The organism is Streptomyces sp. SID8352 (assembly GCF_009862265.1).
GTDB lineage: Bacteria > Actinomycetota > Actinomycetes > Streptomycetales > Streptomycetaceae > Streptomyces.
The window spans coordinates 57,672-109,749 of the sequence record NZ_WWGX01000068.1 but is presented as its reverse complement, the minus strand read 5'-3'; the positions used below and the strand labels follow the sequence as shown (position 1 = coordinate 109,749).

40 protein-coding genes and 1 pseudogene (1 of these 41 running past the window's edge) are annotated in these 52,078 nt (G+C 72.3%); 26 read left to right on the top strand and 15 right to left on the bottom strand.

Features of this window, described 5'->3' with window-relative positions:
* Positions 1-156: 156 nt before the first annotated feature.
* On the top strand, positions 157-480 hold the full coding sequence (locus tag GTY84_RS35015) for an IS3 family transposase (protein ID WP_161224614.1): 324 nt from the start codon (positions 157-159) through the stop codon (positions 478-480).
* 130 nt (positions 481-610) lie between these two features.
* Positions 611-985, top strand: coding sequence for an integrase core domain-containing protein (locus GTY84_RS21180; protein ID WP_161227894.1), 375 nt, complete (start codon positions 611-613; stop codon positions 983-985).
* A gap of 295 nt (positions 986-1,280) precedes the next feature.
* On the opposite strand, the gene GTY84_RS21175 is transcribed toward GTY84_RS21180, so the two are convergent.
* Complete coding sequence (locus GTY84_RS21175) at positions 1,281-1,880, bottom strand: XRE family transcriptional regulator (RefSeq protein WP_161227886.1); 600 nt, start codon at positions 1,878-1,880, stop codon at positions 1,281-1,283.
* An 89-nt stretch (positions 1,881-1,969) separates the two neighbouring features.
* On the opposite strand from GTY84_RS21175, the gene GTY84_RS21170 reads away from it, so the two are divergent.
* From GTY84_RS21170 to GTY84_RS21155, 4 genes are all read left to right on the top strand, one after another.
* Complete coding sequence (locus tag GTY84_RS21170; protein WP_161227885.1) at positions 1,970-2,953, top strand: NAD(P)/FAD-dependent oxidoreductase; 984 nt, start codon at positions 1,970-1,972, stop codon at positions 2,951-2,953.
* Between the two features lie 56 nt (positions 2,954-3,009).
* The gene (gene trxA / locus GTY84_RS21165; RefSeq protein ID WP_161227884.1) at positions 3,010-3,360 is read left to right on the top strand and encodes a thioredoxin; all 351 of its coding nucleotides are present in this window, start codon (positions 3,010-3,012) and stop codon (positions 3,358-3,360) included.
* Positions 3,361-3,720: 360 nt separating this feature from the next.
* On the top strand, positions 3,721-4,731 hold the full coding sequence (locus GTY84_RS35010) for a GNAT family N-acetyltransferase (protein ID WP_202551508.1): 1,011 nt from the start codon (positions 3,721-3,723) through the stop codon (positions 4,729-4,731).
* Between the two features lie 81 nt (positions 4,732-4,812).
* Positions 4,813-5,538, top strand: a complete 726-nt coding sequence (locus GTY84_RS21155; RefSeq protein WP_161227882.1) for a GNAT family N-acetyltransferase — start codon at positions 4,813-4,815, stop codon at positions 5,536-5,538.
* 9 nt (positions 5,539-5,547) lie between these two features.
* On the opposite strand, the pseudogene GTY84_RS21150 reads toward GTY84_RS21155, so the two are convergent.
* Positions 5,548-5,718: pseudogene (locus GTY84_RS21150) on the bottom strand (transposase); the annotation flags it as partial.
* Between the two features lie 434 nt (positions 5,719-6,152).
* On the opposite strand from GTY84_RS21150, the gene GTY84_RS21140 reads away from it, so the two are divergent.
* Positions 6,153-6,617: a prevent-host-death protein gene (locus tag GTY84_RS21140; RefSeq protein WP_161227881.1), complete on the top strand. Its 465-nt coding sequence runs from the start codon at positions 6,153-6,155 to the stop codon at positions 6,615-6,617.
* Positions 6,618-6,619: 2 nt separating this feature from the next.
* Positions 6,620-6,970 carry a hypothetical protein gene (locus GTY84_RS21135; protein ID WP_161227880.1) on the top strand — a complete coding sequence of 117 codons (351 nt, stop codon included), beginning with the start codon at positions 6,620-6,622 and terminating at the stop codon, positions 6,968-6,970.
* 304 nt (positions 6,971-7,274) lie between these two features.
* Here the strand turns inward: GTY84_RS21135 and GTY84_RS34060 are convergent, their stop codons facing one another.
* Positions 7,275-8,045 carry a helix-turn-helix domain-containing protein gene (locus GTY84_RS34060; protein WP_345943494.1) on the bottom strand — a complete coding sequence of 257 codons (771 nt, stop codon included), beginning with the start codon at positions 8,043-8,045 and terminating at the stop codon, positions 7,275-7,277.
* 2,214 nt (positions 8,046-10,259) lie between these two features.
* Between GTY84_RS34060 and ngcE the strand changes: the two genes are divergently transcribed.
* The 7 genes from ngcE to GTY84_RS21095 all read left to right on the top strand — a co-directional run bounded on the left by ngcE (position 10,260) and on the right by GTY84_RS21095 (position 18,994).
* Positions 10,260-11,720: an N-acetylglucosamine/diacetylchitobiose ABC transporter substrate-binding protein gene (gene ngcE / locus GTY84_RS21125; protein WP_202551507.1), complete on the top strand. Its 1,461-nt coding sequence runs from the start codon at positions 10,260-10,262 to the stop codon at positions 11,718-11,720.
* Between the two features lie 85 nt (positions 11,721-11,805).
* Positions 11,806-12,735, top strand: coding sequence for a sugar ABC transporter permease (locus GTY84_RS21120; RefSeq protein ID WP_161227879.1), 930 nt, complete (start codon positions 11,806-11,808; stop codon positions 12,733-12,735).
* A gap of 2 nt (positions 12,736-12,737) precedes the next feature.
* Positions 12,738-13,661, top strand: a complete 924-nt coding sequence (locus tag GTY84_RS21115; protein WP_161227878.1) for a carbohydrate ABC transporter permease — start codon at positions 12,738-12,740, stop codon at positions 13,659-13,661.
* Positions 13,662-13,962: 301 nt separating this feature from the next.
* Positions 13,963-15,174: an ROK family transcriptional regulator gene (locus GTY84_RS21110; RefSeq protein ID WP_161227877.1), complete on the top strand. Its 1,212-nt coding sequence runs from the start codon at positions 13,963-13,965 to the stop codon at positions 15,172-15,174.
* Between the two features lie 133 nt (positions 15,175-15,307).
* The gene (locus tag GTY84_RS21105; RefSeq protein WP_161227892.1) at positions 15,308-16,411 is read left to right on the top strand and encodes a substrate-binding domain-containing protein; all 1,104 of its coding nucleotides are present in this window, start codon (positions 15,308-15,310) and stop codon (positions 16,409-16,411) included.
* Positions 16,412-16,634: 223 nt separating this feature from the next.
* Entirely contained in the window at positions 16,635-17,426 is a 792-nt protein-coding gene (locus tag GTY84_RS21100; RefSeq protein WP_161227876.1) for an ATP-binding cassette domain-containing protein, read from the top strand.
* Positions 17,423-18,994 carry a sugar ABC transporter permease gene (locus GTY84_RS21095; RefSeq protein ID WP_237532473.1) on the top strand — a complete coding sequence of 524 codons (1,572 nt, stop codon included), beginning with the start codon at positions 17,423-17,425 and terminating at the stop codon, positions 18,992-18,994. Before GTY84_RS21100 ends, GTY84_RS21095 begins: the two co-directional genes overlap by 4 nt.
* 250 nt (positions 18,995-19,244) lie before the next feature.
* Here the strand turns inward: GTY84_RS21095 and GTY84_RS21090 are convergent, their stop codons facing one another.
* Positions 19,245-20,768 (bottom strand): chitinase, encoded by a 1,524-nt coding sequence (locus GTY84_RS21090; RefSeq protein WP_161227875.1) that lies wholly within the window; start codon positions 20,766-20,768, stop codon positions 19,245-19,247.
* A gap of 596 nt (positions 20,769-21,364) precedes the next feature.
* On the opposite strand from GTY84_RS21090, the gene dxs reads away from it, so the two are divergent.
* Together dxs and GTY84_RS21080 are read left to right on the top strand one after the other, a co-directional pair.
* On the top strand, positions 21,365-23,296 hold the full coding sequence (gene dxs / locus GTY84_RS21085; RefSeq protein ID WP_161227874.1) for a 1-deoxy-D-xylulose-5-phosphate synthase: 1,932 nt from the start codon (positions 21,365-21,367) through the stop codon (positions 23,294-23,296).
* 161 nt (positions 23,297-23,457) lie between these two features.
* A complete protein-coding gene (locus tag GTY84_RS21080; RefSeq protein ID WP_161227873.1) occupies positions 23,458-24,963 on the top strand; it encodes an amino acid permease in 1,506 nt (501 codons plus the stop codon).
* Here GTY84_RS21080 and GTY84_RS21075 read toward each other — a convergent pair.
* Positions 24,960-25,358, bottom strand: a complete 399-nt coding sequence (locus tag GTY84_RS21075) for an NTP pyrophosphohydrolase (protein ID WP_161227872.1) — start codon at positions 25,356-25,358, stop codon at positions 24,960-24,962. The genes GTY84_RS21080 and GTY84_RS21075 overlap by 4 nt on opposite strands.
* Positions 25,359-25,536: 178 nt before the next feature.
* Between GTY84_RS21075 and GTY84_RS21070 the strand changes: the two genes are divergently transcribed.
* Positions 25,537-26,658: a hypothetical protein gene (locus GTY84_RS21070; RefSeq protein ID WP_161227871.1), complete on the top strand. Its 1,122-nt coding sequence runs from the start codon at positions 25,537-25,539 to the stop codon at positions 26,656-26,658.
* A gap of 150 nt (positions 26,659-26,808) precedes the next feature.
* Here the strand turns inward: GTY84_RS21070 and GTY84_RS21065 are convergent, their stop codons facing one another.
* Positions 26,809-27,906 carry an LCP family protein gene (locus tag GTY84_RS21065; RefSeq protein WP_161227870.1) on the bottom strand — a complete coding sequence of 366 codons (1,098 nt, stop codon included), beginning with the start codon at positions 27,904-27,906 and terminating at the stop codon, positions 26,809-26,811.
* Positions 27,907-28,327: 421 nt separating this feature from the next.
* Between GTY84_RS21065 and GTY84_RS21060 the strand changes: the two genes are divergently transcribed.
* Genes GTY84_RS21060 through GTY84_RS21040 form a run of 5 tightly spaced genes read left to right on the top strand, consistent with a single transcriptional unit; the run spans position 28,328 to position 36,879 of the window.
* Positions 28,328-29,986: a stealth family protein gene (locus GTY84_RS21060; RefSeq protein WP_345943493.1), complete on the top strand. Its 1,659-nt coding sequence runs from the start codon at positions 28,328-28,330 to the stop codon at positions 29,984-29,986.
* 15 nt (positions 29,987-30,001) lie between these two features.
* Positions 30,002-31,624, top strand: a complete 1,623-nt coding sequence (locus GTY84_RS21055) for a sugar phosphotransferase (RefSeq protein ID WP_161227869.1) — start codon at positions 30,002-30,004, stop codon at positions 31,622-31,624.
* The gene (locus tag GTY84_RS35005; protein WP_161227868.1) at positions 31,621-33,381 is read left to right on the top strand and encodes a stealth family protein; all 1,761 of its coding nucleotides are present in this window, start codon (positions 31,621-31,623) and stop codon (positions 33,379-33,381) included. The genes GTY84_RS21055 and GTY84_RS35005 overlap by 4 nt, the downstream gene beginning before the upstream one ends.
* Positions 33,378-35,471, top strand: coding sequence for a glycosyltransferase family 4 protein (locus GTY84_RS21045; RefSeq protein ID WP_161227867.1), 2,094 nt, complete (start codon positions 33,378-33,380; stop codon positions 35,469-35,471). The genes GTY84_RS35005 and GTY84_RS21045 overlap by 4 nt, the downstream gene beginning before the upstream one ends.
* A gap of 13 nt (positions 35,472-35,484) precedes the next feature.
* Positions 35,485-36,879: a GDSL-type esterase/lipase family protein gene (locus GTY84_RS21040; RefSeq protein ID WP_161227866.1), complete on the top strand. Its 1,395-nt coding sequence runs from the start codon at positions 35,485-35,487 to the stop codon at positions 36,877-36,879.
* Positions 36,880-36,956: 77 nt separating this feature from the next.
* On the opposite strand, the gene GTY84_RS21035 is transcribed toward GTY84_RS21040, so the two are convergent.
* The 5 genes from GTY84_RS21035 to GTY84_RS21015 form a co-directional block, all read right to left on the bottom strand.
* Entirely contained in the window at positions 36,957-39,086 is a 2,130-nt protein-coding gene (locus GTY84_RS21035) for a 3-hydroxyacyl-CoA dehydrogenase NAD-binding domain-containing protein (protein ID WP_161227865.1), read from the bottom strand.
* Entirely contained in the window at positions 39,083-40,300 is a 1,218-nt protein-coding gene (locus tag GTY84_RS21030; RefSeq protein WP_161227864.1) for an acetyl-CoA C-acyltransferase, read from the bottom strand. Before GTY84_RS21030 ends, GTY84_RS21035 begins: the two co-directional genes overlap by 4 nt.
* A 121-nt stretch (positions 40,301-40,421) precedes the next feature.
* Positions 40,422-41,738, bottom strand: a complete 1,317-nt coding sequence (locus GTY84_RS21025) for a ribonuclease D (RefSeq protein WP_161227863.1) — start codon at positions 41,736-41,738, stop codon at positions 40,422-40,424.
* A gap of 200 nt (positions 41,739-41,938) precedes the next feature.
* The gene (locus GTY84_RS21020; protein ID WP_030249151.1) at positions 41,939-42,601 is read right to left on the bottom strand and encodes a response regulator transcription factor; all 663 of its coding nucleotides are present in this window, start codon (positions 42,599-42,601) and stop codon (positions 41,939-41,941) included.
* 1,336 nt (positions 42,602-43,937) lie between these two features.
* Positions 43,938-44,615 carry a DUF3000 domain-containing protein gene (locus GTY84_RS21015; RefSeq protein ID WP_161227862.1) on the bottom strand — a complete coding sequence of 226 codons (678 nt, stop codon included), beginning with the start codon at positions 44,613-44,615 and terminating at the stop codon, positions 43,938-43,940.
* A gap of 240 nt (positions 44,616-44,855) precedes the next feature.
* Here GTY84_RS21015 and hemE point away from each other — a divergent pair, with 240 nt between their 5' ends.
* A complete protein-coding gene (hemE, locus tag GTY84_RS21010; RefSeq protein WP_161227861.1) occupies positions 44,856-45,923 on the top strand; it encodes a uroporphyrinogen decarboxylase in 1,068 nt (355 codons plus the stop codon).
* Positions 45,924-45,936: 13 nt separating this feature from the next.
* Here the strand turns inward: hemE and GTY84_RS21005 are convergent, their stop codons facing one another.
* The 3 genes from GTY84_RS21005 to GTY84_RS20995 form a co-directional block, all read right to left on the bottom strand.
* Complete coding sequence (locus GTY84_RS21005; RefSeq protein WP_161227860.1) at positions 45,937-46,746, bottom strand: rhomboid family intramembrane serine protease; 810 nt, start codon at positions 46,744-46,746, stop codon at positions 45,937-45,939.
* 260 nt (positions 46,747-47,006) lie between these two features.
* Positions 47,007-48,410 carry an FAD-dependent oxidoreductase gene (locus GTY84_RS21000; protein ID WP_161227859.1) on the bottom strand — a complete coding sequence of 468 codons (1,404 nt, stop codon included), beginning with the start codon at positions 48,408-48,410 and terminating at the stop codon, positions 47,007-47,009.
* 9 nt (positions 48,411-48,419) lie between these two features.
* Positions 48,420-49,502 carry a DUF4349 domain-containing protein gene (locus GTY84_RS20995; RefSeq protein ID WP_161227858.1) on the bottom strand — a complete coding sequence of 361 codons (1,083 nt, stop codon included), beginning with the start codon at positions 49,500-49,502 and terminating at the stop codon, positions 48,420-48,422.
* A 199-nt stretch (positions 49,503-49,701) separates the two neighbouring features.
* Between GTY84_RS20995 and hemG the strand changes: the two genes are divergently transcribed.
* Both hemG and hemQ read left to right on the top strand, forming a co-directional pair.
* Positions 49,702-51,171, top strand: coding sequence for a protoporphyrinogen oxidase (gene hemG, locus GTY84_RS20990; protein WP_161227857.1), 1,470 nt, complete (start codon positions 49,702-49,704; stop codon positions 51,169-51,171).
* 4 nt (positions 51,172-51,175) lie between these two features.
* Positions 51,176-51,907: a hydrogen peroxide-dependent heme synthase gene (hemQ, locus tag GTY84_RS20985; RefSeq protein ID WP_161227856.1), complete on the top strand. Its 732-nt coding sequence runs from the start codon at positions 51,176-51,178 to the stop codon at positions 51,905-51,907.
* Here the strand turns inward: hemQ and GTY84_RS20980 are convergent, their stop codons facing one another.
* Positions 51,908-52,078, bottom strand: the 3' end of a protein-coding gene (locus GTY84_RS20980; protein ID WP_161227855.1) for an alpha/beta hydrolase. Its footprint extends 1,437 nt past the window's final position; the window shows 171 of its 1,608 coding nt (coding positions 1,438-1,608); its start codon lies beyond the right edge, outside the window — the gene reads right to left on this strand; its stop codon occupies positions 51,908-51,910.

The following is a 52,078-nucleotide window of genomic DNA, read 5'->3' as shown; positions in this document are numbered from 1 at the left end:
GCAGGCCAAGGCGGACAGGGGCGAGGGCGCCCCGGGAGAGCTCACGACCGCCGAGCACGAGGAGCTCAGGCGGCTGCGCCGGCAGAACGCCGGACAGGNCAAGACGATCGAGGTGCTGCGAAAGGCCGCGGTCTTCTTCGCGAAGGAGAGCGNTCGGTGAACGAGACGTACGCGTTCATCGAGGCGGAGAAGACCACCCACGGCGTCGCTTTCCTCTGCCGCCTGCTCAAGGTGGCCCGCTCCTCGTTCCACGCCTGGCTCGCCGCGGCGAAGATCAGGGCAGCCCACCGGGCCGCCGACCAGGCCCTGGTGCACGAGATCACCGTGATCCACATCGGCTCGCGCCAGACCTGTGGCGTCCCGCGCGTCCATGCCGAACTACAGCGCCTGGGACGGCGAGTGAACCGCAAACGGGTCGCCCGCCTCATGCGCGCGAGCACGGTGTCCAGGGCGTCACCCGCCGCAAGCGCCGTTCACTGACCAGGCCAGACAACAAGGTCAGGCCGGCCCCGGACCTGATCAGCCGCGACTTCCACGCCGAGATGCCCGGCACGAAGCTGGTCGGCGACATCACCGCGCTGCCGACCGCCGAGGGGCGGCTCTACCTCGCCTGCCGGCTGGACCTGGCCACCCGCGAGGTCGTCGGCTACTCGATGGCCGACCATCATGGCTGCGTGATCCACAGCGACCGCGGCAGCGAATACACCTCGCCCAATTCCGCACTCGAATACGGGAGTTTGGACTTCGTCAAAGCTGCGGGCGCACCGGATCTTGCTTCGGCAATGCCGCCGCAGAGAGTTTCTGGGCCCTGCTCAAAGAAGAGATCGGCACCCGCGTCTGGCCCAACCGGGCCACCGCACGAGCCGACGTCCTCGACTTCATCGAGACGTTCTACAACCGCCGTCGCCTGCGCAGGCACAAGGTCTTCGGCTACCTCACCCCGCCCGAAACCCGGCAACGACACCAACACACCCTCGCGGCATAACCATCGAGTGTCCAAGATCACGGGGAAACTTCAGAAGTTCGTTTTACGGCATGTTGGACACGCTTCGTGCCTCTGGTTCGCCAGGCCCTCCTCGCCCATGCCGTCGCCGCTCTGCCGCCGGCAGGGCATCCGACGCGTGCCACCACGCCTCTGGCGGCGGACGATTGCCGGTGAGTCCGTCCGGGCGGGAAGGGAGCAGCAGTCAGGCGTCCGACGTTGGTGCCGGCAGTTTCACTATCCACCCGGTCACCTGGGGTGTCTTCCGGAAGGCGGTCCCGACAGTGGGTCTTCCCGGTCAGGTCGACGGCTTCTCCCGGGACTGGGGCTTGGCCCGGACGTGTACGCGTTCTCCCTGGGGGCCGAACAGGCTCAGTACCTCCACGGGGGACTTTCCTGCGGGGCCGAACCAGTGCGGCAGGCGGGTGTCGAACTCGGCCGCCTCGCCTGGCTCCAGGACCAGGTCGTGGTCGGCCAGGATGAGCCGAACCTGTCCGGACAGGACGTAGAGCCACTCGTGTCCCTCGTGTGTGACCGGTTCGGGCCGGTTGTGTTCCGCAGGGATGATCGACTTCCAGGCCTGCAGGCGCCCCGGCTGCGTCGACAGTGGGATCGTCGTACGACCGTTGTGGACGCGGGGCTTGCAGCGGACCCGCGGGTCGCCGACCTCCGGTGCTCCGACGAGTTCGTCCAGGGGTACCTGATGGGCCTGTGCGATGGGCAGCAGCAGTTCCAGGCTCGGTCGGCGCTGCCCCGACTCCAGCCTCGACAACGTGCTCTTGGAGATGCCGGTGACTTCGGCCAACGCCGACAGTGACACGCCGCGCTGTGCGCGGACACGCCTGAGACGGGAGCCGACCTGGGCCAGCGCGGCGGCGATCGGTGATTGCTCTTCCATACCTCCATTCCACCCCGATTCCCAGAAATGGCAACACATGTTGTCGTTTCGTTGCGAGGCGTGCACTATCGCGGCAGGAGGTTGTTCTCATGATCAAGACGACAAACGACGACAACAGCAGCGGCGCGCAGCGCGGTGACACGGACGAGGTGTACGACGTGGTGGTGGTCGGAGCGGGAGCGGCTGGCCTCAGCGCCGCCCTGCTCCTTAGCCGCGCCCGCCGCAAGGTGGTGGTGATTGATGCGGGCACGCCACGCAACGCGCCCGCCGCGCACATGCACGGATTCCTGTCCCGCGACGGCCTGCCGCCTGGGGCTCTGCTCGACCTCGGGCAGGCCGAGGTCGACCGCTACGGTGTCCAGCTTCTCCAAGGCCGGGTGGATCAGATCGACCACGGATACCACGTCCGCATGGAGGGCGGGGTGGTGCTCAAGGCCCGCCGTGTCCTGATCGCAACCGGGCTGCGCGACGAACTGCCCGACATCCCAGGCGTGCGCGAACGATGGGGCAAGGACCTGCTGCACTGCCCGTACTGCCACGCCTACGAGGTTCGCGACCAACCGCTCGCCGTGCTCGGCACCCACCCGGGAGCGGTCCACCAGGCGCTGCTCCTGCGCCAGTGGAGCGACGACGTCATCTTCCTCCCGCACACTCTGGACCTGACCCCAGAGGACCGGGAACGGCTGGATGCGCGAGGGCTGTACGTGGTCGGGGGAGAGATCAAGCAGCTTGTCGTGGACGATGACCGGCTTCGCGGGGTCGAACTCGCGGGCGGCCGCGTTGTCCCTCGCACAGCTGCCTTCCTCTTCCCGCGTTTCGTCCCGCACGACGAACTGCTGACCGGGCTGGGATGCGCGAAGGACGACGTGGGCTGGGTCGTCAGCGACCGCACCGGCCGCACGAGCGTCCCGGGAGTCTGGGCCGTCGGCAACGTCGTGGACCCGCGCGCACAGGTCATCACCGCAGCCGGCATGGGCTCCACCGCAGCTTTCGCCATCAACACCGACCTCCTGGACGAGGACATCGACCGCGCCGTCGAACAGCACCGCTATGCAGCCGCCGCCACCCGGTAGCCCACGACACGGCAACCCCGGACCTCATTCCCTACCCCTGCAAGACAGGAAGACACATGCCCGCACATTCCTCGCGCCCGGTGGACAGCATCACCGAGCAGACGTTCGCCGAGCGTGTTCTGCAGACGGAGCGACCCGTCCTGGTCCAGTTCTGGGCCACATGGTGTCACCCGTGCCGGATGGTCACCCCCATCGTGGAGCAGTTGGCCGCCGAACAGTCCGACCACCTGGACGTCGTCAAGGTTGACCTGGACGAGGAGCCTGGGCTGGCTGCCCAGCTCGGCATCACCTCTGTTCCCGCCTTCGTCGTCTACAACGGCGGCCAGCCCACGGGCGGATGGGTCGGCGCGGTACCCAAGCACGTTCTGGAGGAGAAACTCAACTCGATCCTGCGGGGCGGCGGGTGAGCACCGAGACCGAGCCGGAAGCGGCCACTGCTCGCAGAACCGCGCGACGGCCATGAGCTGGCGACCGCACATCGGGTCCACACCAGGGCTCCCGGTGTGCCGGATTAATCAGTTCTGCCGGTGGCTTTCGGCCGATACGATCCCTTTCAGTGACACAGCGGGGCCGAAGGGCCCGCGTGTCTCCGAGACGAAGATGCAGACCGCACGATGTGGCTCTCCCCTGAACGTGGGTCCGCGCTCCTGTCTTCATGCTGGCCTGCCACCGCAGTATTTCCCCAGCACACAGCTGATGCCGAGAGAGGATCACCCGTGAGCGGGACGGCACACGACAGTCCTGGACCCGGTCCATTGCGTGACCGGGTGACCGCGCCGTCGTCCATCGCGCTGCCCGCCGTCGGTGCCGGACTTGTCTGGAGACCTGTCACTGTCGGCGACATCGGTCTGATTCTCGACCTGAAGCGTGCTGCGGGAAGGGTCGATCACCCGCACTCGCTGGTCATGAGAGACGAGCTGGAAGAGGAGTTCGCAAGCGCGTCCTTCACGCCCGGGAGCGACGCGGTGATCGCCGTCGATTCCGCCGGGCGGGCCGTCGCCTACGGCTCGGCAGCGGCCCCGGCGAGCCAGGAGACGATCGTCTGGGTGGAACTCGACGGAACCGTGGCCCCGGACCGCCGTGGCGAAGGCATCGGCAGGGCGCTGCTGGCATGGCAGGAGGCCCGCGGACTCCAGCATCTCGCGGCCTGTGACGCCGTCCTGCCCGGATGGCTCGCCTCGGGTGCCCACGACCATGCCATCCCTGCGATCCGGCTCCTGGAGACACATGGCTACGAACGCGCCCGGTGGTGGATGGAACTGGAACGCGACCTCGCTGCACCAGTCGCCCAGCAGCCGTCCCTGTCCGGAGTGCGGTTCGTGCCCTATGCCGAGGCATGGCAGGAACGATCTAGATCCGCGCTGAACGACGCATTCCGTGACCATTGGGGCACTCAGCCGGTCACCGCCGCCGAATGGGCTGCCGGCGACCGCCTGAGCGCATTCCGCCCGGATCTGTCCGTGCTTGCCGTCACCCCCGGAACACACGAGGGCGAACGCGTCGTCGGTTTCGTCTTCGTCGACGTGACCCGGGAAGAATGGCCGCTGCGGGGAGGACCTTTCGGATACGTGACGGCTGTCGGCGTACGACGGGAGGCGCGAGGACACGGGCTGGCCCGCGCAATGCTGGCTCACGTGCTGCAGGCATTGCGGGCCGACGGCCTGAACCATGCCGTGCTCGATGTCGACGCCGAGAACCCCACCGGCGCCCTCGGCCTGTATCAGAGCCTCGGCTTCACCGTCACCGACCGCTCGGTCAGCCTCGTCAAGCGCTTCTGAATCCTGGGCGCATCCGGCCGTACGGCCCTTCACGGCAACGCCCGGCCTCCACTCGATCACGACGAACAGAAGAGCCTGGACATGTTCCCTTCCGCCATCACCGACTTCTGGCTGAGCCCGCCCCTGACAAGCCGACTCCTCTACGGCGAGGACCATTTCAGCGTCACCACCGATGCCTTCCTGGAGGAGGACGAACGACTCACCATCCTCACGACGACCGACGGAAGGACACGCGTCCTGCTCACCCCGACCATCGCCGAGACCATGGCACTGGAAGAAGGGCAGCCGGCCGACGAGGCAGGCTTCCGCCGACGCCTGGAGGAGTCCGGCATCGTGCTGCACGGGGCCGACAACCTGTTCTACTTCACCGAGAAGGGCCGGGAAGCCCTGCTCGGCGAACCGGACGCCCCCTCGATCCGTGCACTCACCGAGGCCGATGCCCGGGCGTTCGAGCAGTTCGAAGAAGCCGCGTCGGAACAGGACCTCGACAACGCATCTGTCGAACTGGACCACTGGGCCGTCTACGGTGCCTTCGACGACGGACGGCTGGTGTGCGTGGCGAGCATGTACCCGTGGAACGACGCCCCGCTGGCAGACCTCGGCGTCCTGACCCTCCCGTCCTACCGCAACAAGGGGCATGCCCGGCGCCTTGTACGGGCGATCTCCCGGCACGCCCTCGTACGGAATCACGAACCGCAGTACCGTTGCCAGCTCGACAACCATGCCTCGGTCGCAGCGGCCGGATCAGCCGGTCTGACGCGATTCGGCACATGGGACGTCATCGCGCCGGACCAGGGCACGATCTAGGACCGTGTCCTATGTGGTGAGGCGGATGAGTCGCTTGTAGCAGCAGAAGGCGGCGGCGAGGCCGAGGAAGGCCAGGTAGTTGCGGGGTTGTCGTTCGTATCGGTGGTTGAGTCTGCGGTAGCGGGTCAGCCAGGACATGGTCCGCTCGATGACCCATCGTCGGTGCCCCAACCGTTCGCTGGGGCCTTGACCCCGAATCTTGGACACGGGCTATGCGGCTGGTGCGAGCGTAGTTGATGTTGTTTCGGACGCTGCCAAGCCGACGTCCGCCAGTCCATGAGCGCAATCGGCTCCAGCGCGGCCAACGCGCTCGCCGAGTCGTTCAACGCGACGTTCAAACGCGAGAGAGGATGGTCCTAAACGGTGGGGGAGGGCGACAGTGAGAACGAGCGCCCTGTCCCTGAAATCTCGCATGCGGGGGCAGGGCGCCCGCGCGCGAAATGAGGACTGGAAGACGCGCCTGCGAGCATGATCGGACGCGAGCTGTTCCGGAAGCGGAGCTGCGCATCCTGCGACGGCGAGGAAATCCGACATCCCGCATCCGGAGATCGAGTCTGGCGCGCACTCTGCGGCCTCCACTGGACTTCCGAATACGTTCCGAATATCATGGATCCATGACCATCGCATCAAGCCTCCCTGTGGCGACTCGGCGCTCCTCGGACCTCAGCAAGCACTCCGCCGAGGTCTTCGCCGAGGCCGAGGACCACCCCGTGACGGTGACCCGGCGCGACGGCGAGGCTCTGGTCCTGATGTCGCAGCGCGAGGCCGAGGGTCGTGCCCGCTTGCTGAACTTTGCCGCCCAGCTCATCACCGTCACCCTCGACGACCGCGGTTCGCTCGCCGAGCGGATGTCCAAGGCCTTCCCCTGGATGCTCGCACTGTCGCTGGCCGACCGGGAGTCCTGTGCGCAGGACCTTGTCGATGCGGCGCGCGCGTCGTTCTCCACCGACCAGCCGCACTTCGTGATCGCAGAGCTGACCTCCTGGAAGGAGACGGCCGCCGCCGTCGCGGCGGGGCTCAGCAGCGGTAGCGCCGGTCTGGAGTGGCTCGACGACGATGAGACCGTGGAGCGTCCGTAGCCGTGGCGGCCGCAAGGAAGGGCGAGCTGGTTCCTCGCCCTCCGAAGAACATCGAGTACGAGATCCGCTTCGCCACAGCCGACGCGCAGAAGGGATGGCGCGACCTCGTCGCGACGATCCGCAACCCCATGACGGAGACCTGGGACTTCCTCACGCGGACACCACGGTCCACGACGCCGACGAACTATCGGCTCAAGGGTGAGCTCGGTGGCATCGAACGTGGCGGTGCGACCCATGAGCGGTGGCAGCACAAACCGACTGCGAAGGGCACCGCGCGCATCTGGTTCTACGTCCACGAGCGCACGGTCTTCCTGGAGCAGGTACACACGAGCCACCCGAACGAGACGAAGTAGACGCGCTTGGAGGCGTCGCACCACTTGGTCGGTGAGCGGTCATCCCATGGGGATGACCGCCGTGGGGCTGCCGCGACCGGGGACTTTGACTTCGCTCGAGGGCGGCGCGGCCTGGTCCGGGCGATGGTGCCGGTCCCGAAGCCGAGGGTGATGACCAGCATCGCCGGTGCCATCCCGGTCCAGTAGTCCGTCTCGGTCACGATCAGGGAGGACCAGACCAACGGGTTCACGCTGCGGCGCCGGGTGAGCGTGAACGCGAGAGGAGCGTGACCGCACTGTGTGCTGCCGGTGTCGAGTACCGCTCCTACGGCCCTCCAACTGTCCGGTGTGGCGCTCCGCGTCCGGGACGTGCACTGGCTTGAAGGCCTGCCTGACGCAGGATGGCGACGATCAGGTCGACTTGCGCCTGTGATAAAATAGGCGCGCCCTCGGCCTTGGCGGCTCCCGCCTTCCGGAAGTCCTCGAGTACGGCCGGGGAGGCCGGATGGTGCGGCCGTCGTGTTCGCAAGGCGCTCTGATGGCCGGCGTGCTCTACGCTCACGGTCGTGGGTGCCGAGCGTCGGACTGACCGTGGTACATCGCTGCTGTTCTCGGCTGTGTCGCCTGCTGCAGATGATGAACCCGACAGTTGCCCCCTTTCAACCAGGTCCATCTGCCGCAGGTGTATCGGTGCCTCATGCTGCCGTCGGCGGTACTCGGGCGGATGCTGCTGTTCCTGGGGGCGGACCAGGCCATTGCGGGACAGCACCCGGTGGGCCGTGGTCCGCGACGGCGCCGGCTCCAGCCCGCGGGCGGACAGCTCGTGGCAGATCCGGCTGGCACCCCACCGGGGATGCCGGCGGCGCAACTCGCAGATCTCGGCCTCTACCTCGGCGGGCAGGCGCGTGGGACTGTTCCTTGGCCGGCGGGAGCGATCCAGCAGACCGGGCATGCCCTCCTGCTCGAACCGCCGCCGCCAGCTGTGCAGGTTCTGGCGCGAGATGCCGTACCGGGCCGCGACCTCACTGATCGCAGACCCGCCGAGCACTTCGCGGACAGTCCGGTAGCGGTACTCGGCCAACTGCTGTGCATCCACGACTCCGAGGGAAGCACACCCCTGATGCATCGGCAGGTGGGGGATGGCGGACGTTCAGCCGAACGTGTCAACCATATCCAGAGCGCAAACGGTCAAGCGTCTCCTGAGACCTCTTACCGGCAACAATCGCCAACGGAGCACGTTGACTCACCCGTGTCGCGCGTGTCGAGGTGCTGCGTTAGCGGTAGGAATACTCGGCCAGGTGCGCTCTGCAGGCTCGGAAGCCATGGTCATTGTGGCGTTCTGATGCGAGGATCCTTGCCGAGAACGCCATCGTCCTCGAAATCCTGCCGAACTACCGCGCAGTAGAAGCACGTCTCAGTACGTGCTGCGCAGCCTGATCCGCAAATAAGCGGTACGGCAAGGCGGTCGAGGGCCGCATCCCCGCCCGGCGGGGGTGCGGCCCTCCGCCGTCCCCGGACGGCCGGGCGGAGCCCCCTCGGACGACCCCGTGCCGGACCTGGGCCGGCCCTCCCGCCCTCCGCGCCCGTGGCGGGGCAACACGGGACGTACGGGGGCGGGGGAGGCGTACGGGGGAGGGGCGGAGGCGGGACGGTGCCTCCGGTGCCCGTGAGGGGCTTGTCCGGGTGGCGGGGGCCTCCTGCCGGGCCCCTGCCCGTCCGTGGGCCCGGGGGCCGGGTCCCCGCCCGAGAGTCCTGAGGCCGGGCCACCGCCCGCCCGTGGGTCCTGGCGCTCGCCCCGACAGCCTCCAACTCCTCACCGATCGGCCCGGGTTGCCCTGGCCGCGGCACCCCGCCGAAGGCACCAGGCGTGTCGCCCAGGCCCGCCGCCTCGGCTCGGGCAACCGGCCCGCCGCGTCGGCCCGCTGCGCCTCTCCTGGTACGCCAGCGCGGCCCCCGGCAGGGTGGCGCCTCCTCAGAGCCATGCGCCGCCACGCGCCCGCCGTCGGCCGCCCGTGGCCGGCCGTGCGTCCCGGGCCGCGCGCCGGCCCCGGGCGCGCCCCCGGGGCCACCGCCGCCGCGGAGCCCGCGTTCACCACCTGACGCCACCCCGGAGCCGCCCATCGGCCCCTCTCCATCGGCCCCTCTCCATCGGCCCTTCTCCATGACCCCGCTCCATCGGCCCCTGAAGGCACCCCGGAGCGCCCCTGGGAGCCTCGCGTCAGGCCCTCGCCGTGGGCACCTCGAAGCCCGGCCCCGACCCGTACCCCGCCCCGTCGACGGCTCCCGAACCGGCTGCTCGGCGCATCCCGAACCAGCGCTCTGCGGCACCCCGTTGGGCCCTCGCGCCCCCCGGGAAGGGCTGAGTGTCTCCCCCGGAGGCACCTCCGAGCCCCGTGCCTCGGAGCACCCCCGGGCCTACGAAGCACCCGCCGAATCGCCCCCGAAGTCCTCCCGAAGGCCCCCCGAAGGCCCTCTGGGCCGCGGAGAACAGCCATCGAACACCCATCGGATAGGCATCGGGGAGCCATCGGCTTTGTATCGAAGTGCCCCGCCCCACTACGCGACACGGCCAAGATCAGTCAGGAAGTGGCGAGATTCGATCGTTTTCAGTCGTCAAGAGGGCCATTTCAGCCGCGCCAAGAGGTGCGAACCAGGCATCCGGTGCCCTCCTCCGGCTCCTGGATCGCCCCCCTTCCGGGCCGGGGACCCCTTCCGGAAGAGGGGCTCGGCGCACCGCTCGCCGGGGGTTCCGCGGTCTCCGTTCCGGGTGTCGCGCCACCCTGTCCCGGCGCCCTTCGGGGGCGGGGTGCGGCCCTTCCCGCCGCTCCCTCCGGCGTCCCGGGGAAAGGGGGCGCCAGCAGGCCGGGAGCCCGTCGGGAGCGCCCGCCGGACCCTTCCGGCACCGTCCCGCTCCACTCGGAAGCGCTCACTCCGCGTATATGGGGACAACGTTGTCGAACATCTCGTGAAGGTGCCGTTCAGGTGTGGTGTGACCGTCGGTGGCAAGTGTGCGCGGTGCCGCGCCGGGGGGTGGGTGGAGTGGATTTTCCCCCAGTCGGTTCCGCCTCCGTTCATATTTCCGCCAGGTCTCAACTCGGAAAAGACGTACCGGCAACCTTGCTTTCGATCTTGCTCCGTCAGCGGGAAGTGGACTATACCTGTCGGCCACCGGGGCATCGCGGGGGGAACCGCAAGAGCACCCGATTCAGCAGCACCAGCACTTCCTGCATGACCCAGCGTGACCCGATTGCGGTGCCCGGGAGGATCTCCGGTACACCGCCTGAGTCCTGGAGAAGGCGAGGACTTGAGCATGGGGATCGATCCCACACCTGCCGAGCACAACGGAACCGGCGTCGGCCGCCGCGATCTGATCAAGCGGTCCGCCGCACTCGGTCTGGTCTCCGTACCTGCCATGGGCTTCCTGTCCGCCTGTGCGAGCAGCGGCGGAAGCGACCAGAAGAAGGCCGAGGCGGGCGAGAAGTCCGACAAGAACCCGCTGGCGGTGAACGAGAGCGCCAAGCTGGACTTCGTCCTGTTCGACGGCGGCTTCGGCAAGGAGTACGCCGAGGACGCCATCAAGGTCTACAAGAAGGCCTACCCCAAGGCCACGGTGAAGTTCACCCCCACCCAGAAGATCCAGTCGACGCTGCAGCCGCGCTTCAACGGCGGCAACCCGCCGGACCTGATCGACAACTCCGGTGCCGAGCAGATGGACATGGGCGTCCTGGTCGGCAAGAACCAGCTCGCCGACCTCACCCCGCTGCTGGACGCCCCGTCCATCGACGACCCGAGCAGGACGGTCCGGGACACGCTGCGCCCCGGCATCGTCGAGATGGGCCAGTTCGACGGCGAGAAGGTCTGGATCCTCTACTACGCCTACACGGTGTACGGCAACTGGTACTCCCAGAAGGCCCTGGACTCGCTCGACACCGAGTACCCCCAGACCTGGGACGACATGATCGCCGTCTGCAAGAAGGCGAAGAAGAAGGGCATGGCCGGCTGGACCTACGCCGGCAAGTACCCGTACTACATCCCGTTCGCGATGTCCCCGATGATCGCCAAGGTCGGCGGCGTCGAGGTGCTGGACGCGATCGACAACCTGGAGCCGAACGCCTGGAAGCACCCGGCGGTCAAGACGGTCTTCGAGGCCTGGTACCAGCTCTTCAAGGACGGCCACATCCTCAAGGGCACCCCCGGCCTGGACCACATCCAGTCGCAGACCGCGTGGGCCAAGGGCCAGGCGCTGTTCATCCCGAACGGCTCCTGGGTCGAGAACGAGTCGGCGAACGTCATGCCCGCCGACTTCGACCTCGCGGTGTCGGCCCCGCCCGGCATCGACTCCAGCGACAAGATGCCGTTCGGCACCATCTGGGCCTCCGGCGGCGAGCCCTTCATCGTGCCCGCCAAGGCGGCCAACGCTCCCGGCGGCATGGAGCAGTTGCGCATCATGCTCAGCCGTGAGTCCTCCAAGAGCTTCACCGCCAAGGTGAAGTCGCTGACCGCGCTGAACGGCAAGGAGGCCACCGAGGGCATCGAGCTGACGCCGGGCCTGAAGTCCGGTGTCGAGGCCCTGGAACTGGCCAAGACCAACGTGGTCAACCCGCGGATGCAGGACTGGTACGTGCAGCTCCAGAAGGAGAAGATCGGCACCGCCTGTCTGGGCGAGATGATGGCCGGCCGCCTCACCCCGGTCGAGACCATCAAGAAGATCCAGAAGTTCGCCGACGAGGCGGCCAAGGACGATTCGATCAAGCACTACAAGCACCAGTGAGCACGCGTCACCGCGGCCCGGCCGTCCCTCACCGGCCGGCCGGGCCGCGGCGGCGCCACCCGCGCGCAGATCGGGGTCGGTAGCAATGCAGCACGGCAAGTACCGGTTCATCGTGGGGTTCCTGGCGGTACCCCTGGGGCTGTACGCGCTTTTCGTCATCTGGCCGTTCATCCAGTCCATCTACTACTCGTTCACGGACTGGACGGGGCTCAGTCCCGAGTTCCGCATGGTCGGCTTCGACAACTACTCGCGGATGTTCGACGACTCCATCTTCTGGAAGTCGTTGCAGCACAGCGTGATGTTCGCCCTGCTGGTGCCGCTGGTGACCCTCNGCCTGGCGCTCTTCCTCTCCTACATGATCAACGTGGGTGGCCGGCGCCGCCGCGGCGGACCGGCGATCACCGGTGTCCGGGGCTCAGGCTTCTACAAGATCGTGTACTTCTTCCCGCAGGTGCTCTCCATCGCGATCGTCGCCCTGCTGTTCCAGTTCGCGTACAACCCGAACGGCGGCGCGCTCAACTCCGCCCTGCGGGGCGCCGGAGTGAGCCCGGACAGCCTGCCGGACTGGCTGGGCAGCCCGAAGCTGGCGCTCTGGTGCGTCATGCTGGTGCTGGTCTGGTCCACCGTCGGCTTCTTCGTGGTGCTGTTCTCCGCGGGCATGGCCTCCATCCCGGCGGAGCTGTACGAGGCGGCGCTGCTGGACGGCGCCGGCCGGGCCGAGACCTTCTTCAAGATCACCCTGCCGCTGCTCTGGGACACGGTGCAGTCCGGCTGGGTCTACATGGGCATCCTCGCGCTCGGTGCCGAGTCCTTCGCCGTCGTGCAGATCATGACGATGGGCCCCGGCGGACCCGACTACTCGACCACCGTCATGGTCCTGTACGTGTACCAGAAGGCGTTCCGTGACGGTCAGGCCGCCTACGCCACCACGATCGGCGTCGCCCTGCTCGTCGTCACGCTGGCCTTCGCCGCCATCGTGATGCGGCTGGGCCGGCGCGAGCGGCTGGAGTTCTGACCATGAAGACGACCGAGACCCCCGCCCCCGTACCGGCCGAGCCCGGTGCGCCCGTCCGCAGCATCCCGGCGCCCGGCGCCCCCGCCCCGAAGCAGAAGAGCGAGGGCGGCGTCCTCAACGTCTTCTCCCACGGTGTGCTGGTCATCTGGGCCATCATGGTCGGCATGCCGCTGGTCTGGGCGGTGATGACCTCCTTCAAGGACGACGGCTCGATCATGGGCTCGCCCTGGTCGCTGCCGGACCGGCTGCACTTCGAGAACTGGTCGCGGGCCTGGTCCCAGGCCCACATGAGCGAGTACTTCGTCAACACCATCCTGGTGGTGGCCGGTTCGCTGGTCGGCACCCTGGTGCTCGGCTCCATGGCGGCCTACGTGCTCGCCCGGTTCGAGTTCCCGGGCAACCGCTTCATCTACTACCTGTTCATCGGCGGCATGAGCTTCCCGATCATGCTGGCCCTGGTGCCGCTGTTCTACGTCGTGGACGGCATGGGGCTGCTGAACACCATCCACGGCCTGATCCTCGTCTACATCGCCTACTCGCTCCCGTTCACGGTGTTCTTCCTCACCGGGTTCTTCCGGAGCCTGCCCAGTTCGGTCGCGGAGGCGGCGTTCGTTGACGGCGCCTCGCACACCCGGACGTTCTTCCAGGTGATGCTGCCGATGGCCAAGCCCGGTCTGATCAGCGTCGGCATCTTCAACTTCCTGGGCCAGTGGAACCAGTACATGCTGCCCACCGTGCTGAACACCGAGCCGGACAAGCACGTGCTGACCCAGGGCCTGGTCCAGCTCGCGGTCAGCCAGGGCTACAAGGGTGACTGGGGCGGACTGTTCGCCGGACTGGTGATGGCGATGCTGCCGGTGCTGGCCGCGTACATCATCTTCCAGCGCCAGGTAGTCCAGGGCCTCACCGCGGGCGCCCTGAAGTAGCGCCCGCACCGGGCCCGGAACGGAGCCCCGGCCGCCCCGCACGGGACCCGATCGCCCCGCACGGGACCCGGCCGTCCCGCACGGGACCCGGCCGTCGCGGCCCCCGGCCCCACCGGGCCTCCCCGCCCATGCCGTCCCCGGAACCCCGGGGGCGGCATGACGTGCGTGTGGGGCCGGGCGGCACGGGAACCCGCGAGTGGATCAACCTCTTGACGGAAGGCGACCCGAACGGCTCAGCTTGGGGTTCACTGGTTTGACAGAGGACGGGACCCGTCGGAGCGGTCCCGCGCAGGAGGTCGTCGTGGAGACTCCCGGGTCGCAGTCGTCGCTGCACCGAGCCAACCTGGAACGCGTCGTCCGGGCGGTCCGGCTGGCGGGCTCCCTCACCCAGGCGGAGATCGCGCGCACCACCGGGCTGTCCGCCGCGACCGTCTCCAACATCGTCCGGGAACTGAAGGAACACGGCACCGTCGAGGTCACCCCGACCTCCGCCGGCGGACGGCGGGCGCGCAACGTCTCGCTGAGCGGTGACGCCGGCATCGTGGTCGGGGTCGACTTCGGCCACACCCATCTGCGCGTCGCCCTCGGCAACCTCGCCCACCAGGTGCTGGCCGAGGAGGCCGAGCCGCTGGACGTCGACTCCTCCGCCGCGCAGGGCCTCGACCGGGCGGAGCGGCTGATCGGTCGGCTGGTCGACGCCACCGGGGTCGACCGGTCCAAGATCGCCGGGGTGGGCGTCGGGGTGCCCGGCCCGATCGACGTGGAGTCCGGCACCCTGGGGTCGACCGCCATACTGCCGGGCTGGGGCGGCGCCCGCCCGGCCGAGGAACTGCGCGGACGGCTCGGCGTCCCGGTGCACGTGGACAACGACGCCAACCTCGGGGCCCTGGGCGAGCTGGTCTGGGGCAGCGGCCGAGGGGTGCGGGACCTGGCCTACATCAAGGTGGCCAGCGGGGTCGGCGCCGGTCTGGTCATCAACGGCGCCATCTACCGGGGGCCGGGCGGCACGGCGGGGGAGATCGGGCACATCACCCTGGACGAGTCCGGCCCCGTCTGCCGCTGCGGGAACCGGGGCTGCCTGGAGACCTTCGCCTCCGCCCGCTACGTGCTGCCGCTGCTGCGGCCGAGCCACGGCGACGACCTGACCATGGAGGACGTCGTCCGCCTCGCCCGCGACGGGGACGCGGGCTGCCGCCGGGTGATCGCGGACGTCGGCCGGCACATCGGCAGCGGTGTCGCGAGCCTCTGCAACCTGCTCAACCCCAGCCGGGTGGTTCTCGGCGGAGATCTCGCGGAGGCGGGAGAACTGGTGCTCGGCCCGATCAGGGAATCCGTCGGCCGCTACGCCATCCCCAGCGCCGCGCGTCGACTCGCCCTGCTGCCGGGGGCGCTCGGCGGCCGGGCCGAGGTGCTCGGGGCGCTGGCGCTGGCCCTCGGCGAGGTGGGCGACTCGACGCTCCTGGACGGAACCGCGGCCGGTACCGCCTCCGCCGGGGCGCCCGCCCTCACCTGAGGAAAAAGAGGAACTCCGCCGTCCCGTACGGTGTTTACTTCTTGACGCCGAAGCTACTGACGAGTTGACTTCCGGGCACCCCCCGGCCGCAACGACGCGGCCACGTCAGGAGGTCAGGGAAGTGAACACGCGCATGCGCCGCGCCGCTGTCACCGTCGCCGTCACCGCCATGGCCGTCTCACTCGCCGCCTGCGGCAGCGCCAAGGAGTCCGGTGACCGGGCGAAGACGTCCGACGCCCCCTCGCGTACGGACGGCCGGATCACCATCGGCCTCCTGCTGCCGGAGAACCAGACCGCGCGCTACGAGAAGTTCGACAAGCCCCTGGTGGAGAAGAAGGTCAAGGAGCTGACGGACAACAAGGGCACGGTGGTGTACTCCAACGCCAAGCAGGACGCCACGCTCCAGGCGCAGCAGGTCGACACCATGGTGACCAACAAGGTCGACGTCCTGGTCGTGGACGCCGTGGACTCCAGGGCCATCGCCGGATCGGTCAGGAAGGCCAAGGACGCGGGCATCCCCGTCGTCGCCTACGACCGGCTGGCCGAGGGCCCGATCGACGCCTACACCTCCTTCGACAACGTCACCGTCGGCCGGACGCAGGGCGAGGCCCTGCTGAAGGCGCTCGGCGACAGGGCCGGCAAGGGCCGGATCGTGATGATGAACGGCTCCTCCACCGACCCGAACGCCGCCCAGTTCAAGGAGGGCGCCCACGCCGTGCTCGACGGAAAGGTGACGATCGGCCGCGAGTACGACACCAAGGAGTGGAAGCCGGAGAACGCCAACGCCAACATGGAGGGCGCCATCTCCGCCCTCGGCAAGGACGACATCGTCGGCGTCTACTCCGCCAACGACGGCATGGCGGGCGGAGTCATCACCGCGCTGAAGGCCGCCGGGATCGCCGACGTCCCGGTCACCGGGCAGGACGCCGAACTCGCCGGTGTGCAGCGGATCGTCGCCGGTGAGCAGTACATGAGCGTCTACAAGTCCTACCCGCGGGAGGCGGAGGCCGCCGCCGAGATGGCCGTCGCGCTCGCCCGGGGCGAGTCGCTGGACTCCATCGCCACGGCCACCGCCGACAGCGCCACCACCAAGGGTGTGCCCGCGGTCCTCGTCCCGGTCGTCTCGCTGACCGCGGACAACATCAAGGACACCGTGGTCAAGGAGGGCTTCTACACCCTCGACGAGATCTGCGCGGGCAGGTACCGGGTCGCCTGCGACAGGATCGGCCTGAAGTAGCCGGACCCGCCCCGGTCCTCCCCCCTCGTGCGCGCGGGAACGCCGGACCGGGCGGCCCGCGCGCGGCCCCCTCCGGCCGCCCCGCGCCCCGACGACTCCGACGGCCCCCGCTGGGCGGACCCGGACCTCGCGGCTCCGGCGGTCGGGACGACGTCCCTCCGGGACGCCGGACGGGACATCCCCCGAACGTCCGCGACCTCCCGCCGAGCAGGCGGCGAAGGAGATGGTTCACGTGTCCGCTGCGCCCGTGCTGGCGTTGCGCGGGGTCTCCAAGCGATTCGGTGCCGTCCAGGCGCTCACCGACGTCGAGTTGGAGGTCCACGCCGGTGAGGTGGTCGCCCTGGTCGGCGACAACGGAGCCGGTAAGTCCACGCTGGTGAAGACGATCGCCGGTGTGCACCCCATCGACGAGGGCACCATCGAGTGGGAGGGCGAACGGGTCACGATCGGCAGACCGCACGACGCCCGGAACCTCGGCATCGCGACCGTCTACCAGGACCTCGCGCTCTGCGACAACATCGACGTGGTCGGAAACCTTTACCTGGGAAGGGAGTTGCGCAAGCGCGGCCTCCTGGACGAGGTGGAGATGGAGCGCCGCTCCCGGGAGCTGCTGGACACGCTGTCGATCCGCGTCCCCAGCGTGCGCATCCCGGTCGCCGCCCTCTCCGGGGGCCAGCGCCAGGTCGTGGCCATCGCCCGGTCGCTGCTGGGCGAGCCCCGGCTGGTGATCCTCGACGAGCCGACCGCCGCCCTCGGCGTCGAACAGACGGCGCAGGTCCTCGACCTCGTCGAGCGGCTGCGCGAGCGCGGTCACGCCGTCGTCCTCGTCAGCCACAACATGGCCGACGTACGGGCGGTCGCCGACCGGGTCGCCGTGCTGCGGCTGGGCCGCAACAACGGTGTGTTCGAGGTCGCCGCGACCTCGCAGGAAGAGATCGTCTCCGCCATCACCGGGGCCACGGACAACGCCGTGACCCGTCGTGCGGCCCGCAGCCACGGGGAGATACGGACATGACCACCGACAGGACCGGCACCCCCGCCGAGCCCTCCGCCGACGCCTTCGCCGACGCCGAGCCCTCCGCCGACGCCGATCCCTCCGCCGGGACCACCGCGGACGCCTCCGCCGACGCCCCGACCGAGCCCCCCGCCGACGCCTTCGCCGGTGCCTCCGCCGGAACCTATGCGGACGTCTCAACCGGCACCCCCGCCGAGCCCTCCGCCGGCGCCCCTGCGGACGTCTCCGCCGGTACCCCCGCCGAGCCCTCCGCCGGAACCATCGCGGACGCCTCCGCCGATACCCCGACCGAGCCCCCCGCCGGCGCCGAGCCCCCCGCGCCGGACCGCCGGGCCGCCCCCGTGGCGGTTCCCCCCGCCGATCCCCGGCTGCTGGTGCGCGAGCGCGGACTCGTGGGCCACCTGGGCGAGTTCGGCCGCCGGATGCGGGCCGGTGACCTGGGCTCGCTGCCGGTCGTCGTGGGACTGCTGGTCATCTGGGCCGTCTTCACCGCCCTGAACCGCAACTTCCTCACCGCCGGGAACTTCTCCGACATGTCGGTCGCCATGGTCGGAACCGGCCTGATCGCCGTCGGCATCGTCTTCGTGCTGCTGCTCGGCGAGATCGACCTCTCGGTCGGCTCGGTCAGCGGCGTCGCGGGCGCCACCTTCGCGGTGCTGAGCGTCACCCACGGGATGCCCGAGGTCCCGGCGCTGGTGCTGGCCGTGCTCACCGGGACCGCGGCCGGCGCCCTGCACGGCTTCTTCTTCGCCAGGGTCGGCGTCCCGGCCTTCGCCGTGACCCTGGCCGGGCTGCTGTTCTGGCAGGGCTTCATGCTCCAGATCCTCGGCAGCAGCGGCACCGTCAACCTGGACCCGGAGGGACTGGTCGCCGGGCTCACCGGCCACTACTTCGGCGACGTGGCCGCCGCCAACGGGCTGGCGCTCGCCGTGACCGCCGGGTACTTCCTGGTCACCTTCCTGGACAACCGCCGCCGGGCCGCCGCCGGGCTGCCCTCCCGGCCGCCGGCCGAGACCGTCGTCCGCACCGCGCTGCTGGCCGTCCTGGCCTTCTCCGTGGCGTACGTCTTCAACCAGTACAAGGGGCTGCCCCTGGCCGTGGTGATCTTCCTGGGCTTCCTGCTGCTCACCGACTCCGTGCTGCGCCGCACCGCCTACGGCCGCAGGGTCCACGCGCTCGGCGGCAGCGTGGAGGCGTCCCGCCGGGCCGGTGTCGACGTGGAGTGGGTGCGCATCTCGGTCTTCGCCGTCTCCGGGACCTTCGCCGCGATCGGCGGCCTCTTCACCGCCTCGAAGATCACCGCCGCCAACCAGGGCGCGGGCACCGGGGAGTTCCTGATGAACGTCATCGCCGCGGCCGTGATCGGCGGCACATCGCTGTTCGGCGGCCGGGGCCGCACCTGGGACGCGCTTCTCGGGGTGATGGTCATCGTGTCGATCCAGTACGGCCTGGCCCTGGAGGGAATCGCCTCACCGGTCCAGTACATGATCACCGGCGGGGTGCTGCTGGCGACCGTCGTGATCGACGCGGTCACCCGCAGGACGCAGCGGACGGCCGGCCGCGCCTGACCCGGCCCGGCGCCCGTCGGGCCCGTGTCCTCGCGCCCGTTGGGCCCGTCCTCGCGCGCGTCGCGGCCGGGCCCGCGCCGGGCACCCGCGCGGCGGGGGAGACGGAGACGGGTCCGCCCGTCCGCCCACGGTGGGTGGGCGGACGGGCGGACCCGTTCTCGTCGGCGGTCCCGGGGCTCACCCCTCGGGGTGGGACCGGATCAGGACCGCCCGGCCGCGGAGGGCGGCCGGAGGGCTGTGCCGGGGGAGGTCAGCAGGCGCCGAGGTCCTGCCACACGCCCCACTGGCCGGTGGTGCCGGGCTCCTCGGCGGTCGTCCACCACTTGGCCTTCCAGTTGTGGCCCTTGTGGGAGACGGTCTGCCCGCCGGTGTAGACGGTGCCCGAGGACCACGGCGGCGTGGTGCACTGGTTGCCGTTGCCGCCGGTGACCGTCAGCGTGTACGAGGTGCTGTGGCTGCCGGACGGGCTGGTGCCCGTGACGGTGACGGTGTAGGTGCCCGAGACGGTCTGCGCGGTGGTCGCCAGGGTGAGCGTGGAGGACCCGCCCGCGGTGACCGACGCGGGGCTCAGCGAGGCGGTGACCCCGGCCGGGGCGCCGCTCACGGTGAGCTGGACGTTCTCCGCCGTGCCCGCCGTCACCGCGGTCTTCACGGTGGCGGTCGCGGAGGAGCCCGCGGTCACCGAGCCGGAGGCCGGGGTGAGGGCGACGGAGAAGTCGTTGGCCGGCGTGGTGGAGCCGCCGGTGAACGGCGAGAAGATGCGGGAGAAGTCCCACGTCTGCTGCTGGATGCCGGAGCAGTCGTCCCGGGCGGCGCTGCCCGCGCAGGAGCCGTTGTCGCGCTGCAGGGCCCAGAAGGACAGGGTGTTGATGCCCTTGGCGACCGCCCAGTCGTAGACCGTGCGGGCGTTGGCCAGGGTGAAGGTCTCCGCCGGACCGAAGTCGTCGACACCGATCATCTCGGTGATACCGACCATCGCCCAGAGCTGCTTGTCGGTCTTGCTCGGGTAGAGCTGGCCGAGGGTGTTGCGCAGGCCCTGGGCCGCGGTCTGGGTGTCCCGGGCCATGTCGTGCTGCTGGTTGTCGTAGTAGTCGAAGGTCATGAGGTTCACGACGTCGACCTTGGTGCCGTTGGAGACGGCGTTGCGCAGCAGGGCCACACCGTTCGACGCGAGACCGCTGGTGGTCGTCGGCAGGGTGTACGAGATCTGCAGGGGGCGTCCGCTGGCGGCGGCCCATTCCTGGACCTGCTTGATCGCCTTGTTGCGGCGGTCGATGCCCGCGGTGTTGTCCAGCGCGTCGATCTCGATGTCCATGTCGAGGCGCGTGACGTCGTAGGTCGTGATGACCTTCTTGTACGCCTCGGCGATCTGCGCGACGTCGGTGCAGCTGTCGGCGATCTCGGTGCCGGTGGTGTCGGCGGTGTAGCCGCCGAAGGACGGGATGACGTCGCCGCCGGCGGCCTGGATGGTCTTGATGTCCTGGCCGAAGGTCGCCTGGGAGATCGGCATACTGCTGTCGCCGTTCCAGTACGGCGTGCAGGAGCCCTTGGTGGCCGTCTGCAGGAACGCCATGGTCAGGTGCTTGGCGCCGGACTGGGCGGACAGCGCGGCGGGGCTCTCGCCCGTCCACGCCTCGAAGTAGGGCGCGAAGACCCGGTCGGGCAGGGGGGTCGCCGCCTGGGCCGTGTTCGTGCCCGTCAGCGCGAGGCCGACGGCGGCCGCCGTGGTGGCGGCCGCGGTCAGGGCGGCGCGGAAGGAGCGCATGCGTCTCATGTCAGTCCCGGTGTGTGTGGGGTGTCGTATCAATTCCCATGCCGTGCAGGGGGGTTGATGACTACGGGAATATCGTCGGGGAACCGGCGCACGCAATGGTCTGGACCAGAAAGGGACTAGACCAATTGGTTTCCCGTAACCGTTTCCGGCCCACGTCACGTGCCGTCCACGGCACTGGACCACCTGGGTAAAGAGGTTCCCAAGGGGTGTTCCGGGGGGCGCGGCCCCGGCCTGCGGCGGCCCTCCTCCGGTGGGCGGAGGGGTGCCGTCCGGGCCCTCGCCGTGGTGGGTGCCGGAGGCGGGAGGGTCGTCCGGGCGCAAGTGCGGCCATCCGTCGGATCGTCATCCCGACCTGTGGCCATATGGTCGCTTTCGAAGCAATGTGATCGAATCATTGCATTGAGTGAAGGCAAGCGTTCAGATCCTCGCCGTGGACGCACCGACTATCCGGAAAGAAGACCCGGGGTGACGTAGGAGAGGCCACCCTTGGGTACAGCCGAACGAGTGATGTACAACGCACCGTCCGGACTCGTTCCGCTGCAGCGGAACATTAGACTCGACTGGCCCGGCAACAGCTCTACTGCAAGGAGGCACGGGTGCCGCTGCTGACCCGCATCACGGGACCGCGCGATCTGGACCGGCTCAGCCCGGAGGAGCTGAACCGGCTGGCGGGGGAGATCCGCGCCTTCCTCGTCGACGCCGTCTCCAAGACCGGCGGCCACCTCGGCCCCAACCTGGGCGTGGTGGAACTCACCATCGCCCTGCACCGGGTCTTCGAGTCCCCGGCCGACAAGGTCCTCTGGGACACCGGACACCAGTCCTACGTGCACAAGCTGCTCACCGGACGCCAGGACTTCTCCAAGCTGAAGATGCGCGGCGGCCTCTCCGGCTACCCCTCGCAGGCCGAGTCCGAGCACGACGTCATCGAGAACAGCCACGCCTCCACCGTCCTCGGCTGGGCCGACGGCATCGCCAAGGCCAACCAGGTGCTCGGCCGTGACGAACGGCACGTGGTCGCGGTCATCGGCGACGGCGCGCTCACCGGCGGCATGGCCTGGGAGGCGCTGAACAACATCGCCGCCGCCAAGGACCGCCCCCTCGTCATCGTCGTCAACGACAACGAGCGCTCCTACGCGCCCACCATCGGCGGTCTCGCCAACCACCTGGCCACCCTGCGCACCACCGACGGCTACGAGCGCTTCCTGGCCCGCACCAAGGACCTCCTGGAGCGCACCCCCGTCGTCGGCCGCCCCCTCTACGACACCCTGCACGGTGCCAAGAAGGGCCTGAAGGACTTCATCGCCCCGCAGGGCATGTTCGAGGACCTCGGCCTCAAGTACGTCGGCCCCATCGACGGCCACGACATCGAGGCCCTGGAGTCCGCGCTCACCCGCGCCAAGCGCTTCGGCGGCCCGGTCATCGTGCACTGCCTCACCGAGAAGGGCCGCGGCTACCAGCCCGCCCTCCAGGACGAGGCCGACCGCTTCCACGCCGTCGGCAGGATCCACCCCGACACGGGCCTGCCCATCTCCACCTCCGGCGCCGACTGGACCTCCGTCTTCGGCGACGAGATGGTCCGGATCGGCCGGGAGCGCGAGGACGTCGTCGCCATCACCGCCGCCATGCTCCAGCCGGTCGGCCTGGACAGGTTCGCCAAGGCCTTCCCCGAGCGCGTCTACGACGTCGGCATCGCCGAGCAGCACGGCGCGGTCTCCGCCGCCGGCCTCGCCCACGCCGGGGTGCACCCCGTCTTCGCGGTGTACGCCACCTTCCTCAACCGCGCCTTCGACCAGGTCCTGATGGACGTGGCCCTGCACCGGTGCGGCGTCACCTTCGTCCTGGACCGGGCCGGTGTCACCGGCACCGACGGCGCCTCCCACAACGGCATGTGGGACATGTCGATCCTCCAGGTCGTCCCCGGGCTGCGGCTCGCCGCCCCGCGCGACGCCGAGCAGGTCCGCGCCCAGCTCCGGGAGGCCATCGCCGTCGAGGACGCGCCGACTGTGGTGCGCTTCTCCAAGGGCGCGGTCGGCCCCGCCGTCCCCGCCGTCGGCCGCGTCGGCGGCATGGACGTCCTGCGCACCCCCGGCACCGAGACGCCCGACGTGCTCCTGGTCTCCGTCGGCGCGCTCGCCCCGATGTGCCTGGAGGTCGCCGACCTGCTGGACAAGCAGGGCATCTCCACCACCGTCGTCGACCCCCGCTGGGTCAAGCCCGTCGACGAGGCCATGGCCCCGCTCGCCGACCGCCACCGGGTCGTCGTCACCGTCGAGGACAACTCCCGCGTCGGCGGCGTCGGTTCCGCCGTCGCCCAGGCCCTGCGGGACGCCGGGGTGGACGTGCCGCTGCGCGACTTCGGCATCCCGCCGCGCTTCCTCGACCACGCCTCCCGCGCCGAGGTGCTCGCCGAGATCGGGCTCACCGCCCCCGACATCGCCCGCCAGGTCACCGGCCTGGTCGCCAAGCTCGACGGCCGCTACGACCGCGCCGCCGTCCAGCCGGACCCGGTGGAGGCCGCCCGCGACTGACCCGGTCCCGACCGGACGCACCCCTTACGGCCGGATGGGCCGGTCCCGCCACTCGTCGCAGTGGCGGAACCGGCCCATCCGCGTGAAAACGCCGACGCCGGGGCATACGCAGATACGCCCCCTCTCGATCATGTCGAGGACGACAAGCGTGGGAGTCTTCCGTGAGCAGCAGCCTCTTCCGGACCAAGAAGATCGAGCAGTCGATCCGTGATACCGAGGAGCCCGAGCACGCGCTCAGAAAGTCCCTCTCCGCGCTGGATCTGACGGTCTTCGGCGTCGGCGTCATCATCGGCACCGGCATCTTCGTCCTGACGGGCACGGTCGCCAAGAACAACGCGGGCCCCGCCGTCGCCCTGTCGTTCGTGGTGGCCGGCGTCGTCTGCGGTCTCGCCGCCCTCTGCTACGCAGAGTTCGCCTCCACCGTCCCGGTCGCCGGATCGGCGTACACCTTCTCCTACGCCTCCCTGGGCGAACTGCCCGCCTGGATCATCGGCTGGGACCTCGTCCTGGAGTTCGCGCTCGGCACGGCGGTGGTCGCCGTCGGCTGGTCGGGCTACATCCGCTCGCTGCTGGACAACGCGGGCTGGCAGATGCCCGAGGCGCTCTCCGGCCGGGACGGCGCCGAGGGCTTCGGCTTCGACATCCTCGCCGCCGCCCTGGTCCTGGTGCTCACCGGCATCCTCGTGCTCGGCATGAAGCTGTCCGCGCGGGTCACCTCGGTCGTCGTCGCCGTCAAGGTGGTCGTCGTCCTCATCGTGATCGTCGCCGGAGCCTTCTTCGTCAAGGGCGCCAACTACGACCCCTTCATCCCGAAGGCCGAGCCGGTCGAGGCGGGCAGCGGCCTCACCTCGCCGCTGATCCAGCTCATGTTCGGCTGGGCGCCGTCCAACTTCGGCGTGATGGGCATCTTCACCGCCGCCTCGGTGGTCTTCTTCGCCTTCATCGGCTTCGACATCGTCGCCACCGCCGCCGAGGAGACCCGCAACCCGCAGCGCGACATGCCCCGCGGCATCCTCGGCTCCCTGTTCATCTGCACCACCCTGTACGTCGCGGTCTCCATCGTCGTCACCGGCATGCAGCACTACAGCGACCTCTCCGTCGACGCCCCGCTCGCCGACGCCTTCAAGGCCACCGGGCACCCCTTCTACGCCGGGGTGATCAGCTTCGGCGCCGCCGTCGGCCTCACCACCGTCTGCATGATCCTGCTGCTCGGCCAGACCCGGGTGTTCTTCGCGATGAGCCGCGACGGGCTGCTGCCCCGCTTCTTCTCCCGCGTCCACCCGCGGTTCCGCACCCCGTACCGGCCGACCATCCTGCTCGGCGTGATCATCGCGATCGTCGCGGGCTTCACCAGCCTGAGCGAACTGGCCGAACTGGTGAACATCGGCACCCTCTTCGCCTTCGTCGTGGTCGCCATCAGCGTGATCATCCTGCGCCGCACCCGCCCCGACCTGCCGCGGGCCTTCCGTACCCCGCTGGTGCCGCTGCTGCCGGCCCTGTCGGTGTGCGCCTCGCTCTGGCTGATGCTGAACCTGCCGGCCGAGACCTGGCTCCGGTTCGGCATCTGGATGGCGATCGGCTTCCTCGTCTACTTCCTCTACAGCCGCAACCACAGCCGGCTGGCCCTCGGCGAGGACACCCCGGCGGCGGGCGGGGGCACCCCCTAGGGGTTTCGGCCGGGCCGGTCCGCGCGCACCGTCCGGGGGCCGGCCACCTCCGCGCCCAGGTCCGCCACCCGGCGGCGCAGCTCCCGGTCCGCCGTCACCACCAGCACGGACCGGCCCCGGGCGGCCCCGGCGACCAGCTCCACCACGCGGTCGTCCCCGCTGCCCGGCGCCGACTCCACCCGTACGCCCGGCACCGGGGCCACCCCGCGGGCGGCGCCCTCCACCACGAGCACGATCTCCAGGGGCCCCTCCCGGCCGGGCAACCCGTCCGCCGCCAGCCGGTCCCGCAGCCGTTCCGCCGCGCCCCGCCGGTCGCGCCACCAGCCGTCGGGCACGGACCCGACCACATTGGCGGCGTCCACGATGACGAGCGGGGCGGTGCTGCTGTCGGCCATGCCGCCAGGGTCGCACGCCCGCCGCCCGCCGGGACGGCCGCTCGGGCGGGCACCCGACCGGCCCGCCGGGTGTCTCGAACGTTCGATCTATGATGGTCGGCGCTCATCCTCCCCGTAATCCGGTCGTCCGGGAGGGTGGCGGGTCAGTCGCGGCAGCGGCAGAGGGGCAGGTCACGCCATGCGGACCAGATCCGGGCGCGGCACCGCCCGCGCGACGGCGGCCGTTCCGGGCGGCGAGGGCACGACCGCGGCCCGTACGGCGGCCGAGGCGACCGTCGACGGACGCTGGCTGGTCCTCGGCAGGGACGGCAGGCTCACCGCCTACGCCCGCACCCGGGACTCACTGCTGCGCTGGACCGAGACCCGGCCGGGCGGACCGGAGTGGACCGGCCCGGAGGCGTTCCCCGCGCCCGGCCTCAGCCATGTCTCGATCGCGCAGGGCCCCGACGCCTACGTCCACCTCCTGGGCCGCCGGGTCCGCGGGGACGGGGACACGCCCACGGTCGACGTCGTCCACGCCCTCCAGTACCAGACCGGGCGCCCCGTCAGCGAGTGGCGCCCGGTGGGCAGTCCGCACAAGGACCGGGAGAAGGCCGCGCGGCTGGGCCCGCCGGTCGCCGCGGTGGGCCCCAGCGGCCGGGTGCACGTCCTGGTCGCCAACGCGGCCGGCGGGGTGATGGTCCGCCGGGAGGACGCCAAGGGCAAGTGGGAGCCCTGGCTCGACATCAAGGGCAGCAACGCACGGGGCACCATCGCCGCGCTGGCGCACGCCTCCGGCCGGGTCGAGGCGCTGGCCGGCAGCGCGCAGCGGGCCATGCGGTGGCTCCAGGACAAGGCCGACGGGGCGTTCCGGGAGCAGCCGCCCATCCCCGTACGCATCGCCCCCGGGACCCTCTCGGCGCTGGAGACCGCGCCGGACCGGGCGACGTACTACTGGGCCGACGAGGGGACGGGACAGCTCGTCGCCCACCGCCCCGGCGGCTGGGTGATCCCGCTGGGGGGCGTCGCGTCCGACGGCCCCGCCGCGGTGCTGCGCGCGGGGCTGGACGGCTACGACTGCACGGTGCTGGCCCACCGGGCCCTGGACGGGCAGGTGATGCTCGCCGCCTGCGGGACCGAGAACGAGCAGGCGGGGCTGTGGTGGTCCCCGACCGGTGAGCGGTGCGAGGGGGACCCGGCGCTGGCGCTGGACGCCCTGGGCCGGGTGGTGCTGGCCGTGATCGGACCGGACGGGGCGCTGAGGGTGTCCCGGCAGGGCCCGGGCCAGGGGCTCTCGCTGGAGCCCGCAGTACGGGTCTGACCGGCCGTCCGCAGGACCCGGCCGGGCCCTCGGGACCACGTCGGCGGGATTCCCGGGACCACCCGGCCGGGCCCTCGGGCCCCGTCGCCCGGACGTGCTCCCGTCCGCCCCGGCAACGGGAGCGGACGGGGACCGGGGCGGACCCCGGGGTCAGGACGTGCCGCCCCCGGCGGGGGACTTCTTGGCCGACTCGGGGATCTCCGCGTCCTCGCGCAGGGCCTTCCAGAGCTGTCCGGCCTGCGGTTCGGCGGCGACCACGCGGTTCCTGTCGATCCGGTCGTACTCCACCGGGAGCATGATCGTCTCCATGGTGGACGGGTCGACGCCGTTCAGGCTGCGGCCGAACTCCGCCAGCTTGGTCAGCGAGGCGAGTTCGGAGTCGGTGGTGAGCGCGGCGGTCAGGGTGTCCGCGATCCGGTAGGTCTTGGCGGGGCTGCCCAGCAGGTCCTGCTTCTTGATCTCGCTCAGCAGGGCGATCATGAACTGCTGCTGGAGCCCGATGCGGCCCAGGTCGCTGCCGTCGCCGATGCCGTGCCGGGTGCGGACGAAGGCCAGTGACTCGGTGCCGTCCAGCTTGTGGGTGCCGGCGGTGAGGTCCAGGCCGCTGGACTTGTCGCGGATGTCCCGGTCGACGGTGACGGTCACCCCGCCTATCGCGTCCACCAGGCCCTTGAAGCCCGCGAAGTCGATCTCGACGTAGTGGTCCATGCGGACCCCGGACATCGACTCCACCGTCTTCACCACGCAGGCCGGACCGGCCTGGGCGTAGATGGAGTTGAACATGACGCGTTCCTTGGCGGGCACCTGGCCGCCGTCGGATCCGGCGCACTCCGGGCGGGTCACCAGGGTGTCGCGGGGGATGCTGACCGCGACGGCCTCCCGGCGCCCCTCGGGGATGTGCATCACCAGCGCGGTGTCGGAGCGGGCCCCGGCCACCTTGCCGGTGTTCAGCGCGGCGTTGTCCCCGGCGCGCGAGTCGGAGCCCAGGATCAGCACGTTCTGGCCGGAGGTGGGCAGCCTCTCGGGCCGGTCCCCGCCGATCGCGCGGTCGATGTCGACACCCTTGATGTTGCCGTCGAGACCGCGGTAGAGCCAGTAGCCGACGCCGCCCACCGCGAGGAGCAGGAGCACCAGGGCCAGCACGATCCAGCGCCAGACCCGGCGCCGCCGCGGCGGGCGGGCCGCCCGGCGGCCCGAGGGGGCACGCCGGGACCGGCGGGGGGACGATTCCGGCGGGGCGTGCGTCATGGGGTGCGGGTCCTCTCTCGTGGATTCGGCTCGCTGCCGTGGTCCGGACGTGGGCGCGGGGCACGAAGCGGGGGAGGGGCCGGGCCCCGCCGCGGTGATGGCCGCCGCGGCGTGTCCGAACTATAGACCGACTGGCCGGAAGGACGGTTGTGCTCCTCGGGGCACCGGTTCCGGACCCGCTCCGGCCGGTGCTGTTCACCAGCAGATTGTTGAGCCGTGTATTTTCAGTCATGGCTGATTGCTGTTGACAGCTATTGAAGGCCCTGGCCAAAATGTGCCGGTCCCGTGAGGGTGAATTGTCCGTGGGAATGTGCCGACCGAGGGCCGGTACCCGATACGGCCGCGACGCGGGCCGGGGACGCGAGGGCCGTACGGCCGCGAGTGCCCGCCCCGGGTCGGCAGGCGAGAGAGGGTGGGGTCCGTGCTGTCGCGTGGAGCGTTCCTCGGGGCCGGTGAGGCGGCCGAGGCACCCGAAGCCACCGCCCGGCCCACGGTCACCCAGGACGCGCCGCCCGGCCCCGCCGCCGCGGACCGCTACTCCGCCCCCGCGCCGACGACCCTCACCGCCGAGCACGGCGACGTCTACGTCGAGCCGGGGCTGACCCCGCTCTCCGCCCGCGAGGCCAACCGCTCGGCCGTCGCCGCCCTGCTCGACGCGGCGGGCGTCCCCCACTTCGCCGTCCGCGGGACCGTCGACCACGGCACCGCCGTCGGGGTCGCCGAGGAGGACCGGGACCGGGTGCTCCAGGCCCTCTTCCGGGGTCTCGGCGAGTACCCGGGCCACCTGGCCGTCATCGACCCCGACGCCCCCCGCCCGTCCCGGCCGGTCTCCTCCCGCGACCCCCGGGCCTGGCGCGACGTCACCGCCGCCCGGGTGGTCCGGGTCGGCTGGCACCGCACCGACGAGGGCCGCCACCTCCTGCTGGGCCACGAGTACGGCTGCGCGGTCGAGTTCTGGCGGCGCGACGGCGGCCACCTGATCGCGCCCCGCGCCAACCGCGCCACCTGGGCGGTGACCGCCGACGGCCCCGAGGTCACCGGCGCCGCCCGGCTGTTCAGCCGCTTCGTCTCGGACTGGACCCCGCGCCACCTCGCCCCCGCGCTGCGCACCCGGCCCGAGTTCCTGGTGCCCTGCGCCGACGACATCGTTTTCCCGGTCGACGCCGTCTACACCTGGGTCGACGGAAACGATCCCGCGTGGCAGGAGCGCAAGGCCCGGGCCAGGGGCGAGGTCTACCACGCCGAGTCCGCGAGCGACGCCCGCTTCATCAGCCGCGACGAACTCCGCTACTCGATCCGCTCCCTGCACCTGTTCGCGCCCTGGATACGCGACATCCACATCGTCACCGACGACCAGGTCCCGCCGTGGTTCCGGGAGGACCTGGAGGGGGCGCGCATCACCACCCACCGCGAGATCTTCCGCGACCCCGCCGACCTGCCGACCTTCAACTCGCACTCCATCGAGAGCCAGCTCCACCACATCGACGGCCTGGCCGAGCACTTCCTGTACTTCAACGACGACATGTTCATGGGCCGCCCCGTGGCCCCCCACGCCTTCTTCACCCCCAGCGGCACGGCCCGCTACTTCCCCTCCCGCAACCGCATCCCCCAGGGCCCCGTCGTGGAGACCGACACCCCGGTCGACGCGGCCTGCAAGAACAACCGGGAACTGCTCCTCGGGCGCTTCGGCAAGGTCATCACCCAGCCCATGGAGCACATCCCCTACGCCCTGCGCCGCAGCGCGATGGAGGAGGCCGAGCGGGAGTTCCCCGAGGCCTGGGCGCGCACCTCGGCCAGCAGGTTCCGGGCGATGACGGACCTCTCCCCGACCTCGTCCTTCGCCCTCTACTACGCGGCGCTGACCGGGCGGGCCCAGCCGGGCTCCATGCCCTTCACCTACCTCCAACTGGCCGTCCCGGACCTGGGGGACCGGCTCCAGAGACTCCTCGACGGCAGGGACCAGGACACCTTCTGTCTCAACGACGCCTTCTCCACCCCGGAGGACATCGAGGCCCAGCAGGAACTGCTGGACGGCTTCCTCACCTCCTACTTCCCCACCCCCAGCCCCTACGAACGATGAGACGGAGTTCATGACGTGCCCGACCCGACGTCGATGAGCTCCGCGGTACACGTCTACAAGCGGTTCATCCCCCAGCCGGTCCGGTCCGCCGCGGCCACCACCCTGCCCGCGGGCGTGCGGCGCAAGGTCAAGGGCGGCATCGCCCGCACGCTCGGCCGCCGCGAGGCGTGGCTGCACCGCAGGGCCCTGCGCCAGGTGCGCCACGCCCGGCTCGGGGGCTCCGAGCGCCGGGTCACGGCACCCGACGGCCGGATCGCCCACGTGCACACCGGCCTCACCGCCGACCTGGCCCGCCGCCTCGACCACGACCTCGTCACCCACGCCCTCGACTCGGCCGAGGTCCCCTGGTTCGCGGTGCCCGGCCTCGACGACCGCTGGATCTCCATCGCCGTGGAGCAGCGCAACAAGGGCACCGTCCGCCGGGTGCTGCGCGCGCTGCTGGAGGAGCACACCGGCTACGTCGTCTCCGTCTCCCCGTCCAGGAACGACACCCGCGAGATACCCGGCAGCCACGTCAAGGCGTGGCGGCACTACGGCAAGGCCAGGGTCGTCCGCCTCACCTGGCTGCGCACCGACCCCACGCGGAACCTCTGGATGGGCGAGGAGCACGGCGTCGAGATCGAGTTCTGGACCGCCAACTCCGACCTGCCCCGGGAACGGCTCGTCGGACCGCGCCCCAACCGGGTGCAGCGCGCCGTGCCCGCGGACGCCCCCGGCGTGGAGATCGGCCTGGACCGGCTCTCCGGCTACTGCGACACCGACGGCGAGATGCCGCCCACGATCACCCTGGAGGGCTTCGACGTCGTCCGGCTGGAGGAGGTCGCCTTCCCCGTCGACGCCGTCCTCCTCTGGCAGCACGACACCCCCTGGGCCGGGGAACTGCTCCGGGCAGCGCTGCGCTCCCTGCACCAGTACGCCCCCTGGATCGACGTCACCCATGTCGTCGCCCAGGCCGAACCGCCCGCCTGGCTCGGCGGCGGCGAACGGCTCAGCCTCGTCCGCGCCCGCCCGGGTGCCGAATGGCAGCTCGACCAACTTCCCGGCGTCGCCGACCACTTCCTGCTGATGCGGCCCGGCGCCCTGTTCGGCCGCCCGGTCCGGCCCTTCGACTACTTCACCCCCGGCGGCGGCACCCGGCCCCGGCGCGGCCCCTGGGACGCGCGGGAGTCCCGCGCCCCCTGGACCAGGGCCGCCCTAGCCGCCACCGGCCGGGCCACCGCCACCGGCTACGCCCAGGGCCCCCAGCCGTACCGCACCGACCTGCTGGCCCGGCTCACGGCGGCCGGGCAGCCGCCCCTGGCCTGTCCGGACGGCCAGAGCGCGCCCACCGCCGCCGGCACCCACCCGATGGACGGCCTGGTCCACCACCTCGGACACGTCACCGGCGGCGCCGATCCCTCCGGCGAGGCGTCGGTCGCCCTGCACGCCGCGCTCCCCGGCATCGCCACCCATCTGGAGCGGCTCCTCGTCCGCCGGGACGTCCAGCAGCTCCAGTTCCTCGGTGCGGCGACCGCCGGGGCCGCCCACGAGGGCGGGACCGACGCCGTCGTCCGCTTCCTGCACCGGTACTTCCCGGTCCCCAGCCCCTTCGAGGCGGATCGCCCCCACATCTCCACAGAGGCGGACAGCCCCTCGTGAGCACAGGTAATCCCGAGGCGTCCGCCGCGGTCGGTGCCTATCGCGCGCTCGTTCCCGCCGGCCTCAGACGCCGCATCGCCCACCGCATCCCACTGCGGCTGCGCATGGTCGCCAAGGCCGTGCTCCGCAGGCTGCACGTCTTCTCGCTGGCCTCCCGGCTGCTGCGCGGGGCCCGGGCCCGGCGCCGCTGGCCGCACCTCTTCCGGGAGGGCGAGCGGCTGGCGGCCCTCGCCGGGCACGGCGACCGGATCGCCCTGGTCCGCCCCACCGTCTCCCCCCTCGGCCTGCGCGAGGCCAACCTCGAACTCGTGGTGACGGCCCTGGAGGAGGCCGGGGTGGACTACTTCGCCCTGCGCGGCGAGTCCGACTTCCGCTCCTGCCTCGCCGTCGCCGAGTCCGACCGCGACCGGGTGTCCCGCGCGCTCGGGCGCTGCGCCGCGCTGAGCCCCGTCTACCTGCGCGCCTGCCGCGGCGAGAACGTGCAGGGCCGGACGGCCCTGGCGGGCTCCCGGCGCGGCGGCCACCTCGCCCGGCACGCCGCGGTGCTGCGGATCGGCATGGTCTGGAGCGACCCCGGGGGCTCCCTGGTGCTGGGCCTGGAGCACAGCTGCGACATCGAGTTCTGGCAGCCTCGGGACGGACGGCTGGTCGCGCCCCGCCCCAACCGCGTGATGGAGGACATCGCCCCCGGGGAGGCCCGGGTCACCGCCCCGATCAGCCGCCTGACCGGCTTCGCCGCCCTCCACACCCGGCGCACCCGCTCGGTGCGCACCGTCGAGGCGTGCGCCGCGCCCCTGCCGGAGGACGTCCGCTTCCCGGTCGACGTCGTCTACACCTGGGTCGACGGCAACGACCCCGACTGGCAGCGGCGCCGCGGCGCCTTCGGCGGCGGGTACCACGCCGAGGCCGCCAACGCCGCCCGCTACATCAGCCGGGACGAACTGCGCTACTCCCTGCGGGCCCTGGAGCAGAACGCCCCCTGGGTGCGCCACGTCTACCTGGTCACGGACCGTCAGCGCCCGGCCTGGCTCAACGACGGCCACCCGCGCCTCACCGTCGTCGACCACTCCGAGATCTTCGCCGACCCGTCCTCGCTGCCCACCTTCAACTCGCACGCCATCGAGAGCCGGCTCCACCACATCGAGGGGCTGTCGGAGCACTTCCTCTATCTCAACGACGACATGTTCCTCGGCCGCCCCGTGACCCCCCAGGACTTCTTCCTGTCCAACGGCATGACCCGCACCTTCTTCTCCCCGTCCCAGGTGCCGCGCTGGGGCCCCAGCCACGTGGACCGCCCGGTCGACGCGGCCGGCAAGAACAACCGGCGGCTGCTCCAGGAGAACTTCGGCTCCGTCATCGTCCAGAAGCTCCGCCATGCCCCCTACGCCCTGCGCCGCAGCGTCCTCCAGGAGATCGAGGAGAGGTTCCCGGAGGCGCACCGGCAGACCGCGCACAGCCGCTTCCGCAGCCCCACCGACATCTCCATCCCCTCCTCGCTCTACCACTACTACGCCTACTTCACCGGCCGCGCCGTCCCGTCCAACATCCGCTTCGCCTACCTGGACCTCGCCCGGCCCGAGGTCCAGCGCCGGCTCGGCATCCTGCTCGCCCGCCGCGACCGGCAGGCGTTCTGCATCAACGACACCCTCTCCGACGGCCAGGACGTCGCCCGGCAGACCGCGATGCTCGGCCGGTTCCTCAAGGCGTACTACCCCGTGCCCAGTCCCTTCGAGCGGAAGGAGGCCGAGGTCCGGTGAAGATCTCCTTCCTGATCAACAACATCTACGGCATCGGCGGCACCAACCGCACGGTCATCAACCTCGCCGAGGCGCTCGGCGCCCACCACGAGGTGGAGATCGTCTCCGTCTTCCGGCGGGCGACCGCCACCAAGTTCGAGATCTCCCCCCGCGTCACCGTCCGGGCCCTCGTCGACCTGCGCCCCGGCTCCGCCGACCGCGGCGCCGCGGGCAGCGCCGAGCCCAGCGCGGTGGTGCCCCGGCAGGAGGAGTTCTCCGCCCAGTACAGCCGCTTCACCGACGAGCGGATCATCCGGGAACTGCGCCGGACGGACGCCGACGTGGTGGTCGGCACCCGGCCCAGTCTCAACCTCTTCGTCGCCGCCCACACCCGGGACGGCGCGCTGCGCGTCGCCCAGGAGCACATGACCCACCTCGCCATCCCCCCGGCCGTCCGGGCCGAGATGGCGCGGGTCTACCCGCGGCTGGACGCGATCACCACCGTGACCGAGGCCGACGCCCGCTCCTTCCTGGAGAACACCCCCGTCCCGGGCGTCCCCGTGACCGGCATCCCCAACAGCGTGCCGCAGCCGTCCGTACCGCCCTCGGACTGCACCGGGAAGATCATCGTCAGCGCCGGCCGCATGCACCGGATCAAACGCTACGACCTGCTGATCCGGGCCTTCGCCGCGCTGGCCGAGGAGTTCCCCGACTGGCAGCTCCGCATCTACGGCGACGGCGGCGAGGCGGCGAAGCTGCGCGCCCTCGTCATCGAACTCGGCCTCACCGGCCGGGCCCTGCTGATGGGCGGCTTCTCGCCGATCGAGTCCGAATGGGCCAAGGGCTCCGTCGCGGCCGTCACCTCCAGCGCCGAGTCCTTCGGCATGACCCTCGTCGAGGCGATGCGCTGCGGGCTCCCCGTCGTCTCCACCGACTGCCCCGTCGGCCCCCGGGAGATCCTCACCCACGGCGAGGACGGCTTCCTGGTGCCCAACGGCGAGGTCGAGGGCATCGCCTGGGGCCTGCGCCGCCTCATGGCGGACGAGGTGCTGCGCCGCGACATGGGCGAGGCCGCCCTGCGCAACGCCGCGCGCTACGACCCGGCGGCCGTCGCCGACCGCTACGCGCGGCTCTTCGAGGACGCCGCCCGTCGCCGCGCCGCCACCGACCGCGGCTACCGCCCGCCCGCCGGACCCCGCCGCTCCGGGGCCGGGGCCACCGTCCCCCCGGTCTCCCTCGCGGCGGCCACCGCGGACGTCACCGTCGACGGCGCCGGATGGCTGCGCCTCGGCGCGGACGGCCCCGGCGAGGGCCGCCACCGCTGGCAGTTCGTGCTGCGCCACAAGCCCTCGGACGGCCGCCGCCGCCCCGACCTGCCGGTCCGCACCTCGCGCACCCACCTGGCCAACGGCGGCACCCGCTACACCGCGGCCCTCGGCCCCTCCGTCCTCGGCGAACTCGGCGACGGACGCTGGCAGGTGACGATGCGCTCGGCGCGCTCCGGCACCGTCCACATGAAGGCCGGCATCCGCGACACCCGGGCCCTCATCGACGCCCGCGCCGGCGTCCTGGCCCGACCGTCCGCCGGGCCCACCGCCTGGAGCCTCCCCTACGCCCAGCCCAACGGGCGGCTGATGCTGCGCACCGTGCTGCGCGAGGAGCACGCCGAGTGCACCTCGGTCGGCGTCGGCGAGGGCACCGTCACGGTCCGGGGCGTGCTGTGCGGCGACCGCGCCGTCCGGCCGGGCGCCCTGTTCGTGATCAGCCGCCGCGGAAGCCACCGCACCGACCTCGCCGTCCCCGTCCAGGTGCTCGGCCGGCACTCCTTCCGCGCCGAGGTGCCCGTCCGCCGGGCCGTCGACCAGCGGCTGGAACGGTGGGAGGACTGGGACTGGTGGCTCCAGCCCGACCCGGAGGACCGGCGCAAGACCCGCGTCTGCCACGTGCTGGAGGACTTCCCCGACGTCAAGGGCGCCTACGCCTACCCGTCCGTGCCGCTGACCGGGGACGGCGCCTCCGAGTACGCCGTGATCCACCCGGCCCGGCCGGTGTGGGTCCGCCCCTACTGCTCGACTTCAGGAGCGATGGCCATGAACGTGGTCGACCGCTAGGAATGGGAAATCAGTGAACCGAACCGTCTTCGTCCTCGGGGACTCCGTACCGGCGCCCCGGACGGACCAGGAGGCTCCCATGGCGGGCTGGGGCCAGAAGATCGAGGACCTCCTGGTGGGCCCGATCACCGTGGCCAACTACGCCCGCAGCGCCATGACCACCCGGAAGTACTTCACCGAACGCCTTCCGGCCATGCTCAACCGGATGAAGCGCGGCGACATCGTGCTCATCGGCTTCGGCGGCGTGGACCACATGATCCACAACGGCATGCGCTACGTCCCGGTGCCCGAGTACCAGGAGTTCCTCCGGCTGTTCGCGCACTACATCCTCGCCGAGGGCGGCGTCCCCGTCTTCGTGACGCCCTGCGCGCGCTACGCCTTCTCGTCCTCCGGCGAGGTGCTGAACACCCGGGGCGCGTACCCGCGCGCCATGCTGGACACCGCCGCGGAACTCGGCGTCCCGGTGGTCGACCTGACGGGGCGCACCATGGAGCTGTGGGCCGAGATCGGCCCGACCCGGCTGCGCCAGTACTTCTCCTGGGTCGACCCCGGTGAGCACCCCCTGCACCCGGACGGGCAGATCGACTCCTCCCACCTCAACCACACCGGCGCCTTCGAGGTGGCCCGGGTCGTCGTCTCCGGGCTGTGCGCCCTCGGCGTGCTCGACGCGGCGGACGTGGACGTCAGCGCGCTGACGGCGCCGCCGACGATGCCGCCCGTCTCGACCGAGTTCACCATCCGGTCGCCCGAGGCCGCGCTGCACTACGCGCAGCCCGTCGGCGAACCGCCCACCCTGGCCCGCCCCGCGCCGGACGCGCTCGCCGGTCCCATGGGCAAGCTCTCCGGCACCGCGGCGCCGGGCACCGACTACCTCCTCTTCTTCGAGCAGGGCCGGTACATCGGCGGCACCCGGGTCGGCGGGGCCGGCCAGTGGAGCTGGCGCCGCTCGGTCGGCTGGGCGGAGGGGGAGCACGTGGTGCAGTGCGTCGGGCTGCGCGGCGACGGCTGCTCACCGGTGGCGGAGCGCCGCTTCACCGTGGTGACCGAGGTGCGCCCGCCGGTGATCGCGGTGCCCTCGCAGGGGGCCTTCGCCGGGCCCCGGCCCCGCTTCAGCGGGAAGGTCCAGCCGGGGGCCACCAAGGTCGTCCTGATGGAGGGCGGCCTGCTGATCGGGGCGACCGGCGTCAACGAGAACGGCGAGTGGTCCTTCCGGCACGGCCACCCCTGGCGCCCCGGCACCCACACCGTGGAGGCGATCGCCCTCTTCGGCGCGGCCGAGTCCGCTCCGGCCGGCACCACCTTCAAGGTCGTCGGCATCCCGGAGAACAGCCCGATCCGCTCCTTCGGCGCCTCGCGTCACGACTGCGGCGACGTCTGCGAGCACCGCCCCTTCTCCGGCGACTGGTGACCGGGTCCCGGCCGACGGCGGGCGGGCCGCACCGGAGTCCCGGTACGGCCCGCCCGCCGTCGCGCGTGCCCCGGGGGCTACTCGGGGACGCTCGCCACGCCCGGCTCCAGGAACCGCCTCCCGTTCACCCGCTCGCTGACGCCCTCGCGGTCCAGGTACGGCGTGACGCCGCCCAGGTGGAAGGGCCAGCCGGCGCCGGTGATCAGGCACAGGTCGATGTCCTGCGCCTCGGCGACGACGCCCTCGTCGAGCATCAGGCCGATCTCCTGCGCCACCGCGTCCAGGACCCGGGCGCGCACCTGCTCCTCGGTGAGGACGGTGTCGCCCTGCTCCAGCAGCGCGGCGACCTCCGGGTCCAGCACGGGGCTGCCGCTGTCGTGGACGTAGAAGCCGCGCTTGCCCGCGGCGACGACCGCCCTGAGGTTCGGCGAGACGGTGAAGCGGTCCGGGAAGGCCCGGTGGAGGGTCTCCGAGACGTGCAGGCCGATCGCGGGGCCGACCAGCTCCAGCAGGACCAGCGGGGACATCGGCAGGCCGAGCGGCTCCACCGCCCGCTCCGCCACCTCGACCGGGGTGCCCTCGTCGATGACGTTCTGGATCTCGCCCATGAAACGGGTCAGGACGCGGTTCACCACGAACGCGGGGGCGTCCTTGACCAGCACCGCGGTCTTCTTCAGCTTCCTGGCCACGGCGAACGCGGTGGCGAGCGAGGCGTCGTCGGTCCGCTCGCCGCGCACGATCTCCAGCAGCGGCAGGACCGCGACCGGGTTGAAGAAGTGGAAGCCGACGACCCGCTCGGGGTGTTCGAGCTGCGAGGCCATCTCGGAGACCGAGAGGGAGGAGGTGTTGGTCGCGAGGATCGCGTGCGCCGGGGCGACCGCCTCGACCTCCGCGAACACCCGCTGCTTGACGGCGGTCTCCTCGAAGACGGCCTCGATGACGAAGTCCGCGTCCGCGAAGCCCTCCGCCTTGTCCAGCACGCCGCTGACCAGGGCCTTGAGCCGGTTGGCGTGGTCCTGGCCGATGCGGCCCCGGCCGAGCAGCTTGTCGATCTCGGCGTGCACGTAGCCCACGCCCCTGTCCACGCGCTCCTGGTCGATGTCGGTCAGCACGACCGGCACCTCCAGGCGGCGCAGGAACAGCAGCGCGAGCTGGGAGGCCATCAGACCGGCGCCGACCACGCCCACCTTGGTGACCGGGCGGGCCAGGTTCCTGTCCGGGGCGCCCGCCGGGCGCTTGGCCCGCTTCTGCACCAGGTTGAAGGCGTAGATGCCGGAGCGCAGCTCGCCGCCCATGATGAGGTCGGCCAGCGCCCGGTCCTCGGCGTCGAAGCCCGCCTGGAGGTCGCCGTCCCGGACGGCGGCGATGATGTCCAGGGCGCGGTAGGCGGCCGGGGCGGCGCCGTGCACCTTGGCGTCCGCGACGGCGCGGCCCTTGGCGACGGCCCGGTCCCAGCCCTCGCCCCGGTCGATCTCCGGGCGCTCCACGGCGATCTCGCCCTTGAGCACGGCGGCCGTCCAGGCCAGGGACTGCTCCAGGAAGTCGGCGCCCTCGAAGATCGCGTCCGCGATGCCGAGCGCGTGCACCTGCTCGCCCTTGAGCTGCCGGTTCTGGCTGAGACTGTTCTCGATGATCACCGAGACGGCCTTCTCGGCGCCGATCAGGTTGGGCAGCAGCGTGCAGCCGCCCCAGCCCGGGACCAGGCCGAGGAAGACCTCGGGCAGGGAGAAGGCGGGCAGCGCCGCGGAGACGGTGCGGTAGGAGCAGTGCAGGCCGATCTCGACCCCGCCGCCCATGGCCGCGCCGTTGTAGTAGGCGAAGGTCGGCACGGCCAGTGCGGCCAGCCGCTTGAAGACATCGTGGCCGCCCCGGCCGATGGCGAGCGCGTCCTCGTGGCGCTTCAGCAGCTCGACGCCCTTGAGGTCGGCGCCGACCGCGAAGATGAACGGCTTGCCGGTGACCCCGGCCCCGACGATCTCCCCGGCCGCGGCCTCCTTCTCGACCAGATCGATCGCGGCGTCGATGTTGGCCAGCGACTGCGGGCCGAGCGTCGTCGGCCTGGTGTGGTCGTGGCCGTTGTCCAGGGTGATCAGCGCGAAGCGCCCGGCACCCAGCGGCAGGTCGAAGTGGCGCACGTGCGCCTGGGTGACGACCTCGCCGGGGAACAGCTCGGCGGCGCCCTTCAGCAGCTCTGCGGTGGTGCTCACTTGTCCCCCTCGAAGTGCGGGTTCTCCCAGACGACCGTGGCGCCCATGCCGAAGCCGACGCACATGGTGGTCAGGCCGTAGCGGACGTCGGGCCGGTCCTCGAACTGGCGGGCGAGCTGGGTCATCAGCCGGACGCCTGAGGAGGCCAGCGGGTGGCCGAAGGCGATGGCCCCGCCGTACTGGTTGACGCGCGGGTCGTCGTCGGCGATGCCGTAGTGCTCCAGGAAGGCGAGCACCTGGACGGCGAACGCCTCGTTGATCTCGAACAGGCCGATGCCGGAGATCGACAGGCCCGCCCGGGCGAGCGCCTTCTCGGTGGCCGGGATCGGGCCGTAGCCCATGACCTCCGGCTCCACGCCCGCGAAGGAGTACGCGACCAGGCGCATCCTCACCGGCAGCCCGTGCTCCCGGGCGAAGTCCTCGGAGGCGATGAGGGAGGCGGTGGCGCCGTCGTTGAGCCCGGCCGCGTTGCCCGCGGTGACCCGGCCGTGGACGCGGAACGGCGTCTTGAGGCCCGCCAGGTTCTCCATCGTGGTCCCCGGGCGCATCGGCTCGTCGGCGGTGACCAGGCCCCAGCCGGTCTCGCCGCCCTCGGGGGAGGTGCGGCGCACCGAGACCGGTACCAGATCCGCCTGGATCCGGCCGTCGGCGTACGCCTTGGCGGCCTTCTCCTGGGAGCGCACCGCGTACGCGTCGGCCCGCCGCTTGGTGATCGACGGGAAGCGGTCGTGCAGGTTCTCCGCGGTCATGCCCATGAACAGGGCGGACTCGTCGACCAGCTTCTCGCTGACGAACCGCGGGTTGGGGTCCACGCCCTCGCCCATCGGGTGCCGGCCCATGTGCTCGACCCCGCCCGCGACGGCCACGTCGTACGCGCCGAAGGCGACCGAGCCGGCCACCGTGGTCACGGCCGTCAGGGCGCCCGCGCACATCCGGTCGACGGAGTAGCCCGGCACCGAGGCGGGCAGGCCCGCCAGGATGCCCGCGGTACGGCCGAGGGTGAGGCCCTGGTCGCCGATCTGCGTGGTGGCGGCGATGGCGACCTCGTCGATCCGCTTCGGGTCGAGACCCGGGTTGCGGCGCAGCAGCTCCCGGATCGCCTTCACGACCAGGTCGTCGGCGCGGGTCTCGTGGTAGACGCCCTTGGGGCCCGCCTTGCCGAACGGGGTGCGGACGCCGTCGACGAAGACGACGTCCCTGAGGGTACGAGGCACGATGGCTCTCCTCCAGGTGCGGGATGGCACTGCTGCGGCACGCATGCGCTGAGCGCGCGCTCAGCCCATGCTACTTGTGGGTAACGTAGCTGCCCAGCCCTCCCCGCCCAAGCGGTGAAGGTCACACCGCCCGCGGACCGGCCTCCTGCTGCTCGCCCGGCTGCGCCGCCAGCGCCTCCACCAGCAGCGGGGTCACCAGCTCCACCTGCCAGGGCCGCGCCCCGTGCGCGGCCAGGGCCTCGGTGACGGCCTCGGCGCCGCTCTCCTTCGGCGGCTGCCAGCACACCCGGCGCACCGTGTCCGGCGTGATCAGGTTCTCCTGGGGCATGGCCAGCTCCTCGGCCAGCGCGCTCACCGCGGCGCGCGCCGCCGACAGCCGGGCGGCCGCGGCCGGGTCCTTGTCGGCCCAGGCGCGCGGCGGCGGCGGGCCGGTCACGGCCTGGCCGGGCTGCGGCAACTGCGACTCGGTCAGGCTCCTGGCCCGGTCGACGGCGGCCTGCCACTGGTCGAGCTGGCGCCGGTTGACCCGGCCGAAGCCGTGCAGCGCGGCCAGCGCGTGGGTGTTGGCGGGCTGCGCGAGCGCCGCCTCCACGATGGCCGCGTCGCCGAGCACCTTGCCGGGGGAGACGTCCCGGCGCTGCGCGACGTGGTCCCGGGTCTGCCACAGCTCCCGGACGACGGCGAGCTGCCGGCGCCTGCGCACCTTGTGCATGCCGGAGGTGCGCCGCCAGGGGTCCTTGCGGGGCTCGGCGGGCGGGGCGGCGGCGATGGCGTCGAACTCCTGCCGGGCCCACTCCAGCTTGCCCTGCCGCTCCAGCTCCTTCTCCAGCGCGTCGCGCAGGTCGACCAGCAGCTCCACGTCGAGCGCGGCGTAGCGCAGCCAGGGCTCGGGCAGCGGGCGGGTGGACCAGTCGACGGCCGAGTGGCCCTTCTCCAGGACGAAACCGAGCACGTTCTCGACCATCGCGCCGAGGCCGACCCGGGGGAACCCGGCGAGCCGGCCGGCCAGCTCGGTGTCGAAGAGGGTGCTCGGCACCATCCCTATCTCGCGCAGGCAGGGCAGGTCCTGGGTGGCGGCGTGCAGCACCCACTCCGTCCCGGAGAGCGCGGCGCCCAGCCCGGACAGGTCGGGGCAGGCGACGGGGTCGATGAGCGCGGTCCCGGCGCCCTGGCGGCGGAGCTGGACCAGATAGGCCCGCTGCCCGTAGCGGTAGCCGGAGGCGCGCTCGGCGTCGACGGCGACGGGGCCGGTGCCCGCGGCGAAGGCGGCGGTCACCTCGGCGAGGGCACCGGCGTCGGCGATCACCGGCGGAATGCCCTCGCGGGGTTCGAGCAAGGGTGTCGGCGCCTGAGTCACAGAAGATCCGGCGTCGTCCGGAGGGGCGCCTCCGGTGGTGCGCAGTGAACGGTCTGCTGCGGTTTCGTGGGCGTCGGTCACCAGGCAAGAGTATCCGTGGATGGGCGGCACCCGTCGACGCGACGTTCGGTCGACGGGTGCCGGAAGGTCGTAAACCAGTCAGGTCGTGAAAGAGGGCGGGCGCCGGAGGACGGGCGGACCCTTGGTGCGGTGGAGGGCCGGCGGGGGTGTCGGAGGTGGGGAAAGGAGGCGGGGAGGGTTGCTGGCTCTGGGGGCGGGGGTCAGTGGATGATGCCGGTCCGCAGGGCGACCGCGACCATTCCGGCCCGGTCGCCCGTGCCGAGCTTGCGGGCGATGCGGGCCAGGTGGCTCTTGACGGTCAGCGCGGACAGGCCCATGGAGACGCCGATCGCCTTGTTGGACTGGCCCTCCGCCACCAGCCGCAGCACCTCCACCTCGCGGCCGGAGAGTTCGCGGTATCCGCCCGGGTGGCTCGGGGCACCCGGGGGGCGGCGGTGCAGCCGGGCGGCGGCGGCGCCGATGGGGGCGGCACCGGGTCTGGTGGGGAGCCCGATGTTGGTACGGGTACCGGTGACGACATAGCCCTTCACGCCGCCGGCGAGGGCGTTGCGCACGGCGCCGATGTCGTCGGCGGCCGAGAGGGCGAGGCCGTTGGGCCAGCCCGCGGCGCGGGTCTCGGAGAGCAGGGTCAGGCCGGAGCCGTCGGGGAGATGGACGTCGGCGACACAGATGTCGCGGGGGTTGCCGATGCGGGGACGAGCCTCCGCGACGGACGAGGCCTCGATGACGTCGCGCACACCGAGCGCCCACAGATGGCGGGTGACGGTGGATCGGACGCGCGGGTCGGCCACGACCACCATGGCGGTCGGCTTGTTCGGGCGGTAGGCGACCAGGCTTGCGGGCTGCTCGAGAAGAACGGACACCAGGCCTCCTGGGGTGAGGGACGGGACCGGCTCCTGGGGGTGAAGCCGGGACGAACCGTGCTTTCAAGGTCACAGTCGTCTTCGGCATCGAGTCCGCCCGCCTTTAGAGAATGATCACGATCTGGTGAGTAACAATCCGCTCAATTCGGACAGATGGTCGATCATTCGAAGTCCGAACGGTTCCACTCTGTGTCGATAAGCGCCCGAAAGTGGCCGTATCGACAAAGTGACGCGCGTTTTTCCCTGGCGCGGGAGCGGCGAGGTGGCGAGGTGGCGAGGTGGCAGGGCCCGGCGGGGATCCTGGGGCGGCGGAAGTACGGGGGTGCGGAAGTCCGGGAGTGTCTTCGCCCCCCCCCGTCGGCGGTGCGGGCGCGGGCTCCGGCGCGGGCGGCGAGCCCCTCGACGGTGACGATGCCGCGGTCCTGGGGGTGGGGGCGCTGTTGGGCCGGAGGCGCCGGAGATGTCGGCGGGCCGAGGGGCTGCCGGGGCGGGCTGTCGGGCCGTCGTCCGGTCGTGGGGCCTGGGCCTCTGCGACGGGCCCGCGGCGTAGGGCCCCGGGGCTGTCTGGTGTGCGGCACGGGGGGCCTGGGTCCTCTTCGTGTGTCCGGTCGTGCTCGGGGCGGTTGGCGCGGGCCCGGCCGGGCGGGGCTCCGGCGGGAGGCTGGGTGCGTTGGAGGAAGGGGGAGGGGCGGGGCGCGCGTGCGTCGATCCCGCGCGCGGCGAAACCTCCGGCGTGTCGGACGCCGTGCACGCCCGGGATCCCGGTGGCCCTGCATCCCGTGCTCTCCGGGTGTCCCGGGTGCTCCGGTCGCTGCGGGCATTCCGCGCATCCCGGGCATCCGGGGTGCCTCGCGTGCCTCGCGCATCCCGGGTGCTCCCCGTACCCCGGGCGCTCCGCGCACCTCGCGCACCTCGCGCACCTCGCGCACCTCGCGCACCTCGCGCACCTCGCGCACCTCGCGCACCTCGCGCACCTCGCGCACCTCGCGCNTCGCGCACCTCGCGCACCTCGCGCACCTCGCGCACCTCGCGCACCTCGCGCACCTCGCGCACCTCGCGCACCTCGCGCACCTCGCGCACCTCGCGTGCCGGGGGCGCCCCGGGCGCGATCCGCCGGGCCGGGCACCCGTGGCCGGACCGGGAAGGCGTCCCCTCCGCGCCGTCCCGAACTCCCCGGCGGGCGCGCGACGACGGCCGCGCCGCCTCGCCGCGGAGCCGGAACCCCCGGAGGCGCCCGGTGTCCCTGCGCTACTCCGTCGCGCGCCCCTCCGTCGCGCCGCGCCGCACGCCGCGTCCGGTGCCGCGCACCGGTCCGCCGGGGATCACGGACCGGCGCTCAGCGGGACTGGGGGCCGCGCCGCTGGGGCAGGGTCACGACCGAGGCGTCGCCGGGGCCCGCCGGGGGCAGCCCCGCCACCTGGGCCAGCAGATCGCACCACGAGGCCAGGTGCGCGGCCGTGTCCACGACTCCGCCCCGCCCCTCGCGCGGCGTCCAGGACGCCCGGATCTCGATCTGCGAGGCCGAGGGCCGGGTCGACAGCTCACCGAAGTAGTGGGAACTGGCGCGGGTGACCGTGCCGCTGGGCTCGCCGTACAGCAGACCGCGGGCCTGGAGCGCGCCGGTCAGCCAGGACCAGCACACGTCCGGCAGCAGGGGATCGGCGGCCATCTCCGGCTCCAGCTCGGCGCGCACCAGCGTCACCAGCCGGAAGGTGCCCCGCCAGGCGTCGTGCCCGGCCGGGTCGTGCAGCAGCACCAGGCGTCCGTCGGCCAGGTCCTCGCCGTCCTCGACGACGGCGGCCTCCAGCGCGTACGCGTAGGGGGCGAGCCGTTGCGGTGCCCGGGTCGCCTCCACCTCGATCTGCGGCCGCAATCGCGCGGTGCGCAGCGCCTCGACCGCCGCCGAGAACACGGGCGGAGCCGTGGTGCCCGTATGCGGGGCCTCCTCCCCGGTGTCCTTCCGCTCGTCCATTCCGCCAGCGCCGTCCGACAGTCGTCCCTGAGCCGCAGCCATGCGGGGAAGATTAAGCGGAAGCCGGGCCCGGCGCAGGGAGGGACACCCGTGGGCGGGCGCGATGTCCGGATCGCACGGTGCGCGGCGGCCCACGGGCCCCGCCGGGAGGACGCGGCGCGCCGGTGGGCGACGGCCGGCGGACGGCCGGGCGCGGGGGCCGGGCGCGGGGCGAACGCGGGGCCCCGGCGCGCCCGTACCCACGGGCCGGGCGCGGCCGGGGGTCGTGCGAGACTGGGCGGTGTGAGTGCCAACCTGAGCCCTGCGGGCAAGCAGCCGACCGCCACGTACGACTCCGCCTTCCTGAGGGCGTGCCGGCGTGAGCCGGTGCCGCACACGCCCGTGTGGTTCATGCGGCAGGCCGGGCGCTCGCTGCCGGAGTACCGCAAGGTGCGCGAGGGCATCGGGATGCTCGACTCCTGCATGCGGCCGGAACTGGTCACCGAGATCACCCTCCAGCCGGTCCACCGGCACGGGGTGGACGCGGCGATCTACTTCAGCGACATCGTCGTCCCGCTCAAGGCGATCGGCATCGACCTCGACATCAAGCCCGGCATCGGCCCGGTCGTCGAGCGGCCGATCCGCACCCGCGCGGACCTGGCGCGGCTGCGCGACCTGACCCCCGAGGACGTCTCCTACGTCACCGAGGCGTACCGCCTGCTCACCCGCGAGCTGGGCGCCACCCCGCTGATCGGCTTCGCGGGCGCTCCGTTCACGCTCGCCAGCTACCTCGTGGAGGGCGGCCCGTCCCGCAACCACGAGCACACCAAGGCGCTCATGTACGGCGACCCGCAGCTCTGGGCCGACCTGCTGGACCGGCTGGCGGACATCACGGCCGCCTTCCTGAAGGTGCAGATCGAGGCCGGGGCCAGCGCCGTCCAGCTCTTCGACTCCTGGGTCGGCGCGCTCGCCCCCGCCGACTACCGGCGCTCGGTGCTGCCCGCCTCCGTCAAGGTCTTCGAGGCCGTCGCCGGATACGGGGTGCCGCGCATCCACTTCGGCGTGGGCACCGGCGAGCTGCTCGGCCCGATGGGTGAGGCCGGGGCGGACGTCGTGGGTGTCGACTGGCGCGTTCCGCTGGACGAGGCCGCTCGCCGGGTCGGTCCCGGGAAGGCGCTCCAGGGCAACCTGGACCCGGCCGTCCTGTTCGCCACTCCCGAGGCGGTGCGGGCCAAGGCCCGTGAGGTGCTGGACGCGGCGGCGGGCCTGGAGGGCCACATTTTCAACCTCGGCCACGGTGTGCTGCCGTCCACCGACCCGGACGCCCTGACCCGTCTGGTGGACCACGTCCACACCGAGACCGCCCGCTGACCCGCCCGCGCCCCTACCGGGCCCCGCGCCCGAAGAGCAGGGCCGGGGGCTCCGGCGGGGGCGCGGTGTTCCGGCGCAGTGGCCAGGCGATGAGCATGCCGGTCAGAAAGCCGAAGACATGGGCCGAGTAGGCCACGGTGCCCGCCTCCGAGACGGCCCCGCCGGAGGAGTACACCGCCTGGAGGAGGAACCAGAAGCCCAGGACCAGCCAGGCGGGCAGCCGCAGCGGCAGGAAGACGAGGAACGGGACGAGGACCCAGACCCGGGCCCTCGGGTACAGCACCAGATAGGCGCCGAGCACCCCTGCGATGGCGCCCGACGCGCCGATCAGCGGGGCGGTCGAGCCGGTGTCCAGGAGTGCGAAGCCGTAGGTGGCCGTGTAGCCGCAGAGGCCGTAGAAGAGCAGGAACGGCAGATGGCCCATGCGGTCCTCGATGTTGTTGCCGAAGATCCACAGGAACAGCATGTTGCCCAGCAGGTGCAGCCAGCCGCCGTGGACGAACATCGCGGTGAGGACGCTGAGTTCGGGCGACTTGTCGTAGGACGGCGGTGCCACCACGCAGCCCGGTCCCTGCGGACCCACTCCCGTCGCCCCGGTCGGCACCAGCCGGGGCAGCCGGTGCTGGACCAGTTCCTGCGGCACCGCCGCGTAGTGGTCCAGGAACGCCTGGAGGTGGCAGAGCTGCGCGAGGCTCTCCCCGCCCGACAGGGAGCCCGCCATGCCCGGCGTGAACAGGAACACCACGATGTTCGCCGCGACCAGGGCGTAGGTCACCCAGGGGGTGGTGCGGGTGGGGTTGATGTCATGGACGGGGATCACCACGAGGGGACTACTGCCCGTCCGGCGGACGGCGAACCGGCGGATAGCCCGAACGGGACGCGCGGGCCCGAGCACCTCGGCGAGGATGACGCCGCCTGCCGCCTGCCGCCTGCCGCCTGCCGCCTGCCGCCTGCCGCCTGCCGCCTGCCGCCTGCCGGCACCGGCTCCGGATGCCGGGACGGCCCGGCCACCCCGCCCCGGCCGGGACGCCCAGCCCGTCGGGCTCCCGCCGCCCGTCCCGTCAGCCGCCGAGACCCGTCCCGTCAGGCTCCCGCCGCGCGGACCGCTGCCGTGGCCTTGCGGGCCGCCACCAGGACCGGGTCCCAGACGGGGGAGAACGGTGGCGCGTACCCCAGGTCCAGGGCCGTCATCGCCTCCACCGTCATCCCCGCGGTCAGCGCCACCGCCGCGATGTCCACGCGCTTGCCCGCGCCCTCCCGGCCGACGATCTGCACGCCCAGCAGGCGCCCGGTGCGCAGCTCCGCCAGCATCTTCACCGTCATCGGGGACGCCCCGGGGTAGTAGCCCGCGCGGCTGGTGGACTCCACCGTCACCGTCACGAACCGCAGCCCCGCCCGCAGGGCGTCCCGCTCGCGCAGCCCGGTGCGGGCGATCTCCAGGTCGCAGACCTTGCTGACGGCCGTGCCCACCACGCCGGGGAAGGTGGCGTAGCCGCCGCCCACGTTGGCGCCGATGACCTGGCCGTGCTTGTTGGCGTGGGTGCCCAGCGGGACGTACCGCTCCTGGCCGGAGACGAGGTCGAGCACCTCGACGCAGTCGCCGCCGGCCCAGATGTTCCCGTGCCCGCGCACCCGCATCGCCCGGTCGGTCAGCAGCCCGCCGTGCGCGCCCAGGGGCAGCCCGGCCGCCGCCGCGAGCCCGGTCTCGGGGCGCACCCCGATGCCGAGCACCACCACGTCGGCCGGGTACTCGCCGTCCGCCGTGGCCACCGCCCGGACCCGGCCGTCGTCCCCGGTGGGCAGGCCGGTGACCTCGGCGCCGTTGACCATGGTGATCCCGAGGCCCTCCATCGCCCCGTGCACCAGACGGCCCATGTCCGGGTCGAGGGTGGACATGGGCTCGCTGCCCCGGTTGACGACGGTCACCTCGTAGCCGCGGTTGATCATCGCCTCGGCCATCTCGACGCCGATGTACCCGGCGCCGACGACCACCGCGCGGCGGCCCCGGGTGCGGGCCATCGTGTCCAGCAGCGCCTGTCCGTCGTCCAGTGTCTGTACCCCGTGCACCCCGGGCGCGTCCACGCCCGGCAGCGGGGGCCGCACCGGGCGGGCCCCGGTCGCGATCACCAGCTTGTCGTACGGCGTCCAGTACGCGTCCCCGGTGTCGGCGTTCCGCGCGCGGACCCGGCCACCCTCGACGTCGATCCCGGTGACCTCGGTGCGCATCCGCAGGTCGATGCCGCGGGCGCGGTGCTCCTCGGGCGTACGGGCGATCAGCTCGTCCCGGCCGGAGACGTCGCCGCCGACCCAGTAGGGGATGCCGCAGGCCGAGAAGGAGCTGAAGTGGCCGCGTTCGAAGGCCACGATCTCCAGTTCGTCCGGACCCCTGAGGCGCCGGGCCTGGGACGCCGCGGACATGCCCGCGGCGTCACCGCCGATCACGACCAGCCGTTCCCGCGCGCCGCCGCGCGCACCGTTGACGCTCATGCCCCCACGCTACGCGGGGCCGGATTCACCCCGCGTGCCGCCCGGCCCCGCGGGGCCCGTGTCCCCGGCGACCGGCGGCGCGGCCGGCAGCGGGCTCCGTCCCGCCGGCTCCCGCTCCGCCCCCGCCGGGCCCGGCAGCGGCGCCGCCGGCGGGAAGGGAGCGGCCGGTGCGCGGCGGGCCAGGAGGGGCCGCAGCACCCGCAGCCACACCAGCAGCAGCACGGCGCCCACCGCGGCGAACGGCAGTACCGCGCCGATCACCAGCAGCAGCCAGCGCAGCACCGTCACGAACGCGTCCCAGCCGCCGGACAGCGCGTCCGCGAACCCGGGGCCGTCGTCCTCGCCGGAGTCCCGCGCCTGCGGCGCGGTCTCCGACAGGGAGAGCGTGATGGTGGCCAGGGAGGCGCGGTCCTTCAGCGACTTCTGCCGGGCGAGCAGGGACTCCAGCTCGGCCTGGCGGGTGCCCAGTTCGCCCTCCAGGGCCACGATGTCGCTCAACCGGGTCGCCTGGTCCATCAGTTCGCGGACCCGGGCCACGCTGGCGCGCTGCGAGGCGATCCGGCTCTCCACGTCCACGACCTGGTCGGTGACGTCCTCCGCCTTCGCCTCGCGGCTCACCAGCCGTCCCGCGCCCTCCAGTTCGGTGAGCACCTCCCGGTACGAGTCCACCGGCACCCGCAGCACCACCCGGGTGCGCTCATGGCCGTCCGAGCCCCGGGTGGTGCTCTCGTCGCCGACGTAGCCGCCCGCGTCCTCGGCGGCGGCGCGGGCCGCCGCCAGCGCCTCGGGCACGTCCTTGACCCGCACCGTCAGCGACACGGTGCGGACGATGCTGCTCGCGGACCGGGGAGCCGTGCGGGCGCCGTCGGACGGGGCCCCGGCGGCCCGGTCGCCCGCCGCCGCGCCTGCCGCCGCCTCCGTGCCCGCCGCCGCCTCCGCGCCGGCCGCCTTGTTCGCCGGGGCCGCCGCGCGGTCCGTCGCCCGGTCCGGGACGCCCGAGTCGTCGGCGGAGCACCCCGTGAGGGTCAGGGCCGCCGCCAGCAGGACTCCGGCCGCGGCCGGAACGGTTCGCAGGGTTGATCGTCTGCCCACAGGGTCCCCCGAGTTCGTGATCTGTCGTCGTCTCCGTGACGGGCGGGGCCGCCGCGTCGTAGCTATGACGTGGCCGGGCCCGCGTCCGACGGCGCGAAACGGTTCCGAACGGATCACGTTCCGGCCTCATCCGCGCCGCGCGGCCCGCCCGGACCCGGCCGCGCGCGGTGCGGGAGGCCGGATTTGAGAGGGTGGGGACATGGGTGAGACGCAGAGTGCGGACAGCGCGGGCGGCCGTCCCGCGGCATGGGGACACGTGGTCGTCGTAGGGGCCGGGATCGCCGGGCTGGCCGCCGGGCTGCGGGCGCTGGACCTCGGCGCCCGGGTGACCGTGCTGGAGGCGTCGGAGCGGGTCGGCGGGAAGCTGCTGCCCGGCGAGATCGCCGGCGCCCGGGTGGACCTCGGCGCCGAGTCCATGCTCGCCCGCCGCCCCGAGGGCGTCGCCCTGGCCCGCGCCGTCGGACTCGGCGACCGGCTCCAGCCCCCCGCCACCGCCTCCGCCTCCCTGTGGACCCGCGGCACCCTGCGCCCCATGCCCAAGGGCCACGTCATGGGCGTCCCCGGCACCGCCGCCGCCCTGGCCGGCGTCCTCTCCGACGAGGGCCTCGCCCGGGTCGGACGCGACGCCGAACTGCCGCCCACCGAAATCGGGGAGGACGTGGCGGTCGGCGAGTACGTCGCCGCCCGCGTCGGCCGCGAGGTCGTCGACCGCGTCGTGGAACCCCTGCTCGGCGGCGTCTACGCGGGCGACGCCTACCGCATCTCCCTGCGCTCCGCCGTCCCCCAGCTCTTCGAGGCCGCCCGCGCCCACGCCTCCCTGACCGAGGCGGTCCGCGCGCTCCAGGGCCGCACCGCCACCGCCCCCGCCGCCGGACCGGTGTTCATGGGCATCGAGGGCGGCATCGGCACCCTCCCGCTCGCCGTCGCCGACGCGCTGCGCGCCCGCGGCGCCGAGATCCTCACCCGCACCCCCGCCACCGGGCTGCGCCGCACCCCCGACGGCTGGCGGATCACCGCGGGCGACCGGGAGCTGCGCGCCGACGCCGTCGTCGTCGCCGTGCCCGCGCCCGCCGCCGCCGGGCTGCTGCGCGCCGAGGCGCCCGCCGCCGCGGCCGAACTGGCCGCCGTCGAGTACGCCTCCATGGCCCTGATCACCCTCGCCTACCGCCGCTCCGACGCCGCCGCGCTCCCCGAGGGCAGCGGCTTCCTGGTGCCGCCGGTGGACGGGCACACCATCAAGGCGTCCACCTTCGCCTCCCGCAAGTGGGGCTGGATCGACGCCCAGGACCCCGGCCTGACCGTCGTGCGCGCCTCCGTCGGACGGTACGGCGAGACGGAGATCCTCGGCCGCGACGACGACGCCCTGGTCGAGGTCTCCCGGCACGACCTCCGGGAGGCCACCGGGCTGTCCGCGGCGCCCGTCGCCACCCGGGTCACCCGCTGGCGGGACGGACTGCCCCAGTACCCCGTCGGCCACCACGCGCGGGTGGCCCGCGTCCGGGCGCACCTCGCCGGGCTCCCCGGCATCGACGTGTGCGGGGCGGCGTACGAGGGCGTCGGCATCCCGGCGACCGTCGCGGACGCCCACGCCGCCGTGGACCGTCTGCGCGGCGCGGCGGGCGCAACGGCCGACCCGGTGCCCGGCGCCCGGGGCGGAGCGGGAGAATAGGGTCATGAGTGACGACGCCTCCACCCCTGCCGCCGACCGCATCCCCAACAAGGGCAAGCTGGCCAAGGACCTCAACGAGGTCATCCGCTACACCCTCTGGTCCGTTTTCCGGCTCAAGGACACGCTGCCCGAGGAGCGCACGGGCTGGGCCGAAGAGGTCCAGGAGCTGTTCGACCAGCTCGCCGCCAAGGACGTGACGGTCCGCGGCACCTACGACGTCTCCGGTCTGCGAGCCGACGCCGACCTCATGATCTGGTGGCACGCGGAGACCGCCGACCAGCTCCAGGAGGCGTACAACCTCTTCCGCCGCACCCGGCTCGGCCGGTCGCTGGAGCCGGTCTGGTCGAACATGGCGCTGCACCGCCCCGCCGAGTTCAACCGCTCGCACATCCCGGCGTTCCTCGCCGACGAGACGCCGCGCGCCTACATCTGCGTCTACCCCTTCGTGCGCTCCTACGACTGGTACCTGCTGCCCGACGAGGACCGCCGCCGCATGCTCGCGGACCACGGCAAGATGGCCCGCGGCTACCCGGACGTGCGGGCCAACACCGTCGCGTCCTTCGCCCTCGGGGACTACGAGTGGGTGCTCGCCTTCGAGGCCGACGAGCTGCACCGCATCGTCGACCTGATGCGCCACCTGCGCGCCTCCGAGGCCCGGCTGCACGTCCGCGAGGAGGTGCCGTTCTACACCGGCCGCCGCAAGGAGATCGGCGAGCTGGTGGCGGGCCTCGCCTGATCAGGCCCCCCGCCCCGCGGCCCCGGAATCCTCCCGGGGCCGGGGCTCCGGGCGCGGGGCGCAGGACGCGTCCCGCGCCGGGACCCGGCCGTCCAGCAGATACGCCTCCAGGTGCGCGTTGACGCAGGCGTTCGGACCGCCCGCGACGCCGTGCGACCCCGCGCCCCGCTC

What these genes read in the sequence shown, in the direction of transcription:
- GTY84_RS21175 (WP_161227886.1), bottom strand. Translation starts at nt 1,880, where the DNA reads ATGGAAGAGCAATCACCGATCGCCGCCGCGCTGGCCCAGGTCGGCTCC.
- GTY84_RS21170 (WP_161227885.1), top strand. Translation starts at nt 1,970, where the DNA reads ATGATCAAGACGACAAACGACGACAACAGCAGCGGCGCGCAGCGCGGT.
- trxA (WP_161227884.1), top strand. Translation starts at nt 3,010, where the DNA reads ATGCCCGCACATTCCTCGCGCCCGGTGGACAGCATCACCGAGCAGACG.
- GTY84_RS21155 (WP_161227882.1), top strand. Translation starts at nt 4,813, where the DNA reads ATGTTCCCTTCCGCCATCACCGACTTCTGGCTGAGCCCGCCCCTGACA.
- GTY84_RS21140 (WP_161227881.1), top strand. Translation starts at nt 6,153, where the DNA reads ATGACCATCGCATCAAGCCTCCCTGTGGCGACTCGGCGCTCCTCGGAC.
- ngcE (WP_202551507.1), top strand. Translation starts at nt 10,260, where the DNA reads ATGGGGATCGATCCCACACCTGCCGAGCACAACGGAACCGGCGTCGGC.
- GTY84_RS21115 (WP_161227878.1), top strand. Translation starts at nt 12,738, where the DNA reads ATGAAGACGACCGAGACCCCCGCCCCCGTACCGGCCGAGCCCGGTGCG.
- GTY84_RS21105 (WP_161227892.1), top strand. Translation starts at nt 15,308, where the DNA reads ATGCGCCGCGCCGCTGTCACCGTCGCCGTCACCGCCATGGCCGTCTCA.
- GTY84_RS21100 (WP_161227876.1), top strand. Translation starts at nt 16,635, where the DNA reads ATGGTTCACGTGTCCGCTGCGCCCGTGCTGGCGTTGCGCGGGGTCTCC.
- GTY84_RS21095 (WP_237532473.1), top strand. Translation starts at nt 17,423, where the DNA reads ATGACCACCGACAGGACCGGCACCCCCGCCGAGCCCTCCGCCGACGCC.
- GTY84_RS21090 (WP_161227875.1), bottom strand. Translation starts at nt 20,768, where the DNA reads ATGAGACGCATGCGCTCCTTCCGCGCCGCCCTGACCGCGGCCGCCACC.
- GTY84_RS21075 (WP_161227872.1), bottom strand. Translation starts at nt 25,358, where the DNA reads ATGGCCGACAGCAGCACCGCCCCGCTCGTCATCGTGGACGCCGCCAAT.
- GTY84_RS21070 (WP_161227871.1), top strand. Translation starts at nt 25,537, where the DNA reads ATGCGGACCAGATCCGGGCGCGGCACCGCCCGCGCGACGGCGGCCGTT.
- GTY84_RS21065 (WP_161227870.1), bottom strand. Translation starts at nt 27,906, where the DNA reads ATGACGCACGCCCCGCCGGAATCGTCCCCCCGCCGGTCCCGGCGTGCC.
- GTY84_RS21015 (WP_161227862.1), bottom strand. Translation starts at nt 44,615, where the DNA reads ATGGCTGCGGCTCAGGGACGACTGTCGGACGGCGCTGGCGGAATGGAC.
- GTY84_RS21000 (WP_161227859.1), bottom strand. Translation starts at nt 48,410, where the DNA reads ATGAGCGTCAACGGTGCGCGCGGCGGCGCGCGGGAACGGCTGGTCGTG.
- hemG (WP_161227857.1), top strand. Translation starts at nt 49,702, where the DNA reads ATGGGTGAGACGCAGAGTGCGGACAGCGCGGGCGGCCGTCCCGCGGCA.
- hemQ (WP_161227856.1), top strand. Translation starts at nt 51,176, where the DNA reads ATGAGTGACGACGCCTCCACCCCTGCCGCCGACCGCATCCCCAACAAG.